This window comes from Streptomyces monomycini (assembly GCF_022271435.1).
In the GTDB taxonomy this organism is placed as follows: Bacteria; Actinomycetota; Actinomycetes; order Streptomycetales; family Streptomycetaceae; genus Streptomyces; species Streptomyces monomycini.
In genome coordinates this window covers 1-50,481 of sequence record NZ_JAFIQY010000056.1, presented here as the reverse complement: position 1 = coordinate 50,481, position 50,481 = coordinate 1, and the positions used below count along the sequence as shown (strand labels likewise).

Here is a 50,481-nt window from a genome sequence, read left to right as displayed (position 1 = left end):
CCCCGTAGCCACCGAAGTTGATGACCTTGGAGGCCTCGACCTCGTTGTCCTGCCGCAACGGCGCCTGCCAGCCGTCTTGCAGGAAGGTACTCAGCGGCTCGGGGTTGTCCCGCTTGCTGGCCTTGAGAGCGGCCTTGGCCGCCTCGCGCACCGCGGGCCCGCCTTCGCCAAGGATCCGGCTGGCAGCGATGTAACTGTCGTCAAACGCGATGCCGGCCTTCTGGGTGAAGAACCGCTGGATGTCTTCGTCAGAGCCCAGCAGCGCCTGCTCCGCCGCCATCTTGATGCCGGCGCCACCGTCCAGCCAGTAGTCGAGGACCATTCCCCGCCTGAGTGGCAGAACATCCTGATCGGCGGGGTCGGCCGCGGCCGCCGGCCCCGCCCCCAGCAACCCCGCCACCAGTGACGCGGACAGTACCGTGGCGCCGGCGCCACGCCGCCACAACACCCCCTTGCCAGATCGGCGTATGGCCTCGAAACGCCACACGGCCCTATGCAAAAACCGTCTCTGTTTCACCCGGTCAACCTTTCCTTGTTCGTCTTTCCAGCACGCCGGGACGCCCAGGGGTACGGCCCCGTTGTCCGGACGGCCTGATGTGAGCACTGGGAAGAGGAATGAGGAGTGGTCGTACTTCGGACGACCGGCGGATGTGCGGAACATGCACTTCGAGAGCCGCGCGAGCTTCGTATGGGCTCGACTGGGATGCGGGCGCACAGCTTACCTGTGCTCTACTCCGCCTTTCGCGGTCCGGTTGTCGCCCACCTCGTTCTCGGGACGACGTGGTGTCGGCGGAGCGCACTCGAAAGTGCCTGATCAGTGACCTGGTGGACGGGGGGCTTTCTGTCGACCGCGGCCGTCGGCCCGGCGGCCGCGAAGTCTGAAAACGGAATCCGCTACTTCGCCAACTCCGTTCTATGTAACGGGTGCTGGTGTGCTCCCGGCTGTGTGGAGGTGAGGTCATTGGTCGAGCTGAGTGGCGGAGTGTGCCGGGAGCGGGCTTTTCTCCTGAACTTGCCGAAGTGCTTCTCTACCTCTCTCGAAGGGGTGCGCTCCGAGGGAGTTGCCCACTTCTATGGTGTGGGCAGGACGCGTAGACGGCACGAGTCTCGACCACCGGTTGCCGTAGACCCGAACTTGTCGGCTTGAACTGTGTGCAAGTTCAGCCGCCTCGGGGAAAGCGATGCCGCTCTTCATTCCCTCATTCGTGATGTCAGGAAAAGGAAAAATGGACAGCATACGTGTTCGCAGGGCGTTGATGTCGGCAGTGACCGCGGTGGCGGTGGCCGGTGGTGCGGTGGTTGCGGCCGTTCCGGCGCAGGCCGTTGGTGGTGTGCCCGCGGCGGGTGGCTCGAAGGCGTCTGCCGTGAAGCCGGTCGCCGGTGTCGGTGCTTCCGCGCCGTGGGGCAAGGCCACGCACATCGCCACGGGGTACTTCACCGGGGGTTCGGCGGGCGGCGCCCGGCACATGGACATGATCGTGCGGTGGAGCGACGCCGAGGTGACCCTCTACGAGGGTTCGGACGGTAAGGACCCCAAGCGGCCCTTCTCCGCCGAACACCAGCTCGCGGCGCCCAACACCGCTGCCAAGAAGAGCGCGTGGAACTTTGTGGAGGGGATCACGGGGGCCGGCTTCGGCAACGGCTCGGACGGGCTCGTGGTGCGCTGGAGCGACGGGGAGCTGACCCAGTACACCCACGTCGACAAGAACGGCTTCCACGGCGAGAAGCAGCTCGCCCCGGCCAACGACAAGGCGTGGGGCCACGCCGCGCAGATCACCGCCGGCCGCTTCACGGCCAACGCGCAGCGCGACGACCTGGTGGTCGTCTGGGACGACGGCCAGGTCACGCTCCACCCCGACCTGGACGCCAACGGCGTCAAGCCGGCCGCCGAGAAGACCCTGGTGCCGGCGAACGCCACGTGGCAGCACGCCGCGCAGGTCACCGCGGGCGAGTTCACCGGCAAGAAGACCGCGGACCTGCTGGTCCGGTGGGCGGACGGTGAGGCCACCCTCTACCCGGGCGTGGACACCGAGGGCCTGCACGGTGAGACGCAGATCCGGCATGGGAAGTCCGAGTGGCTCCACGCCGCGGTGGTCGGCGCGGGTGCCTTCGTCGCCAACGAGCGGCCCAACGACGTCCTGGTGCGCTGGGCCGACGGCACGCTGAGCATGTACCCGGGTGTGGACGCCAAGGGCCTGCACGGCGAGGTCGCGATCGACGGCTGAGTCGCGTCAGTGATCGGGTCCGGTCGGCCCGCCCGTGGCAGTGCGGGGGGGGGGCGGGCCGACCGGACCTCTGCCTCAGGCCGTCATCGCAAGTCAAGTGTGGGCACAGGGTTGGGCCCGGGCGGTACGCGTTCTCCGGCCCGCCGGCGCCCCAGCGCGAGCAGTCCGGCGGTCTCCTCGGTCGTGAAGGGCCTGCCGACCCGGCGGGCCAGTACCTGCTCCAGCCTGGTGATCACCGGATCGGCGCTGGTGTCGTGGCTGATGTGCTGCGACTCTCCCTCGCCGACCTCGGTGATCCGCCGCCGCACCTCGTCGAAGGTCCCGTTCAGCCGGTCCCGGAGCTGCTCGATCTCTTTGTCGCTCAACGCCACCCGGTTGGCCCAGGTACGCAGCGCCTGCACCGCCTGCTGCGCGTGCGCGGTCACCTCCTGGGCGGCCTTCGCGCTGGTCGACCGGGCGTCGGAGATGGTGGTCTCGCGGTTGCGCCAGAACCCCACGAGGGCCTGGTGCGGGACCCAGAGGCGGTCTCCCAGGGCGCCGAGCGCGTCGAGGAGGTCGGTGCGGGCCTGCTCGGCGTGCCGGTAGAGGTTGAGCAGGACGTTCGCGTCGGGGGCGACGAGGCCGTCCGTCAGTACGGTGGTGAGATCCGCCGTCGTCGGGGTGCGGAAGGCCCCGAAGTCGTCGAAGAGGCCGCGGGGATCTTCGTTGTCCGCGCCGTCCGCCATGTCGCTCACCCTTGCTGCCTCTGTCAACTGCGCCTGGCACCACGGCCTTTGGTGGGGGCGGTCGATGGTGACCTCAGCGGGTCGCGGGCGGGGGCCGAGAGGGAGTGGCGGAAGCGGGGCGGGTGAGGGTGAGGGCGGGGTGGTGGCAGGCGGGTGTGGTGGTGCGGCGTGTGGTCATCGGTCGTGCGTGGGGAGCATGACTTTTGAGGTCATGGCCGGTGCGCAGGGGCCTCGGTAGGGTCGGCCGCATGGGAGTTGATCAACCTCCGCGGGTCGGTGTGCTGTTGCGCGAATGGCGGCTGCGACGGAAGTTCAGTCAGCTGGAGCTGGCTCTGCGCGCGGACACCTCGGCGCGGCATCTGTCCTGCGTGGAGACCGGGCGCGCCCGGCCCAGCCAGAAGATGGTGCTGCGCCTGGCCCACCATCTGGACGTACCGCTGCGCGAACGCAACAGCCTGCTGATGGCCGCGGGCTACGCGCCCGTCTATCGCGAACGTCCGCTGGAGGGCGAGGACATGCGCGCGGTGCGTTCGGCGGTGGACATGCTGCTGGAGGGGCATGAGCCGTACCCGGCAGTTGTCGTCGACCGGCTGTGGAACGTGGTGCGCGCCAACCGCGCGATGGGCGTCATGCTCGACGTGGCCCCGCCGGAACTGCTGGCGCCCACGCCGAACGTGATGCGGCTGGCTCTGCACCCCGAGGGACTCCCGGCGTACGCGGTGGACTACGGGGAGGTGCGCGCGTACCTGCTCGGCGGGCTGGCGCAGCAGGCGCACACCACTGGCGATCCCGCGCTGAGAACCCTGTACGAGGAGGTCCGTGCCTACGAGGTGCCCGCGCACGAGACCCCGGCCCCGCCGCAGGAGCGCGGACCGCGCGAAGCGGTGGTGCCGATGCGGTTCCGGACCCCGTACGGGGAACTGGCGATGTTCAGCAGCATCGCCACCTTCGGCGCACCGGCCGACGTCACTCTCTCGGAGCTGGCGGTCGAGCTGTTCTTTCCGATGGATGAGCGGACGGAGCGGGTGTTGCGGGGGCGTGGGGGGCGTGGGGGGCGTGCTGGTGGGGCGGGGATGTCTGGTGTGCCGAGTGCTTCAGGTGCGCTTGGTGTGGCTAGTGAGCCTGGTGGGTCCGGGGAACTCCCGGTGGATGCCACCCGGAGGACCACCGGCGCGTGACCGGGCTGAAGACCACGTACGACCCGGGCAACATCTTTCGGCTCAGCAACACCATTCCGCCTTCGGGGCAGTGGACCTGGCGGGCACGCAGGGTGAGGGGAGCGGGGCGGGTGCGCAGGACGCGGGAAGCGTGGCGGTCCGGTGGGGGCCGTAGCCCGATGCGGGGAAAGTGCCGCTTTTGCCGGGGGTTCTAACTCTTTGCCCGCGACTCTCCCTTTATGGTGTTGTCGCTGGTCAGCGACGCGCCCCGGGGTGGCGAACCGATGAGACGGCCGTACGGTGCCCGGTCTGCTCCACTCGTGCCGGTGCGGCTGCTCCCGGTTCCGTCAGCGAAGCACCGTTATGAGGAATTAGTTATCTTAATTCTGATTCGCCCGTATGCCGCAGTCACCCGCTGTGAGGCGCGTTCGTTGACGACGTATGACTGACACGATCGTTTCCCCCACGCGCCAGCTCGGCTCCTGGCAGCTGAGCTCGACCGTGCCCCGCAGCGCGCCCGACGTCCGTCCCGACGTCCATCTGCTGCGCCCCGGGCAGCGCGTGCGGCTGGAGTACACCGGTGACCTGCTGGAACAGCTGCTGGCCGCCCTCGACGGCATCAAGGACGGCCGGTAACGGCTCCACCGGCGCCCGCCGCCCTGCCGGGCGGCGCGTCGGCCGGCCCCTTCCCCACCGGCCACCACCGACTCCTGTGAGAGCTGTTGTGAACGACACCCCGCGGGCCCCCGTGCCTCCCGGTACCGGCCGGCACCGGCTGCCGCGCCAGAGCACGGAGCCCGGCGCCTTTCCCGGCGGCATCCCGTACCCGTACCCGCACTACCCGCACGACGGGTACCTGGGCCGGGAGATGGCCGACGACGGGTGGGACGCCGCCGTCGTGGAGGAGCTGGGCCACGAGCTGGCGGAGCTGTGGGACACCGCCGAACAGCCCCCTGCGGCAGGCGGCCCGGCGACCGGGTTCCCGGTGGGCGAGTCCGTGTTCCCCGCCGGCGACCCTGTGTTCCTGGCCGGCGAGTCCGTGTTTCCGGCCGCCGAGGCCGTCTTCCACCCCGAAGCCTTTCCCCCGCACCCCGAAGGGCTCTACCGCCACCCCGGGGCCGTCTTCCCCACCGACGACATCGCGTACCCGTCGGACGACGGTGTCGCCCATCACCCCGGTCACTCGGACCACTTGCGATACGCGGACCACTCCGGTCACTCGGACCACTTGGGGTACGCGGACCACTTGGGTTACTCGGATCGTCCGGATCGCTTGGACGACGGTGTCGCTCACCACCCTGACGGCATCGTGTACCACCCCGGAAAGGCTGTTTTCCACGCCTCCGGGGCCGGATTCCACGCCGCCGGGGCCGGTTTCCCCGCGGACGGGGCCGTGTTCTTCCCGGCGGACTCGGCCGGATGCGACGTGCCGGAATCCGACGCCGGCGCGGACGGTGAAGCGGCGCCCGTCGGCTGGTCCTGGAGGCGCCTGCTGAGCGCGTCGTCCGTGCTGATGACGGCGGTGATCGCGATCGCCGTCGCCGCACTGGGCGCGGTGGCCTCCTACCCGTCGCTGCGCGCGATCGCGGACGGCGTCGCCCCGTCGGACATCGCGGGGCTGTGGCCACTGCTGATCTACGGACCGTGGGTCGTGGCCACCCTGTCCATCCTGCGCGCCCGCGCCTACCGGCGCCGTACGCTGCACTCCTGGGCCGTCGTGATCTTCTTCGCCGCCGTGGCCACGCTGCTCTGCATCGCCCAGGTGCACCCGTCCCCGGCGGGCATCGCCGTGGCGGGCCTCCCGCCGCTGACCGTCCTGCTCTGCTTCCACCAGTTCGTACGCCAGCTCGACCTCGCCACCGCACCGCCGGCCGCCGCCCGGCACGCACAGAGCAACCGGGGCCAGCACCGCCATCGTTCAGCGGGGTGAGGCAGGGAGGGGAAGGCGTGGCACGAAGGAGTCCGAGGAGGAGTCCGAGCAGGAGGCGGACTGAAGGAAGCCGAGGGAAGGAATCCGAAGGAAGGAAGCCGGGCGCATGAGGCTGGGATCATGCGGCCGGGGGCAGCGGCGGGGAGCTCACCGCACGGCGTCAGGCCGTCGCCGTGTCGACGAGGTCGGTGACGAACTTGCGTACCCGGCCGCGGAGCACCGGTGTGACGCCGTGGATGACCTGCGCGCCGTACGCGACGGCGACCCCCGGCCCGGCGTCGGTCAGCCACCGGCTCTTGCGCGGCGTGCTCAGCCACTGCGGTGTGTCCTCGTGGACGGCGGGGCCGTGCGGCAGACTGCGGCTGAGCGGTGTACCCGGTTCGTACCCGTCGGCGGCGCCCAGCAGCGTGTCGGTCCAGGGAGCGGAGTCCGACGTCGTCTCGATGTAGAACCGGCCGCCTTCCGCCGCGTCCGCGATCGTCACGCCGATCCGGCCGATGCGCCGGGGCGGCGTCCGCGGGCTGCTGATCCCGTCGAGGTGGGTGGGCACGCTCTCACCCACGGCGAGTTCGGTGTAGCCCCAGTGTCCTGATCCGGCGATGGACGGCATACTGCGCCGGATCGCGGGCAGCGCCCGCTGCGTGGCGTCGGCCAGGACCTCCTGGGCGGTGGCCGGAGCCGTGCGGACCTCGGCCTGGTGGCGGGGCCGCCAGCCGGCCGCCTCGCTGTCCATGATCTTGACCAGCCGGGAGATCTCCTCCGCGGTGAGGAACTCCTCGACCGTCTGCAGCATGAGCGTCTCGCTGATGTGGATCACTTCGCTCTCCTCGTCGGAGTCCGGGGTACCGGTTCTGTACTCCACGGTGCCGTCGGGGCGAGGGGGCGGGCAGGCGCAGACGGGGGCGCACACGCGCGCAGCGGCTCGTACGTGTGTGCGCCCTGGGTGGTGCGCGCCCCGCGGCTGTCACTTCCCGGTGAGCGAGGCGCCCCGCTCCATGTTCAGCGGTCGGGCGGCCGTCTCGACGAGGCCCAGGACCGCCGCGACGTTGGACTCGCTCAGCGGAATGCGCAGCAGCCCGACGGCCTCGGACTCGGTGAGGGAGGAGATCGTCGGGCTCGACGCCGCGTTCGCGGCGGCGGGCTGCGGTGCGAGGGCGGCCGCGCCGACCGCGGCGAGCACTGTGACGACTGCGGAACGGATACGCATGAGGATGAGAGCTTCCATGGGAGTCGGGGGCAGGTGGTGCGGGACGGTGGCGCTACGCGGGAAAGCGCGCATCCAGTCAAGGCGGGCTCGGACGGTTACGAAGCGCCGCGGTCCGCGCGACCACCCCTACGGGTGCCCGGGATCACCCGTGCGGCAGACGGAACGGCAGGGGTGTTCGAAGCGGCGCGGTGGCCGGCCGGCACGACTAGCCCGGACGATCATGGGTACCCAGCGCGCCGGGCCACCGGTGACCGCGGCGGACCCGACCCGCACGGAAGAGTGAGCCGGGAGGCGGAGTTGGCGGAGGCGAGGGGCACGGCCGGGTGGCGGTGGGTGTGGTGGGAAGTGGCCGCGGTCGGCCGCACGGTGCGGGGCGCGGTACGGGGGTCCGGGCCGGAGCGGGACACCGTCGTCCAGTCGCTGAAGGCGGCCGGCGCCGCGGTCACGGCCTGGGCGCTGACCGGCTGGTGGCTGAACGCGCCGCTGGCCCTGATGGCCCCCTGGACCGCGCTGGCGCTGGTCGACGCCACCGTCTACCGCTCGCTGCGGTCCGGGCTCCAGCAGCTCGTGGTGATCGTGCTCGGCGCCCTGCTGGCCTCCGCGGCGATGGCCGTGACCGACGGCAGCACGCTGGGCGCCATGCTGATCGTGCTGCCGGTGATGACGCTGATCGGCACCCACCGCAGACTGGGCGCCCAGGGCATCTACGGCGCGACCACCGCCCTGTTCGTCATCACCTACGGCGCCTATTCGCTGACCGAGGTCGGGCACCGGCTCATGGAGACCGCGATCGGGGCGGTCATCGGCATCACCGTCAACGCGCTGATCCTCCCGCCGGTGCACCTGCGCAATGTGCACGACCAGCTGCGGCGCCTGCCCCGGGAGAGCGCCGAATTGCTGTGCATCATGGCCGAGGGCCTGCGCGACGAGGAGTGGAGCGCCACGGACGCGGCGGGCTGGCACGACCGCGCGCGCCGCCTCGGTCAGGTGCTGCGGGCGCTGGCCAGCGCCCGCGAGTGGAACACCGAAAGCTCCCGTTTCAACCCCGGCTTCCGGCTGCGCCGTACCGGACCGCCCCCGCCGCCGCCCGAGAAGGCCGACGCGGTGTGGGAGCGGGCCGTCGCCCACCTCTCGGCGATCACCCGCACGCTGGCCGGCACGGCAGGGGAGAAGGCCCGGCTGACCGCGCCCGGCGCCGCGTTCCTGCGGCGCTACGCCGATCTCGCGGACGAGGCCGCGACGCTGTGCCAGGCCGAGGAGGATTTGATCGCGGACAGCGACCGGGCGGCGGCGGGGGAGCGCTACCGCCGGGCTCGTGCGCGGGCGCAGGAGCTGTACGACGGGCTCGCGGACGACTTCCGCGAGCAACGCGACCCGCCGGCCGCCGCGGCGAGCGGTGAACTGCTCGTGGAGATGAAGCAGCTGCTGCACGAGCTGACCCATTTCGCGGAACCGGACGCGCCGGCGGACGCACGGAAGCCGGACGGCCGGCGGAAACCGCGGGGACAGGGGAAGCCGGGGCGGGAGGAGAAGCAGGGACAAGGGGTGAAGCCGGGGCAAGAGGTGAAGCCGGGAGGTGCGCGGGGCCGGGGCCGTACCGCTGCCGATGCCGCTGCCGATGCCCGACCCTCGGACCCCACCTGACCCGACGCCTCCCCATCCGCGTACCAGCAGGCCAAGGCGTTTCCCCGGAGGCACCGGGGGCACTCGTGAGCCACACGGCACCCCGCCCCCCGGACGGGTGGGGCAGGTGAAGGGAAGGACCGCGACGTGAAACGCCCCCCGGCCCGCGGAGACCTGTCGGCGGCGGTCGTCTCCGCGCTGGAGCAGCCGCCCGGCACCGTGCGCCTGCCGGACAGCCGTATGGCGGCGGCGTCGGACCCGTACGGCGACGACCTGCAACTCGCCCTCGCCCTCTGCTACGAGCTGCACTACCGCGGCTTCGACGCCGTACCCGACACCTGGGAGTGGGATCCGGAACTGCTGCGTTTCCGGGCCGCCCTGGAGCACGCCTTTCTCGGCGCGCTGCGCGCCGACGTCCCCGCGCGTGACGACGTGGACGCGCTGCTCGACGGCCTGCTGGTGGAGCCGGCGGACGGCGACGGCGTCTCGCACTTCCTGCGCGACAAGGGCGAGCACCGGCACCTGCGGGAGTACGCGGCCCAGCGCTCCCTCTACCACCTCAAGGAGGCCGACCCCCACCTGTGGGTCGTGCCGCGCCTGTGGGGCCAGGCCAAGGCCGGGATGATGGCGGTGGAGTACGACGAGTTCGGGGCGGGCCGCGCCGAACGGGTGCACTCGCGGCTCTTCGCCGAGCTGATGGACGACCTCGGCCTGGACAGCACGTACGGCCGCTACCTGGGTGCCTGCTCACGGCAGATGCTCGCCGTCAACAACCTGATGTCGCTCTTCGGGCTGCACCGCGTGCACCGAGGCGCCCTGATAGGCCACTTCGCCTGGGTCGAGATCACCTCGTCGCCCGGGTCCCGCCGCCTCGCGCAGGCGCTGGAGCGGCTGGAGGCCGGACCGGCGGCCGTGCACTTCTACGCCGAGCACGTCGAGGCGGACGCCGTGCACGAACAGGTGGTGCGCCACCAGGTCGTGAAGGGGCTGCTGCGCGAGGAGCCCGCGCTCGCCCCGGACGTCGCGTTCGGCATCGGCGCCACCGAACTGCTGGAGGACCGGCTGGGCGAGCACCTGCTCAGCGCCTGGCAGGCAGGCGAGTCCTCACTGTTCGCCGCGATCTGACGCGCCGCCTGCCGTCCGCGCGGCCGGGGGCCGCTTGCGGCCGCGATGACTGGTGTCGCACCACGGGAAGGTACGGCTGCGGCGGCACATGCACAGCGCCACGAACGGACGGTCCGAACGGACCACGGCCCCGTCGTCGGACTCCACTTCGACCGGGCCTTCGACGATCACCGGGCCACCGGGGTCCTGCACGACCCGACGCGCCTCCTTGCGCGCCGGCTCCGCCCGCTCCGGTACGGATTCACGCCTGTGCTCACTCGGTTCGCTGCGCACGGACCACCACCAGCTCTTCCTTGTCCTGGCCCGGGGCGATCAGCCCCTGGGCCTCCAGCCACGGGGCGCGCTGCCGCATCACCGGCCCGAACGGGATGAACCTCCGGTCGGTGACCGAGGTCTCCAGACCGGCGTCCGTCAGCAGGTCCACGGTCCGGTCGGGGGCGCAGAGCTGCGAGTGGACGAGCAGCAGCACACCGCCCGGGGCGAGCAGCACGGGCACCTGCGCGCACAGCCGGTCCAGTACGGCCCGGCCGTCCGGCCCGGCGTCCCACGCCCGCGCCCGGCCGCCGCGCGGCAGTACGGGTGCCGGACAGGGGACGTACGGCGGGTTCGCCATGACCAGGTCGAAGCGGCGCCCGGCCACGGGACGCAGCAGATCGCCGCGGTGTGCGCGCACCCGGCTCGCGTGCCCGGCGAACCAGGCGTTCAACCGGGTGGTGAGCACGGCGGCGAACGCCGCGTCCGTCGCGGTGACCCGCCCGGCGCCGTGCCGGGCCGCGGCGACCGCCAGGGCACCGCTGCCCGCGCCCACCTCCAGCACCTCGGCGCCCGGCCGCAGCGACTCGCGCCGGAGGGCCGCGGCCAGCATTCCGGTGTCTTCCTGGGGCGCGTACACGCCGGGGGGTTTGATGAAGAACACGGGTCACGAGTACCCCGGAAGCAACGTTCATCTCACGACGTACGAAAGACGCGGTGCCAGGACGCCGAGCGGCCCGCCGGTGGTCACCGCGCGGCGGTGAGCGTGGTCACCAGCACGTCGCGGTACGCGGGCCGTGACCGGTCCATCGGCCGGATCGGGGAGACGCAGTGCAGCGAGTCCCGGTCGTCCGACAGGAGCAGGCTGCCCGGCCGGTACAGGGTGGTGGACAGCAGTTCCCGCCCGTCGTGGGTGTAGACGCTGCTCTGGCCGCCGGTGGCGTTGTCACGGTCGACGAGCAGGGACGACACCAGTGTGACGCCGTCCTTGTGGCGGCCCTCCGGGGTGGGGTCGCCCGCGTCGTCGGCCGTCGCGACGACCCGGAAGGGGTGCACCTTGACGATCCACCGCCCGGCGTCGTCCAGGGCGGCCGCCGCCTGACCCAGCAGGGTGAACAGCGGCCGCAGCAGCGGGTCGGCGACGAACGCGTCGGTCAGCGGTTCGAAGTGCCGGTCCACCGTCTCGTACAGCGGATTGGTGTCCTTCGGCTGCACGAACGGCGTGTGCGACAGCTGGACGATCTCGCCGGTGGCCGGGGTGAGGGAGAACTGGCCGTACCGGCGCAGCCTGCGGGTGCCCTGCTCGGCCGCGTACCGGTCCTCGCCCAGGTCGTCCCAGTGCGCGGCGAAGCGCGCCCACGCCGTGTCGTCCGCGCCCAGCTGCGCCCGGACCGAGGCCGGGGACATCAGACAGACGGCGGAGTGGGCCAGGCACGAGCGCGCGGCCTCGACCGGGGAGTCGGCCCCGGCCGCGCCGCCGGTGCCGGAGGGTGCCGAGCGGTCCTCGATGTGCTCCACGTCGGTTGTCCGCCTTCCTGCCGGGCGTGCGCCGCAGCGCCTGCGTGGTCCCATCGTGTGGCGGCCGGCCGCTGATCGCATCTTGCGCGCACCCGGCGCCCGGTACGGGGGCGCCACGGTGGATCATGGGGCGGGCACTGCCCGCTCGGCGGCCTGTTCATGCCGGATGACTGAATGTCGTCGTATGGCGTCATCTTTCTTTGACACCTCTTTTCGGGGCTTCCTACGGTGATCGCACCGCCTCCGCCAGAGAACGCCCAGAGAAGAGGAACCCATGCGCGTCCTGTGCACCGCGACCGGCTCTCCGTCGCACGGCAGAGCCCTGCTGCCACTGGCCCGCGCGCTGGCCGGGGCCGGCCACGACGTCACGGTGGCCACGACGCCCGAAGTGGCCCCCGTCTTCGCCGCCGACCCCGTCACGGTGGAAACCTGCCTGCCCCGGATCGACTTCGGGTCCGGCTGGCAGGACGACGCCGAGGAGTCGGCGGAAGCGGACGGCGTCTCCGAGGAGGACCGGCACCTGCGCATCCTGCTCGACCGGCTCGTCGGCGACATGGCCGTCGAGAGCCACGACGTACTGGCCGGGCTGGCCCGCACCGTACGCCCGGACGTCATCATCCGGGACGGCATGGACTTCGGCGCGTGCCTGCTCGCCGAGCGGCTCGGCATCCCGCAGCTGCCCATCCCCGCGGGGACGGTCAACATCCTCGACCCGGAAACCCTGCTGCCGGGTCTCAACGAGCTGCGCGAGCGGCTGGAGCTGCCCGTGCAGGAGGAGGCCGGATCGCTCTACCCGCACGGCCGCTTCGACTACCTGCCCGCCGCGTTCTCCTTCGCCCACTTCCCCTCGACGGTCCTGGCCTACCGCCAGACCACCGTCGTGGACCGCACCGCCGGACTGCCCGGCTGGGTGACCGAACTGCCCACCGACCGGCCCCTGGTGTTCGCCGCGGTGGGCACCGCACTGCCGATGTTCCGCGAGGTGCTGCCCGAGGGCACCCCGCTGCCGGTGGGGATGACCGACCCGGCCGAGCAGTTGGGCACCATCGTCGCGGCCCTGTCCCGGCTGGATTGCACGGCCGTGGTGGCCACCGGCGGCATCAGCCCTGCCGGCGACGTCGAGCCCGCGCCGCACGTCCACCTGACGGACCGTCTCGCGCAGCCGCTGCTGCTGGAGTGCGCCGACCTGTTCGTCACCCACGGCGGTTACAACAGCGTCAGGGAAGCGGTGCGCACGGGCACGCCCATGGCGGTGCTGCCGAACTTCGGCGACCAGCTGCCCAACGCCCAGCGAGTGCAGGAACTGGGGCTCGGCCGGCACCTGACCGACACCGCGCCGGAGGCCGTGGCCGCCGTGTGCCGGGACATCCTGGCCGACCGCGGCATCGCCGCCCGGATCCGGCAGGCGCAGCTCGCCAGCCTGGCGCTGCCGGACGTCGGGCAGGTCGTGGACGATCTGGAGAAGCTCATTGCCTGAGGGGGCGGCGTGGGTCGCCTGAGGCTGTACCGGCCTCCTGAGGCTGTACCGGCCTCCTGAGGCGGCACAGGCCTCCTGAGGCCGTACCGGCCGGGAGTGCGGCGGGCCCGTCATGGGACGGGGCGCCGCACTTCTGTGCCGTGTTCCCGGCGGGGGCTTCACCCGGGTACGGGAGCGGCCCTTTTCAGGACCGTACGGCCCCCACCGCCGCGCGGGCCGTCGGCACGACCACCGGCGAACCGTCGGACGGAGCGGCGAGGATCTCCGCGTCGACGCCGTACAGCTCCTTCACCAGCGGCGCGTCGATGATCTCGCGCGGCGGGCCCGCGGCGACCACCCGGCCCGCCCGCATGGCGACGACCGTGTCGGCGTAGCGGGCCGCCGCCGCGAGGTCGTGGACGACCATGACGATGGTCCGCCCGGCCGCCGCGACCTCGCGGACCAGGTCCAGCACCTCCACGGCGTGGCCGATGTCGAGGGCGCTGGTCGGTTCGTCGAGCAGTACGACGGGGGTCTCCTGGGCGAGGGCCATGGCCAGCCAGCAGCGCTGGCGCTGGCCGCCGGAGAGCTGGTCGAGGCGGCGGTCGGCCAGGCCGGTGGTGCCGGTCGCCTCCAGGGCGCGGGTCACGGCCCGTTCGTCCTCGCGGGACCACTGGCGGAACAGGCCCTGGTGCGGGTGGCGTCCGTACCGTACGAGGCCCGCCACGGTGACCGCCTCGGGTGCCTGCGGGGACTGGGGGAGCAGGGCGATGCGGTGGGCCGCCTCCCGCTGCTTGAGCCGCCACACGTCGGCGTCGCCCGCGAACACCTGGCCGGAGGCGGGCTCGTGCAGGCGCGCCATGCAGCGCAGCAGGGTGGACTTGCCGCAGCCGTTGGGTCCGACCACCGCCACCACCTGGCCCGACTCCACCGTCAGATCGACCCGGTCGACGACCGGGTGCCCGGCGTATCCGGCGGTGAGCTGCTCGACGCGGAGTTCCACTGTGGTCGGCCTTTCCCCGGGGCGAGAGGTCACACCTCTTGCCTATTTGTCATAAGGTAAGGCTAACCTTAACGCTAAGTGGCGGAAGTGCGGCTGCCACGGCCGCCGTACGCACGCCTCGTCACGTCATGTCCCATTGAACCCGGAGTCCCCGATGACCGTGTCCCGCCGCTCACTTCTCACCGCCCGACGCCGTACCGCCTCGGCCGTCGCCGCCCTCGGTGCCGCGGCGCTGCTGTTGACCGGCTGCGGCTCGGACTCCGGCGCGGACGCCAAGGACAAGGGCGGCAAGGACGCGGCGGCGTCCGGCGGCACCCGTACGGTCAAGGACGCCACCGGCAAGGTCGTCGAGGTGCCCGCGAACCCGCAGCGGATCGTCACGCTGACCCAGGAGGACCTGGACGCGGTCCTCGCGCTGAAGATCAAGCCGGTGGGCATCACCAACGGACAGGGCCTGGACGAGCCGCCCGCCTACCTGAAGGACAAGGTCGCGGGCATCGACATCGTCGGCGGCCTGCTCAAGCCCGTCATGGACAAGGTGGTCGCGGCCAAGCCCGACCTGATCCTCGCCGGTGACATGCAGGACGAGCAGGTCCTCAAGCAGCTGCGCGAGATCACCCCCGCCACCCTGGTGACGATGGCGCCCACCGATGACTGGAAGATGTCCTTCCGCGGCATCGGCAACGCCGTCAACAAGCTGAACGACGCCAACAAGGTCATCGCCGACCACGAGGCCGCCGCCAAGCAGGCGGGCGAGAAGCTGGGCGCGAACAAGGGCGCCGCCGTCTCCATCGTCCGCTGGAACCCGGACGGGCCGAGCTGGATGGAGAAGAAGCAGTTCGCCAGCGGCGTCGCCCTGGAGATGGGCCTGCAGCGGCCCGCCAACCAGAACAAGGACGGCAACGCGCACGCCCCGTCGCTCAGCCTGGAGAAGATCGACGAGATCGACGGCGACTGGCTGTTCCTGTCCACCCTGACCTCCGACGGCGAGAAGGCCCTCAAGGACGTCCAGACCAAGCCCGCCTACAAGGAGCTGGGCGCGGTGAAGAAGGGCCATGTGGTGACGGTCAACGGCTCTGTCTGGTCCACCCGCGGCGGCCCGCTGGCCAGCGGCGTCGTCATGAACGACATCAGCAAGGCGCTGTCCAAGTCCTGAGCCGGAGCGGCCGGGAGGCCGCTGCGGTGCCGGTGGCACCCCTCGGGGCGCCACCGGCACTGTGTCATGCCCCGGCCGCGCCGCCGTTCCTGGCGTACGCGAAGTCCGCCGCCGTCCAGGCCAGGCCCACCGCTCCGTCGAGCAGGGCCCGCATGGCCCGCGGTGCCACCGCCGCCTCCGCGAACTCCGGCTCGTGCGGCCCGCAGGCGCCCCCGCTGATGTCCAGCACGGGGTGGATGGCGGGCACCACATGGGACACATTGCCCATGTCCGTACAGGCGAAGGGCCCGCGCTCGACCGGCTCGGGACGGCCCAGGGCGCGCGCGTTGGCACCCCACAGGGCGATCAGTCCGGGGTCACCGCGGAAGTCCAGGTAGTCGGGCTCCGGGCGCTCCAGGGTCACCTCGCAGCCGGTCGCCAGCGCCCCGGCCCGGAAGCACGCCTCGACGCGCTCCCGCAGCTCGCGCAGGTCCTCGGCGGCCTCGGCGCGGATCTCGTACTCGGCCGTCGCGCGGTCGGGTATCGCGTTCGGCGCGGAGCCGGCCGAAGTCGTGACGCCGTGCACCCGCCACTGCGGCGGCAGTTGCTGGCGCAGCAGGCCCAGGGCGACCTGGGCCACGGTCAGGGCGTCGGCCGCGTTGCGGCCCTCGTGCGGGTTCAGGCTGGGATGGGCGGTGCGGCCGGTGTACGTGACGGACAGCGTGCCCAGCGCGAAGGACCGGAAGTCGGACATCTCGAACGGGCACGGGTGCACCATCATCGCCGCGTCCACCCCGTCGAACGCGCCCGCCTCCAGCAGCAGCGCCTTCCCCGCGCCGCGCTCCTCGGCCGGCGTGCCCACGACCCGGACCGTCAGGCCCAGTTCCGCCGCGTACGGAGCCAGGCCCAGCGCAGCGCCGACACCGGCCGCGGCGATCAGGTTGTGGCCGCAGGCGTGGCCGAGGTCCGGCAGGGCGTCGTACTCGCAGGCGATGGCCACCGTGACCGGGCCGGTCCCGGTGGTGGCCGTGAACGCGGTGTCCAGGCCGTGGGCGGGCGCGGTCACCTCGAAGCCGTGCTCGCGCAGCAGCCCGGCGCACCAGGAGGCTGCCTCGTGCTCGGTAAAGGCTGTCTCCGGACGGCCGTGGATACGGCGGCTCAGGTCGGTCAGGACGGTGTCTTTACCTTTGATGTGCCGGCGCACGGCGTCCTTGACGGCGGTGAGCTCGGCGGAACCGGGGATGGGGGCGGGGGCGGACGTCATCGTCTCCTCTTCGGGCTCGGTGACCGGTGCCGGTGGCGGTCGGCGGCACCGCAGAAGAGTAAAAATAACTTAGGCTTCCCTAAGTTTGTGTGCGGGCTGCCGGCCGGTCCGCGAAGCTCGGTTTCTCCCTGGGAGTTGTCACACACATGCATCAGCGTCCGGTCGACCAGGCAGTCCCCGCGGCACTGTCGCGCCCCAGCGCTCCCGCGCCGGGAACACCACGCCCTGCCGGACCCGCGGAATTCCCTCTGCTCACCGCGCAGGCCGGCATTCATTACGCGGGTCAAATCAATCCCAAGAGCCCGGCACTCAACACGGCGGACGTCGTCGAGATCCAGGGCGCCCTGGACGAGACGCTGTTCGAGCGCGCCCTGCTGCGCACGGTCACCGAGGCCGAGACGCTCGGCGTGTGTGTGAGCGAGACGGACGGCGAGCCGAGGCAGTGCGTCCTTCCGCCGGACCCGGAACGGCTGCTGCACCGCATCGACCTGCGCGACGCCGGCCGGCCCGCCGAAGAGGCGGCCCGCGACTGGATGCACACCGACCTCACCCGCGCCGCCGACCTCGGCGAGGCCGGACAGCTCACCACCCAGGCCCTCTTCCGCGTCGCCGACGACCGCTACTGGTGGTACCAGCGGGTGCACCACATCGCCGTCGACGCCTACGCCCTGCACCTCGTCGGCAGCCGCGTCGCCGAGCTCTACACCGCCCTCGCCACCGGGCAGGAGCCCGCGGCCACCCGGTTCGCGCCGCTGCGCGACCTGGTCGAGGAGGAGAGGCGGTACCTGGAGAGCGAGCAGTACACCGCCGACCGGGAATTCTGGACCGCGCGGATGGCGGGACGGCCGGAACCGGTGACTCCGGCGAGCGGGGCGGGGAGCCGGGAGGGCCGGGGCGCCGGCACCACCGACACGCCACGTCCCATGGCGGCCGGTACGGCCCTCTCCGCCGCGACGCTCGCCGACGCCATCGCCGCCGGCGACGTCCTCCGCACCCGTACCGACCTGCCCGCCGCCACCCTGGACCGGCTCACCCGCGCCGCCGAAGCCGTCAAGGCCACCTGGGCGGAACTGGTCATCGCCGCCACCGCCGGCCACCTGCACCGCCTCACCGGCACCGAGGACGTCGTACTCGGCCTGCCGCTGACCAACCGCCGCGGCCCCGCCGCGCTGCGCACCCCGGCCATGACCGTCAACGTCCTGCCCCTGCGCATCGCCGTACACCCCCAGGACACCGGCGCCGTACTGCTGCGCCGCATCGTCCTCGAAATGCGCGCGGTGCGCCGTCACCAGCGCTACCCGCAGGCCGACATCCGCCGCGACCTCGCGCTCTCCTCGGCCGCCGCGCCGCTGACCGGGCCCATGGTCAACATCAAGCCGTTCGACGGCGACCTCGACTTCGCGGGCCTGCCCGGCACGGTCCACAACCTCGCCGCCGGCCCCGTCGAGGACCTCGCCGTCACCGCCTCGCCCGACGCGGACGGCGGGCTGCGCATCAGCCTCGACGCGCACACCGCACGGTACGCGGCGGACGAACTCGACCGGCACCGAGAATCGTTCCTGCGCTACCTCGACGGGCTCGCCGACCTTCTGCTGACCGACCCGCACCGCCCCGTCGGCACCATCGACCTGCTGGACGCCGACGCCGTACGCCGGGCCACCACCGGACGCGACGAACCGGCCGCCGACCGCACCCTGCCCGCGTACTTCGCCGCCCAGGCCGCCCGCACCCCGCACGCCGTGGCCGTCCGCACCGGCGACACCGCGCTCACCTTCGCCGAACTGGACTCCGCCGCCAACCGCCTGGCCCATCTGCTGGCCGGCCGCGGCGCGGGCCCGGAACGCCCCGTCGCCCTCGCCCTGCCGCGCGGCACCGGCATGATGACGTCGCTGCTCGCCGTCCTGAAGGCGGGCGGCGTCTGCCAGCCCCTCGACCTCGGACACCCCGCCGCCCGGACCCTGGCCGTCCTCGAAGACGCCCGCCCGGTGTGCGTCGTCGGCACGACCGCGACGCTGGCCGCGCTCCCGGCGCACGGGCTGCCCGTCCTCGCGCTGGACGACACCGCCACCGCCGACGCGCTCGCCGCGCAGCCCGACAGCGCGCCCGCCGTACCGATCGCGCCCGGCCACGCCGCCTACGTCATCCACACCTCCGGCTCCACCGGGCGCCCCAAGGGCGTCGTCGTCAGCCACGCCTCGCTCGCCAACCTGTACGCCGGGCACGGCAGCGACCACGTCGCCCCCGCCGTCGCCCGCACCGGCCGGGACCGGCTGCGCGTCGCGCACAGCGCCTCGTTCGCCTTCGACGCGGCCTGGGACCCGGTGCTGTGGATGGTCCACGGACACGAACTGCACCTCCTCGACGACACCGCCTACCGCGACCCCGCCGCCCTCGCCCGGTACGTGGACGAGCACCGCGTCGACTACCTCGACGTCACCCCGTCCTACGCCGAAGCCCTCCTGGCCGAGGGGCTGCTGGACGACGGGAAGCACCGCCCGGCCGTGATCGTCGTCGGCGGCGAGGCCGTACCCGTACCGCTGTGGGAACGGCTGACCACGATCGGCGGGCTGCACGCGGTCAATCTGTACGGGCCGACGGAGACGACTGTCGACGCGTACTACTGGACGGCGCCCGCGGCATCTGCGGCGTCTCCGGCATCTGCGGCGTCTCCGGCGTCCGCGCTGTCCGCGGCGCCCACGGCATCCGCGCAGTCCACGGCATCCGAGGCGCCCACGGCGTCCACGGCACCCGCGGCGGGTGGCCGTGCGACCGGCACCGCGGCCCCCGAAGGGCGGCCGGTGCGCGGCTCCCGGGCCTACGTCCTGGACGCCTGCCTCCGCCCCACGCCGGACGGCGCGACCGGCGAACTGTACGTGGCGGGCGCCTGCCTGGCCCGCGGCTACCTCGGACGCCCCGACCTGAGCGCCGAACGCTTCGTCGCCGACCCGTACGGCGCCCTGCACGGCGCGCCCGGCAGCCGGATGTACCGCACCGGAGACCTCGTACGGCGCCGGCCGGACGGCACGGTCGAGTTCCTGGGGCGCAGCGACGACCAGGTCAAGATCCGCGGCTTCCGCATCGAACTCGGCGAGATCCAGACCACCCTCGCCCAGCACCCGGCCGTCGCCCAGGCCGCGGTGATCGCCCGCGACACCCCGCAGGGCAAGCGGCTGCTGGCGTACGCGGTGCTGCGGACGGACGCCGACGGCGTGGGGGTCGGCGACGCGTCGGCGAGCGGCGAGGTGGCCGGGGGCGCTGTCTCCGCCACTTCTCCCGGGGCCCCCGCCCCCGCCCCGCCCACCCCCACCCCCGCCACCCTCCGCGCACACCTCGCCGCCACCCTGCCCGCGCACATGGTCCCGGCCACGGTGACGCTGCTCGCCGAACTGCCGCGCACCGCCAACGACAAGCTGGACCACCGCGCCCTGCCGGACCCCGAGCCGGGCGTCCCCGGCTCCGGCGACGGCGCAGCCGACGGCAGCGGCGCGGGCGCGGGCCGCACCGGAACCGGCTCCGGCACCGGGCTCGACGGTACGGGCACCACCGGCACCGCCACCGACAGCCCGCACACCGACATCATCCGCGGTCTGCTGGCCGACCTCCTCTCACTGGACACCAGCCCCCCGGCGGACGCCGGGTTCTTCGACCTGGGCGGTCACTCGCTGCTGGCCGCCCGCCTGGCCGCGCGTATGCGGGAGATCTTCCAGGCGCCCGTGAGCACCGCGGACGTCTTCCGCAACCCCACCCCGGCCGCACTCGCCGCACTCGTCCACTCCGCCGCACCGGCAGGCGGCGACAGCGACGGCGAACCGCCCACCGTCCTGCCCGCGTCTCCCCTACCCCGCACCGGACACCTCCCCCTCTCGCCCGCCCAGCAGCGCCTCTGGTTCCTCCACCGGCTCGAAGGCCCCAGCCCCACCTACAACATCCCGCTCGTGCTGCGCATCGACGGACCGGTCGACCGTGGCGCACTCCAGCTCGCCCTGCGCGACCTGACCGCTCGCCACGAGACACTCAGAACGGTATATCCGACCACTGACAACGGCGGGGAGGAGCAGCCCTACCAGCGGATTCTTCCCGCCGAGCACCCGCTGGCGCGGCCGGAGGCGCACCTCGCCGAGCCCGGTGCCGACGACCTCACCGAGGCCGTACGCCACTGCTTCGACCTGGCCACCGAACCCCCGCTCCGCGCCACGCTGTTCAGCGACGGCCCCGACCGCCACACCCTGCTCCTGCTGCTGCACCACATAGCCGGTGACGGCGCCTCCACCACGCCCCTCGCCCGCGACCTCGCCACCGCCTACACCGCCAGGCACGCGGGCAGAGAACCGGAGTTCGCGCCGCTGCCCCTCCAGTACGCCGACCACGCCGCCCGGCAGCAGCAGCTCCTCGGCACGCCCGCCGAACCCACCCCGCTCGCCGCCGCCCAGCTCGCGCACTGGAAGCAGGCCCTCGCCGGGCTGCCCGACCAGCTCGACCTGCCCACCGACCGGCCGCGTCCGGCCGTCGCCTCGCACGCGGGCGACACCGTCCCCTTCAGCCTCGACACCGCCGCCCACGCCGCCCTCCAGCGCCTCGCCCGTACCACCGGCACCAGCGTCTTCATGACCGTGCAGGCGGGCCTCGCCGCCCTCCTGACCCGGCACGGCTGCGGCACCGACATCCCCCTCGGCACACCCGTCGCCGGCCGCGCCGACGACGCCACCGCCGCCCTCGTCGGCTTCTTCACCAACACCGTCGTGCTGCGCACCGACACCTCCGGCGACCCCGCTTTCCGCACACTCCTGGAGCGGGTACGGGCCACCACCCTCGCCGCGTACGAGCACGACACGCTGCCCTTCGACCACCTCGTCGAGGAGCTGAACCCGCGGCGCTCGCTGGCCCGGCACCCCCTGTTCCAGACGATGCTCGCCTGGCAGTCCGTACCGGACGCCGCGTTCGCACTGGGCCCGCAGGCCACCGCACGGCTGACCGCCGTGCCGTCCGGCACGGCCAAGTTCGACCTCACCCTCAACGCGGGCGAGCAGCCCGGCGGCGGCATCGGCGGCTTCTTCGAGTTCCGTACCGACCTCTTCGACCGCGCGACCGTACAGGGCCTCGCCGACCGGCTGGCCCGGCTGCTCACCGCGGCCGCCGACGCCCCGGACACCCCCCTCGGCCTGCTGCCGCTGCTCGGCGACGAGGAACGCCACCGCGCCCTCGTCGCGTGGAACACCCCCGCCGAACCCCTCGCCGCCCGCCCCGCGACCACGCTCCCCGAGGTCTACGAAGCCGCCGCCCGCAGCCACCCCGGCCGTACCGCCGTCAGCTGCGACGGGCAGTCCCTCACCTACGCCGAACTCTCCGCCCGTGCCCGCCGCCTGGCCCGGCTGCTCGCCGCCCGCGGCATCGGCCCCGGCTCCATCGTCGCGCTCGCCCTGCCGCGCTCCGTCGACCTGGTCACCGGCCTGCTCGCGGTCTCCCTCGCCGGAGCCGCCTACCTGCCGCTCGACCCGGACTACCCGGCCGACCGCCTCGCCTACATGCTCGGCGACGCCGCCCCGGCCGCCCTGATCACCGACAGCGCGACCGCGCCCCGGCTCCCGGCCCACACCCTGCCGCTGATCACCGTGGACGGCGGCGCGGCCGACGCGTACGACGCCGCGCCGCTCACCCAGGCCGACCGCACCCGGCCGCTGCGCCCCGACGACGCCGCGTACGTCATCTACACCTCGGGCTCCACCGGCCGCCCCAAGGGCGTCGTCGTCACCCACCACAACGTGACCCGCCTGTTCACCGCCACCGACCACTGGTTCGGCTTCGGCCCCGACGACGTCTGGACGCTCTTCCACTCCTACGCCTTCGACTTCTCCGTCTGGGAACTGTGGGGCGCGCTGCTGTACGGCGGCAAGGTCGTCGTCGTACCGCACCTGACCAGCCGCGACCCGCACGCCTTCCGGCAGCTGCTGGCCTCCGAGCAGGTCACCGTCCTCAACCAGACCCCGTCCGCCTTCTACCAGCTCGCCGCCGCCGACCGCGAGAGCGACGGCTCCGAACTGGCCCTGCGGTACGTGGTGTTCGGCGGGGAGGCGCTGGAGCTCGGGCGGCTCGACGACTGGTACGAGCGGCACGCCGACGACGCGCCGGTCCTGGTCAACATGTACGGCATCACCGAGACCACCGTGCACGTCTCGTACTTCCCCCTCGACCGTGCCACCGCCGCCGGCGCCACCTCCAGCACCATCGGCGTCAACATCCCCGACCTGCGCGTCTACGTCCTCGACGACCGGCTCCAGCCCGTACCGCCCGGCGTCACCGGCGAGATGTACGTCGCGGGCGAGGGCCTGGCCCGCGGCTACCTGGGACGCGAGGAACTGACCGCCACCCGCTTCGTCGCCGACCCGTACGCCCACCTCTTCGGCGAGGAGGGCAGCCGCATGTACCGGTCCGGCGACCTCGCCCGGCGCCGTACCGACGGCGCCCTGGAGTACTTCGGCCGCGCCGACCAGCAGGTCAAACTGCGCGGCTTCCGCATCGAGCTGGGCGAGATCGAAGCCGTGCTCGCCGCGCACCCCGCCGTCGCGGACACGGCCGTCGTCGTACGGGAAGATACCCCGGGCGACAAGCGGCTCGTCGGCTACGCCGTGCCCGCCGCGGGCCAGTCGCCCGACCCCGCCGCCCTGCGCGACCACACCGCCGCCGAACTCCCCACCCACATGGTCCCGTCCGCCGTCGTCCTCCTCGACCGGCTGCCACTGACCAACAACGGCAAGCTCGACCGCACAGCACTCCCCGCCCCCGACCGCCCGTCCGCCACCGGACGCGCACCCCGCACCCCCCGCGAGGAACTGCTCTGCTCGGTCTTCGCCGAGGTGCTGGGCCTCGACCGGGTCGGCGTCGAGGACAACTTCTTCGACCTCGGCGGGCACTCGCTGCTCGCGGTCCGGCTGGCCGGCCGCGTCAAGGCCGTACTCGGCACCGAGGTGTCCATCGGTACGGTCTTCCAGTCGCCGACGGTTGCGGCGCTCGACGCCGCCCTGGACGCCGTACGCCACGACGATCCGCTCGACGTACTGCTGCCGCTGCGCCCCGCCGCCCCGAGTGCGGAGGGCGGCCGCGCCCCCGTCCACTGCGTCCACCCGGCCGGCGGCCTGAGCTGGTGCTACGCCGGACTCATCCGCCACCTGCCCGCCGACGTACCGATCTACGGGCTCCAGGCCCAGGGCGTCGGCGCCGCCACCGCGGACCAGCCGCTGCCCGCCACCCTGGAGGAACTGGCCGCCCACTACGCCGCACGTATCCGCGAGGTGCAGCCCGAAGGGCCGTACCGGCTGCTCGGCTGGTCCACCGGCGGCATCATCGCGCACGCCATGGCCACCCACCTCCAGGACGAGGGCCACGAGGTCGAACTCCTCGCCATCCTCGACGCCTACCCGGCCGAGGGCTTCCGCGGCCTGCCCGTCCCCGACGAGGCCGAAGCGCTCGAATCGCTGCTCACCATGGGCGGCTACGGGCCCGACAGCCTGGAGGGCAAGCCGCTGACCACCGCCAACGTGGTGGAGGTCCTGCAACGCGAGGGCAGCCCGCTGTCCACCCTGTCCACGGACACCATCAAGGCGCTCGGCGCCATCTACCTCAACACCAACGACCTCGTACGGGCCTACGACCACCGCGTCTTCCGGGGCGACGTGCTCTTCTTCCGGGCCGTCGTGGACACCATCGACGACACCCTCACCCCCGACACCTGGACGCCCTACGTCACCGGCCGCATCGACAACACCGACGTCGAGTGCTCCCACAAGGACATGACCCTGCCCGAGCCCATCGCGCACATCGCGCGCGTGGTGGCCGCCCGCCTCACCGAACTGGAGGCGTGACCGATGACCACCGCACCTTCTCCCTCACCCCGGCTGAACCCGAGAACCGCCGTCGTCCTCGTCTACACGGCCGCCATGTGCATGAACGGCCTCGACTCGACCATCGTCAACCCCGCCCTGTTCACCATCGCGGGCGACTTCGGCCAGCCCGTCTCCGCGGCCAACACCGTCGAGACGGCCTTCCTCGTCGCCCTCGCGCTGGCCCTGCCGGTCGCCGGCTGGCTCGGCGACCGCTACGGCACCAAACGCGTCTTCCTCGGCGCGCTCGCCGTCTTCACCACCGCCTCGGCCGCCTGCGGCCTCGCGCCCAACCTGTCCGCGCTGGTCGTCGCACGGGCGGTGCAGGGCCTGGCGGGCGGCCTGCTCACCCCCGTCGGCATGACCCTGCTGTTCCGCGCGTTCCCGCCGCACGAACGGGCCAAGCTGTCCAAGGTCCTCATCGTGCCGACGGCCCTGATGCCCGCGCTCGGCCCGCCGCTGGGCGGCTTCCTCACCCAGCACCTGTCCTGGCACTGGCTGTTCTTCGTGAACGTGCCGATCGGCGCCGCCGCCGTCCTGCTCGGCGTCCTCGGACTGCGCGAGCACGTCGAGGGCGTACCGGGACCGTTCGATCGGGCCGGGTTCTGGCTCGCCACCCCGGGCCTCGGCCTGCTCACCTACGCGCTCGGGTTCGGCCCCTCGCACGGCTGGGCGGAGCCCGCCGTCGCGGCCGCCGCCGTACTCGGCGTGGTGCTGACGGCGGCCGCCGTCGTCCACCAGCTCCGCACACCGGAGCCACTGCTGAAACTCCGGCTGCTGGCAGGCCGGGCGTACGGCACGGCCTCCGCACTCGCCGTACTCACCGCCGCCGGCCTGATGGGCGTCCTGTTCGTCTTCCCGCTGCTCTACCAGGCGGCCCTGGGCGCCTCCGCCCTGGACGCGGGCCTCAGCGTCTTCCCCGAGGCGATCGGCCTGATGCTCGCCTCCCAGGTCGTCGACCGGCTGCTGCCGCGCATCGGCCCGCGCCGCCTCGCGGTCCCCGCCCTGCTGCTCGCCGCGGTGGTCTTCGCCGCCCTCGCCGTACCGGGCGCGGCGGACAACGCCTGGCTGGTACGGGGCCTGATGTTCGCCATCGGCCTGGTGCTCGGCACAGCCGTCCTCACCGTCCAGCTCGCCGGCTTCGAGGACATCGCGCCGCCCGACATGGGCCGCGCGATGGGCCTCTTCCAGATCGTCCGCACCCTGGGCGGAGCCCTCGGCATCGCCGTCTGCGCGGGCGTGATCGGCGGCCACGGCACGGGCAGCACCGGCCCGGCCCCGTACCGGGCCGCGGTATGGGTGACGGCCGCGCTGGTCGCCGTGGGCGCGCTGATCGCCGTACGACTCCCGAAGAACCCGCCGCAACCGCCGCCCTTCGCCGACGACCTCGACGAGGAAACGGGGGAGGGGGCTCAGGCTCCGGCGGTGGGCTGAGGCTCTGCCGTACGGACGTGACTGCGCACCCGGGGCGGGGCGCAGTCATGGGCATCACGGTGCTCAGCTTCCGGAGTGGGTCGGAACACATGCTCGACGATGCTCGTGGATGCCGTGTGGTGCTTGGTCCGGCTTGTGACGACGGTGCCTCACCGTGCGCCCACCTACGCATCGTGCGCAATGCGTCCGCCTGCTCGGTGAGCTCACCCTTCCTTGCGCGAGCATGACCATGACATCAGCGGTTGGCTCGGATCATCACGGTGAGCACCGGTGAGGCCGGTGACGGCTGGCTCACGCCGATGTCCGCGTACCCCCACGAGTCGTAGAGCGCATGAACCTTTCCTTCGCCGGCGGCTGGGTTGACCATGAGCGTGACGTACGGCTCGTCGCGGCCGGCGAGGAGGGCGTCGTGGATGCGGCGGGCGGTGCCGGTCTTGCGCCAGGCCGGCCGGACACCGATCTCCTTCAAAGCAACGGCCGGGTGCTCGGTGTACATGTCTGCCGGCTCCGGGCTGGTGCGCTGCCAGTAGCGGTCGCCGCGCTCGATGCTGTTGGCGTAGGCGTAGCCGACGGGTTGTCCGTTCGCGTACGCGAGGACGGCCGTGAACCCGGGCTCGGTGCTGTGCCGGTCCAGGCGCTCGCCGAACGCGGTGACCGCGTAGTTCGGCAGGTGGAGGAGGGGGGCGCGTACCTCGGCGTACACATCGAGGAGGTCACCGCGGACGGCGTCGAGCGTGTCGAAGGTGCGCAGTTCGGTGGTGGGCGCCGTGGTCATACCGTGGTCCTCCAGGTGGCGACGTGCTCGGTCCAAGTTCGCACGGTGGCGGTGTGCGGAGCGATGGTGCGCAGAGCGGCACCGAACTCTTGCAGCATGCGCGCCACTCGGGCGTGCTGGGTAGCGGCGTTGGCGGTGACGGTCATCGCGGTGGCTGTGGCGGCGTCGGCCGCTCCCTGGGCGAGTTGCGCGTGCGCAAGCCGGGTGGTGGCGATGGCTCGGGAGCGCACCATGTGGAGCCGGAGGGCGGCCAGGCAGCGGTGGGCGTGGTACTCGGCTGCTGGGTAGTCGCCGAGTGCCAGGTATGCCGACAGGGCCAGGGAGTCCAGTTCGGCCTGGTCGTAGAAGGCGAGCATCCATACGGGGCGGTAGTCCGCAGGGTCGGCGCGCAGCATGGCTTCCTGGGCCTGCTCGAACGCCCGGCGGGTGGAGGTTCTGTCCTGCGCTGTGCCGTGGATGGCTCCCTGCCGGGCCAGGCCGAGGGACGCGAACAGGGGATCGTTGCGCGTGAGACTCAGTTTGCGGGCGACGTCGTTGGCGGCGAGCGCGTCGGCGGGCCGGCCCATGTGCCGGTACATCGTTCCGGCGTGGCTCCAGATGCGGAACTTGATCGACTGATCGCAGGACATTTCGGCGAGGGACTGGGCCTCACGCATGTGGGCCTTCGCGACGTCGTAGCGGCGACCGTCGATGGCTGCCCACATGGCCGAGGAGCGGAACGCCGCCGCGGAGGCGTAGAGGCGGCCGCGTACACGCTGGGAGGCGCTGCCCGCGTTCTGGAGGTTCAGTGCCTCGTCGGCGAGCGCGGCGGCTTTCTGCTCGGTACCGAGTTGCCCGCCATGACGGTGGTCGCTGGCGATGATCTCTGCGAAGCGCTTCTGCAGGCGGTCGACGTCGCTCATTCCGATCCGGCGCGGCGAGGTGTCGCCCGGAGCGGCTGCCGCTGCGGCGGCTGCCGCAGCGATACCGCCCACGAGGGTACGGCGCTTCATGTCGGGGTCCTCCTGCTGCTGTGAAGCGGTGACGGACGGCGCCCGGCCCCGTGGCACGAACCCTAAAGCGACGGCAGGCAGGCCCGCGACGTCTTCGAGAGCCCTGCGGGCGGCCGACTTGGGCCATTTGACCCGGCCGGCCTTCCAGTCCCGGATCGATGATCCGTCGAGACCACCTGTTCGACCTGTGAGACGTTCGAGGGACCTGTTCACGGCCTCAGCGAGGCTGTTGGAGCTGTAACCGTGTTCGGCCATCCACGCCTCAAGAGCGGCGTTGCGCGTGGAGTCCATCCAGGCAAGGTAGCGCCCTCGCCAGCCGGACCCCAGGCAAATGCCTGGTCAAATCGCCCTAGGTGATTCTCCCGGCTGACTGAACCATCGCCCTAACCAGCGGGAATCCAAACGCTGTTGTCTGGGTGTCGGTCGCCCGGCGGCACCTCTCGGGCGGCTGTTGACGGCTTGGTCCGCGCCCTCATGCGTAAGGGGAGCGGCCCGGGCGCCGAGACAACGCGAGGGTCCTACCCCGATGACGAGCCTCAGTGAGCGGAACACAGCAGCACCGCCAACCGTGACATTTATGGCCAGACGGTCCCAGAGGCCCCAGGCGCTTGCCTATTCGCTGGGGCAGCGGTCAGCCCCGGCCTGACCAGGCTTCCGGCGTGAGGCCGGCGCCCGTGAGCGCCGCCACCTCTTGCCGGGCTGTCAGGAGTCGCCCGAGAGGCCGGCCGCCTGGCAAGCCTCCGCGTGATGACACCCGGAGGCGACTGGCAACACAACCCCGACGCCACTACTCACAAGAGGAGTCAGAAGAAATGACACGGAACACCGTGGTACCCAGCCACACCCGGGTAAGGCCGCAGCCGCCGGAGGCGACCGACGGTTTCGACCTGGACGTCTCCCTCGTCGAGGTCGCCGATCCGGCGGGGCTGGTCAACCTGACCGACGACAACTGCGGGTCCACCTGCGGCGCCTGCACCACCAACGTCGCCTGACCCTGTCCCAGCTCTCTCCGTCCTGGTGCCGTCGCGTTTCGGCGCGGCGGCACCGGCCGCCCGTCCCCTTCTACGGAGGCAATCGGTGGTTGCTCCGCCCGCAGCGTTTCGAACCTGTTCCACCGCTCTCGTGCGCGCCGTGGCCCGGCCTTCGCTGTCGATGCCTGCTTGCCCTGACCTCGATGACCGCTCGCCCCGCGGTTCGTCCGCCTGTGTGATGTGGTTGCGTACCGTCTGGGCGGACAAGGACGTGGCCGAGGCACTTCAGCACGCCAGCCCGGTCCTGGCCGCGCGGGTGCGGTCCCTGTGCATGGCCGAGAATCCTGCCTCACGGGACGTGCGGCGCACGGCGCTGTCCGTGGCCCGTTATCTGCTGCGGGCCCAGCATCGAGCGACCCCCTTCGGCCTGTTCGCCGGTGTGACCACTGCGGAGTTCGGGACGGAGGCACGTGCGGCCTGGGGCAATCAGCACATGGCCCTGGGCCGTGCGGGGGCAGAGTGGCTGTCCGCCGTGATCGAACGGCTGGAGTCGTGGCCAGACCTTCTCGAACGGCTGACCGTCGTCGCCAACAACACCGCGACAAGCCGGGGAGACCGGCTCATCGTGCCGTTCCAGTCCGATGTCCAGGAAGCCCGGAGACGCGCGGTCGAGACATCCCTGGCCCTGACCGAACCAGTACGCGCGGTCCTCGCCGCAACCCGGACGCCGATCCCCTGCGGCACCCTCGCGGACAAGCTCAGGGCGGAGTTTCCCGAAGCCGGAATGAAGAAGACGCGCCGCCTGCTGACAGAGCTGATCCAGCGGCGGGTGCTGATCACGAACCTGCACGCGCCGAGCACCGAGACCGACGCCCTCGGGCACCTGCTCAGGCAGCTCGATGCGAGCGACACCGGTAGCTTCGCCCCGGTCGCAGGGATGGTGCGTGAGCTGCGCGCGATCCGAGTGGGCCTGGAGGAATGCGCCACGCGCGGCGGCCGGGAAAGCGTCGCGGCGCGGATGCGGGCTCTCGTGCCCGGCCTGCGCCGTCACCCCATCGCTCACGACCTACGACTGGATGCGCAGATCGTGCTGCCGGAGGAAGTGGCCAGGGAGATCGAACGTGCCGCTTCCGTCTTGACGCGGGTGTGCGCCCGCCCGTACGGGACCGCCGAGTGGAACGCGTACCACCAGCGCTTCTACGAGCGGTACGGCATCGGCACCATGGTGCCGCTCACGGAGGCTGTCGCGGACAGCGGTACGGGCTACCCCGACGGCTACCCGGGCACCCCCGCCGGCGTACGTCGGCCTCGTGTCTCTACTCGGGATGACGCCCTCGTTCGCCTGGCGCAGGCCGCCGTGCTCGACGGCCGCGACGAGGTGGTCCTCACCGACGACCTGATCGCCACCCTGGACATGGGGCCCGATGAGCCCCGGTTACCGCCGCACCTGGAGGCAGGGGTGCGGGTGCACGCGGCCAGCCTGGGGCAGTTGCAGCGCGGGCAGTTCCGGTTGGAGGTCGTGAGCGTGTCTCGCGGGGCGGGTGTCTCGACAGGCCGGTTCCTCGACGTGCTGTCCCCCGCCAGCCGTAAGGCCCTCACCACAGAGCTGGCTGACCTCCCGGCTGCGGACAACAACACCGTGCCCGCCCAGCTCTCCTTCCCGCCGCTGCTCCCGGAAAGTGCTCATGTCACCCGTGCCCCGCAGACCCTCCCCACCGTGATCAGCCTTCAGGAGCACCGCGGCCCGAAGGACACCGTCCTCACTCCGGAGGACCTGGCCGTCGGGTGTGACGGCCGCCGCATGTTCCTCGCCGTCCCCGAGCGCGGCCACCGCGTGGAGGCCGTCGGAATGCACGCGCTGAACCTGCGCACGCACACTCCACCGCTGGTGCGGTTCCTCACCGAGCTCTCCCGCGCCCAGTGCGCACAGGTCACCGTGTTCGACTGGGGCGCCGCCGCAGCGATGCCGTTCCTGCCGCGGCTGCGGTACGGGCGTACGGTGCTGGCCCCGGCGCGCTGGCGGCTGGAGGCGTCCGAATTGCCCGGCCGCACTGGCCCCCGGGCCCAGTGGGACGCCGCCCTCACCGACTGGCGGGCCCGGCGGCGGCTGCCTCGCCGCGTGCTTCTCGGCGAGGACGACCGGCACCTGTTCCTTGATCTTGACGAGGCCGGCCACCGGGCGATCCTGCGTCAACACCTCGACCGTACGCACCTGGCTGTGCTCGTCGAGGCCCCCGAACCGGAGGCGTACGGCTGGTGCGGCGGGCGAACTCATGAGGTCGTGGTCCCTCTCAAGGCGACCCGGCCGCCGAAGTGGCCGGCGCTGCCCGCCCCCACTCGGGCTCGCACTCTGTCTGCGGCCCAGGTGCAGACTCCCGCCGCCTCCTCAGTGCTGCTCGCCGCCCTGTACGGAGACTCCCGCCGTCAGGACACTCTGCTCTCCCAGCACCTTCCTGGCCTCCTCGAACAGCTCGGCGATCCACCGTGGTGGTTCATCCGTTTCCGCGACCCGGACCAGCACGTCCGCCTACGCATCGCCCTCCCAGGGCCCGAAGCCTTTACCCGGACTGCCCGCACCGTGAGCGCCTGGGCCGACGAACTGCGCAGCGTCGGCCTGCTGGCCGAGCTGCGCTACCCCACCTCCTACCGGGAGATGGGCCGCTGGGGTTCCGGCGCCGCGTGGGAGAGGGCCGAGGACGTGTTCCGAGCGGACTCGCGCGCCGTCATGGCCCAGCTCGCCCAGCCGGAGCGCCCCGGTCAGCGAGCACTGGTGGCGGCCCATACCGTTGCCATCGCCTCCGCATTCCTCGGCAGTACCGAAGCCGCGATGCGCTGGCTGACCGACCACATCCCCTCGGCAGCCCCCGCACCCGTTCCGCGCCCGCAGTTCGCCGAGGCCGTACGGCTTGCCAACCCGTCCGATGACTGGGCAGCGCTGCGCGAAGTCCAGGGCGGGGAGGACATCGTGTCGGGATGGGCAGGCCGGGATGCGGCGCTCGCCGCGTACCGGATGCATCTGCCGGGCCCGGACACCCGGGGCATCGCCTTCGACGACGTTCTCACCTCCCTCCTGCACGTCCACTTCGTGCGGCACGTCGCGGTCAACTTCCCCGAGGAAGAGGTGTGCCTCTACCTGGTACGCGCCACCGCCCTGGCCTGGTCCGCCCGAACCAACGGGAGGCCGTCGTGACTGACCACCCAGCACTCGCCCTGGCTGACGCCATCGCCACCCAACTTGCCGACCCCGGTACCGGCCCCCTCGTCCCTCAGGAACACCGGCAGCACCTCGCCTACGGACCACCCGGCATCGCGCTCCTGCACATCGAGCGAGCCGCAAGCGGCCTCGGGCCCTGGCAGCGGGCCCACGACTGGCTCGCCGCCGCCTCCCGCCAGCCGGTCACCAGCGGTCCCGACAGCCACCCCTTCTACGGGGCGCCCGCCTTCGCCCACGCCCTGGCCTGCGCCGCCGACCACCTGCCCAGCGCCTACCAGCGTGCCCTGGACACACTGGACCGACAGGTCAGGGCCGACGCCCGGCGTCGTCTCGACGCTGCACACCGCCGCATCGACGCCGGACGCCTGCCGAAGCTCGCCGAGTTCGACACCATCCGGGGCCTCACCGGGTACGGCGCCTACCTCCTGCGCCGCGACCCCGGCGACTCCACCCAGCGCGCCGTCCTCGACTACTGCGTGCGTCTCACCGAACCGATCACCCACCACGACGAGACCCTGCCAGGTTGGTGGACCGACACCAGCCCCTCGGGCGGCTCGGATGATCACCGTTTCCCCGGCGGGCACGCCAACATTGGCATCGCACACGGTATCGGGGGAGTGCTCGCACTCCTGGCCCTCGCCGTCCGGAACGGCACCGTCACCGATCACTACCACACGGCACTGCGCACCATTTTGGTGTGGCTGGACCGCTGGCAGCAGAAGGCGGGCTGCGGAACAGCTTGGCCTTACTGGGTCACCCGGGCCGAACTGCGTACCGGCCGTCTCAACTCGTCCACGCTTCGGCGGCCGTCCTGGTGTTACGGCACTGCCGGCCTCGCCCGCGCCCAGCAACTCGCCGCGCTCGCCCTCGGCGACACCGGCCGCCGAATCGATGCGGAAAACGCGCTCGTGGCCGCCCTCACCGACCCGAACCAGCTCAAAGCCACGACAGATCTCGGCCTGTGCCACGGGTTCGTCGGCCTCGCTCATGTCGTCGCCCGCACGGCCGAAGACGCCCATCCCTCAACCATGGGCCGACTCCGCGCCTCGATGCCGCCACTTCTGAACGCGATCTCCCCGCCGGGCACCGACCCCGAACCCATGGCCACCGGACTTGTCCGGAACGCGGAACCGGGCCCAGGTCTGCTCGACGGCGCCGCCGGCATCGCCCTGGCCCTCCTCGCGCCCAGCGCCGCCGCACCACTCCAAACCGCCTGGGACGCCTGCCTACTCACCGCCTGATCACCGACCGAAGGACTTCCGTGCCCCCTGACCACTGGCAGCAGCACAACATCACTTTCACCGACCGTCCGAATGCCAGGCGCGTCATCGTCGAACGTCTCGGCCCCGCCCTGATCACAGCCGAGGCCGAGGAACAGATAACCGGCTGGTGGTTCATGAACAAGCAGCCCTGGCCGCTGCGGTACCTCGCCGAGCAGCCCTCTCCGGTCATCGAGTCGCTGCTGACTGATCTCACTGATGACGGGACGGTCGAGTCATGGCGGCCCGGTACCTACGAGCCCGAGACCGACGCGTTCGGCGGCCCGGATGCCATGGGCACCGCCCACGACCTGTTCCACAGCGACTCCCGCCACCTGCTCACCTACCAGCCGAGCCCGAAACGCCTGGGACGCCGGGAGACCACCGTCCTGCTGGTGAGCGCCATGATGCGCGGTGCCGGGCTCGACTGGTTCGAGCAGGGTGACGTATGGGCGAAGATCGCTGCCCTCCGGCCGGTCACTATCTCTCCAGCTCCCGAACGGAACGCCGAGCTGGCCCTGGCCGTACGAAAGCTCATGACAGCCGACGCCCACGGCCTCTGCCGCCCGGACGGACCGCTCCACGGGCACGACGCATGGGTGGCCGCCTTCGAACGGGCGGGTAACACGCTCGCCGGCCTCGCACGCCGCGGCGTGCTCACCCGCGGCCTGCGGGCAGTCATCGCCCATCACGTGATCTTCCACGCCAACCGCGCCGGTCTCCTCCGGGACGACCAGAGCACCCTGTTCCACATCGCACGAGAGGTAGTCATGGGAACGAGTGACCACACCGCGTCGCCCGGCAAGGCGACGACCGACGCCGATAGCGTCACCGCGGTGAACACCGACACGATCGACACCCCCACGGCGGACGCTGCGCGCCTCCGCAACGCCTTGGTCGACCAGCTCCGAGCCGACGGACACGCTTGCACGCCCGCCGTCGAAGCGGCGCTGCGAACCGTGCCGCGTCACGTGTTCGTGCCCGACGCGTCGCTCGAAGACGCCTACGCCAACGCGCCGGTGCACATCAAGTACGACACCGACGGCACATCGATCTCCTGCGCCTCCCAGCCGGGCGTGGTCGCCCTCATGCTGGACCAACTCGACGTCCAGCCCGGCCAGCGTGTCCTCGAACTCGGTGCCGGCACCGGATACAACGCCGGCCTGCTCGCCCACCTGGTCGGCGCAAGTGGACACGTGATCACCCTCGATGTCGACGACGACCTCGTGGAGGGTGCCCGCGTGCACCTCGCCGCCGTCGGCGTCAGCAACGCCGAGGCCGTGACCCGCGACGGGGCCCTGGGCTACGCGGAAGGAGCGCCGTACGACCGCATCATCGCCACCGTCGGCGCGCACGGCGTGCCGCGCGCCTGGCTGCAACAGCTCGCCCCCGGCGGCAGGCTCCTCGTACCCCAGCGCCTCAAGGGCACGGTGTCCCGCTCCATTGCCTACGAACAGCAAGACGGCCGGTGGGCCTCCCTCAGCAGCCAGATGAACACCTTCATGCCGCTCAGGCGCGGCATCGCCGACGATGACCGCCGAACCGTCCCGCTCAGCACAGACGGCACCGTCCGGCTCCAGGCCCCCGCCGGTCAGAGAATCGACGCCGAAGCTCTGACCGGTGTCCTCGACCAGTCGCGCATCGAGGAATGGACCGGCATGACGGTCCGCGCCATGGAGTCGCCCGAGTGGATGGAACTGTTCGTCACCTGCGCCCTCCCCTCCGGCCTCATCCGGATGCTGTTTCCGCAGACCGCCAAGGGCACCCTGCTCACCGATGACCCCTACCCCTCATCGACGGCGGCCGTCGACAAGGGCGCCGTCTCCTACCTCGCCCGGCGCCTGTCGCAGGAAAAGACCCCCGAAGGCGACAAACTCTGGGAGTTCGGGGTCATCGGCCACGGACCCGGCAGCGACGAGCTCGCCGCGAAGGTCGCCGCAGCCATCCGCACCTGGGACCAGGAGTACCGCGGCCGCGAGGCCACCTTCGAGATCCAGCCTCTCGATGCACCCGCGATTGAGCAGCGTCCCGGCCTCTTCGCCCTCGACACCCCACTGAACCGCATCGTCGTCGACTGGAACTGACGCCCACGCGCAGATGACGGTGCCCACCAGCACACGTTGGCGGGCACCGTCGCCTCAACCAGCCCTCACTCACAACCTGGGGGATACATGGACCCGCACGGACCAGTAGCCCAGCGCTTTCCTATCGTCGCCCGATTCCGGCCCGCCTGCCTGCCGCTGCCCCAGCGCGTGCACGCGCTCGTCGACCTGGCCGACACCGCGGTGAAGAAGAGCGATCAAGGAATCGCCTCGGCCGTCTACAACCAGGCGGCGCTCCTCGCATCCGACCTCGGCCTCCCCGACCTCGCCCGCGAGATGTGTCACCAGCACGCCGCTGCCTACCTGCACGCCTGTCCCCTCCCCAGCACCAGCGCGATCCGAGGACTGGAACCGGTCGTCAACCTCGCCCGCCTCCAGATCCGCGCCGGCCGTACGGACGAGGGCCGTCAGCGACTGCTCGCCCTCTACGAGGCGGCCGGGACGGGCACAGCCGCTCGGTTCGAAGGCATCGAAGTACCGGCGGACCTCACCGCGACCGACAAGGACCGCCACGAGGTCGGCGCATGGCTGTGGCGGGTGCTCCTTGCCGACGGCACCCGCGCCCTCACCGCCGAGGGACGTTGGGCCGAGGCCCTGACACACATCGAAGCTCACCGAGGAGTGGGCAAGCGGATGCTCGATGGGCGCCAGGTTGCCGTACTGGCCTCTCTCGTCACGGGTGACACGGCCGCAGCCACTGCCCTGCTCGGCGACACGATGCCCGGCGAACCGTGGGAGCAGGCCGTTACGGCTTGTCTGGCTGTCCTGTGCCGTCATTTGGCTGGGCAGCGGGCCGACGGCCACTTGGCGGAGCTGGCAGCCACCTGTCTGGAGCGGCAGGCCGAACCCGGCATGACCGTTTTCGACATCCGGCTCGGCCTTACGGTCCTTGACGCGATCGGCAGCGCCGATTCGCCCTCGGCGCACCGCCTCGTCGATGACCTCTACCGGCGGATGACGGCCGCTGAAGACGGCTATGCGGCACGTGAGAACCTGGCGCATCCCCTATTCAGCGAGTTCGCCACGGACAGGCAAAGACAGGGCTGTCGTGCGCTGGTGCGGGCCTGCGCCTTGGGGACAAGGGCACTCCCGGACCGGCTGCGAGAAGAACTGACGGCAGCGGTGCGCGCCGGCGACAACGTGATCAGGGAGAACCTTGCCTGTCCCTCCGATCCTGCATGAATCTCTACGGAGACAGCAGCGCCCTCAACCCCGTAGCCAGCCCCCCACGCCAGCACGCGTAATCATGCCCGCCGTTGAACTCCTCGTACGACACGTCGTAGCCGCGCGCCCGCAGGACGTCGCGCAGGCGGCGGTTTTCCGTGAGGAGCATCCACTCCTGGAGGCCGACCTCCAGTCGCAGGCGTACCGGGCGGCGTTCGGCGGTGGCGTACTGGCCCGTTAGCCATTCGGTGCCGCGCTCGTCGTCCGGCCACCAGAAGGAGCCGGACTGGGAGAGGGCCAGGCCGAACCGGTCCGGTCGGCGGAAGGCGGCGAACGCCGCGGTCAGGCCGCCGGCGCTCTGGCCCGCGACGACCGTGCGCTGCGGGCGCGGGTCGGTCCCGTACGTGGTGTCCGCCCACGGCAGCAGCGTGTCCGCCAGCCAGTCGACGAACTCCTCGCTACAGCTGAGGTCCTCCATCCGCCGCCCCATGGTGTCCACGAGCAGGGCGACCGTGGGCGGCACGGAGGCGTCGGCGTGCAGGTTGTCGAGCAGGTCGCCGGCGCCGAGGACCGGGCCCCACATCTCGCCGTCCAGCAGCACCGCGACCGCGTAGGGGCCGCCGTCGGCGTGGTGGCCGGGTGGCAGATGGACCGTGATGTTCCGGCCGTCCACCTCGGTCTGTACGGACGTGCCGCGTGCCGCGCCGGGCCTGCGGCCGGTGCACGGCTGGGCCGGAGCGCCGGGGAGTTCCAGGACGGAGGCGGGGTTGCGGCCGTCCCGCGACGGGAGGGCGGGCGCGGTGTTCAAGGGGTCGGGTACGGCGTTGTCCAGGACCTTCAGCCACGCCTTGCGGTCCGTACGCAGCAGGTCCTCGCGCGGGCCGGTGCCGGGGTGGAACTGGTACGAGGCCCGGTGGTCGGAGCGCAGCCGGTGGCTGAGCGCCCAGACCGCGGTGCCCTCGACGCGCGTCATCAGGTTCGGCGTCAGGTCGCCCGCGTGCCGGTCCCGGTCGGTGACGGTGTGCAGGAGTGCCAGTACGTCCGTGGCCGGGGACGCCGGGTCGTCCCGCCACAGGAACGTGACGAGGACGTGCCCGGGGTCGCCGTCCGGGTCCGGTTCCACGAGCGGCGTCCCGGCCGCCGCGGCGCGGCGCCAGAACTCCTCCTCGGCGCCGGGCCGCCCGGCCCGCACGTCGGCGGCGAGTTCTTGCAGCAGCGGGCTGCGGACAGCAGCGGTCACTTGCTTACCCCTTTCAGGAGCGTCGTCAGCGCGGAGTGTTCGTGGCGTTCGTCGCGTGCGTCCTGTGCGTCAGACACGGGTCGCCGCCGAACGGCCCAGCAGTACCCACAGCAGGAAGGGCCCGCCCAGGACGGTCGTCACGACGCCCACCGGCACCTCCGTGCCCGCGAAAACGATTCGCCCGATCGTGTCCGCCGCCACCACCAGAAGCGCACCCGTCAGCATCGTGCCGACCAGCGGCACCCGCAGCGGACCCGCCAGCCGCGACGCGATGACCGGCGACGCCAGCGCCACGAATCCGACCGGCCCGCAGATCCCGACGGCCAGCCCCGCCAGCGCCACCGCCAGCAGCAGGCACACCGCGCGGGTACGGCCCGGAGCGGCGCCCAGCGAGGAGGCCGTGGCGTCGTCGAAGCGCAGTACGCCCAGGTGGCGGGCGACCGCGAGGCTCAGTGGGACGAGGATGGCCAGGCCGATGAGGACGGGCACGGCGACGGCGTAGCTGCGTCCGTTGAGGCTGCCCGAGGTCCACACGTACAGCGAACTCGCCGAGTTGAGCGAGCGCCGGGACAGGGCCACCTGGGTGGCGGCGGAGGCCAGCGAGGACATCGCCAGGCCCACGACCAGCACGCGGTAGCCGCGCTGCCCGAGGCCTCCGGAGACGACCGTCACCACGACCGCCGCGACCAGCGCGCCCAGCGGGCCCGCCCACCAGGCGCCGAACGTGCCGGTCGCGCTGAGGGTGACGGACAGCAGGACGGCGGCGGTCGCGCCGTCGTTGACACCGAGCAGTTCGGGGGTGGCGAGCCGGTTGCGGGCCAGTGTCTGGGTGAGACAGCCGGCCAGCCCCAGCGCGGCGCCCGCCGCCAGCCCGGCCACGATGCGGCCGAGCCGGAACTTCTGCACCAGCAGGACGTCGAACCGGTCGCCCTGGCCGAAGATCGCCTGGAAGGTGCGGGTCACGCCCATGTCGCTCTGCCCGGCGTACGCGGACAGCACCACCGCCAGCAGGAGCAGCACGGCCAGCAGCAGCCCCGCGAACGTGGCGCGCCGGGCGACGAGGAAGGAGAGCGGGCCGCGCCGCAGCACGAACGTGTCGGCGGGGCGCACCCGGCCGGGCTTCGCGGTACGGCGCTTCGGGAGACGGCGCGTCAGGCGCTCCCGCAGCGCGGGCAGTACGCCGCGCGCCGCCTTGCCCGGAGCGCGCTCCTCGGTCGCCGGTTCGGTCATGCCCATCGCGGTGAGCTGCCGGGACCGGACGATGCCGATGAGGACGGGCGCGCCGATCAGCGACACGATCACGGAGACCGGCGCCTCGAACGGGCGGGAGACCACCCGGGCCGCCACGTCCGCCAGGATCAGTACGGCGGCGCCGATCAGCCCGGCCAGCAGCAGCCGGGCGGCGAGCCGGGTCCCGGCGACCGCCCGGGCCAGGAAGCCCGCCAGCAAGCCGAGGAAGGAGATCGGACCGGCCAGCGCCACCGCGGCCGCGGTCAGCAGCGTCACCCCGACGGCCACCACGGTCCGGATCACCGGCGGCCGGTGGCCGAGGCTGCGGGCCAGGTCGTCGCCGAGCGCCAGCGCGGACAACGGCCGGGCGACCAGCAGCGCCACCAGGAACCCGACGACGAGTACGGGCGCGAGGCGGCCGAGTTCGCCGAAGCCCTCGACGCCGGCCAGCGAGCCGAGCACCCAGAACCGGAACCGGTCGTAGGTCTCCGCCGAGTTCACCACGATCACGCTGGTCAGCCCGCCGAAGGTGGCGCCCAGCGCGGACCCGGCCAGCACCAGCCGCATCGGCGAACCGCCGCCCCGGCGCCCCGCGATGAGCAGTACGAGACTGCTGGCCACGACCGCGCCGGCGAACGCGCACACGAGGTAGGCGTAGCCGCTGTCCAGGCCCAGCAGCGCGATGCCCGCCACGACACCGAACGAGGCCCCGGCGTTGACGCCGAGCAGGCCGGTCTCGGCGAGCGGGTTGCGGGTGACGGCCTGGAGCAGGCACCCGGCGACGCCGAGCGCGCCGCCGACGAGCAGGGCGGTGAGCGTACGGGGCAGCCGCAGGTCGCCGACGACGAGAGCCAGCCGGGGGTCGCTGCGCGCGCCGCCACGGTCGAGCAGGTAGTCCAGGACGCCGCTCGCACCGACCTCACCGGCGCCGACGCACAGGGACACGGCGGCCAGGACGAGGACCGCGGCGGTGAAGCCGGCCACGGCGAGCGCGACGGTACGGCGTGTGGTGCCCGCGGGACGCTCCCCATCGGGACGCTCGTCGTCGGAGCGCTCTCCATCGGGACGCTCGTCACCGGAGCGTTCGCCGTCGGGGTCCGTCGAGGGCGGCCCGGAGGCAAAGCGCGGGTCATCGGCAGGGGGTCGGGCATCCTTTTCCGCCACCGCGCCCGGCAACGCGACGCCCGAAGCGCCGTGTTCGGAGGGCCGGGCGGCTATACCCGTACGCTGCTTTTGCATAAGGTGAGGCTAGCCTAACCATTTGTGCAGCGTGCGGGCGGAATGGCGGAGTGGCTGGGCACCTGTCCTATATTAGGTTAGGCTTGCCTAACAAATGGGGAGGTTGCTCATGCCTGAGCACATACCGGGCCGCGCCGAATTCACCGGGCGCATCGCGCTGGTGACCGGCGCCGGGCAGGGCATCGGCGCCGCGGTCGCCGCCGCCCTGGCGCGACAGGGCGCCCACGTCGTGGCCACCGACCGCACCGCACCCGCGGCCCCGCCGACCGAGGACGGCGCCGCGGGAACGGTCACCACCGAAGCCATGGACGTCACCGACCGCACCGCCGTCGACGCCACCGTCGCCCGCGTCGAGCGCGAACTCGGCCCGATCGCCGTCCTGGTGAACGTGGCCGGCATCCTGCGCCCCGGCGCCGCCGCCGAGCTGTCCGACGCGGACTGGGCCGACACCTTCGCCGTGAACACCACCGGCGTCTTCCACACGTCCCGTGCCGTCGCCCCGCACATGGTCGAACGGGGCTCCGGGAGCATCGTCACCGTCGGCTCCAACGCCGCCGGCGTGCCCCGAACCGGAATGGCCGCGTACGCCGCCTCCAAGGCCGCGGCGGCCATGTACACCAAATGCCTGGGGCTCGAACTCGCCCGCAGCGGCGTGCGCTGCAACATCGTCGCGCCCGGCTCCACCGACACCGCCATGCAACGCGCGCTGTGGACCGACGACGACGCACCCCGCCGCGTCATCGCCGGCGACCCGCAGACGTACCGCACCGGCATCCCCCTCGGCCGGATCGCCGACCCGTCCGACATCGCCGACGCGGTCGTCTTCCTCGCCTCCGACCGCGCCCGGCACATCACCATGCAGGAGCTGTACGTCGACGGCGGCGCCACCCTGCGGTGACCCGCGCCGCGTCCCGCCGCCCACCGGCCGCCCGGGACGCACGCACCACCGCACCCCCGCTCACCGCACGCCCCTCCGCACCACCACCCGTATCAGCCATCCCCCGGAACCTCGCAGCCTTCCGAGAATTGGAGCTCCCGTGCCGACGGCACCCGAAGTCGCCACGCACGTCCCCCTCGCCGAGCCGGCCCACCCCGCCGTCGGAGCCGCTACCTCGCTCCTGGGCGCCTACACCCCCGGCGCCCGCTTCCTCGGCACGCCCACGCGCACCATCCTCGCGCAGGGCACCCACAGCGAAGTCCCGCACGACGAACGTCCCCTGCCCCAGCGGGTCGCCGCCACCCTCGGCGCCGCACAGGCGGCGGGACACGACGCCCCCATGGTCATCGGCGCCGTGCCCTTCGACCAGACGGCGCCCTCCGCGCTCACCGTGCCCGCCACCGTCCGGACCGCGCCGCCGCTCACCGCCGACCCGCTGATCGCGCTGCCCGCCGACCCGCCCGCCGCGACCCGCTGGGACATCAGACCCGTACCCGCTCCCGAGGTGTACGGCGCCGGCGTGGCCGCCGCGGTCGAGCGCATGTGGCGCGGCGAGTTCAGCAAGGTCGTCCTCGCCCGCACCCTCGAACTGACCACCCCGGACGCGCTCGACATCCCCGCGCTGCTCCAGCGCCTGGCCCGCCGCGACCCCTCCGGCTACACCTTCGCGCTGCCCACCGCGCCCGGCCGCACCCTCCTCGGTGCCAGCCCCGAACTGCTGGTCACCCGGCGCGGCCGGCGCGTCGTCGCCAACCCGCTGGCCGGGTCGATCCCGCGCAGCGACGACCTCGCCGAGGACGTCCGCCGGGCCGCCGCCCTGCTGGAGTCCGCCAAGGACCTGCACGAGCACGCCGTCGTCGTGGACGCCGTCCACCGGGCCCTCGCCCCGTACTGCACCGACCTCGACGTCCCCGTCCGGCCCACCCTGGTGCGCACCGCCGCCATGTGGCACCTGTCCACCACCGTCACCGCCACCCTCGCCTCGCCGGACACCTCCGCCCTGGAGCTGGCCTGCGCCCTGCACCCCACCCCGGCGGTCTGCGGCACCCCCACCGACACCGCCCGGCAGGTGATCACCGACACCGAACCGTTCGACCGCGGCTTCTTCACCGGTATGGTCGGCTGGGGCGACGCGTCCGGCGACGGCGAGTGGGTGGTGACCATCCGCTGCGCCGAGGCCGAGGAACGCGCCCTGCGCCTGTACGCCGGAGCCGGCATCGTCGCCGCCTCCGACCCCGGCGCCGAGACCGCCGAGACCGGCGCCAAGTTCCGTACCTTCCTGAGCGCCGTCGGAGCCGAGCTGTGACCGATCCCTACGCCTACGCCCACTCCCACGCGCCCGCCATGCCCGCGGAGTTCGCCGAGCGCTACCGCGAAGCGGGCTGGTGGCGCGGCGAGACCTTCGGGCAGATGCTGCGCGACCGGGCCGCCGCCCACCCGGACCGGGTCGCCGTCGTCGACCCGGCCGGCGAGGGCCGCCGCTGGACGTACGCGGAACTGGACCGCCGCGCCACCCGGCTCGCCGCCGGATTCCACGCGCGCGGCATCGTCCGCGGCGACCGGGTCGTCGTCCAGCTGCCGAACGTCGCCGAGTTCTTCGAGGTGATCTTCGCGCTCTTCCGCCTCGGCGCCCTCCCCGTCTTCGCGCTGCCCGCGCACCGCGAGACCGAGATCCGCTACTTCTGCGAGTTCACCGGCGCCGCCGCCTACGTCATCGCCGCCGAACACGGCGGCTACGACTACCGCGCCCTGGCCGCGACGGTACGGGACGACGTCCCCGGCCTGCGCCACGTCTTCGTCACCGGCGGCGACCCGGGCCCCTTCGAGGCGCTCGCGGACGTACCGGCCGACCCGCCCGCGGACACCGCGGCCTGGGACGAGCCCGCACCGGACGACCTCGCCTTCCTCCAGCTCTCCGGCGGCAGCACCGGCGTCCCCAAGCTCATCCCGCGCACCCACGACGACTACATCTACTCGCTGTGGGGCTCCAACGAGCTGTGCAACGTGGACGAGCACAGCGTCTACCTGTGCGTCCTGCCCGCCGCCCACAACTTCCCGCTCTCCTCGCCCGGCTCGCTCGGCGCCCTGTACGCGGGCGCCCGTGTGGTGCTGTGCCCGCAGCCCAACCCCGACGTGGCGTTCCCGCTCATCGAGCGCGAACGCGTCACCCTCACCGGCCTCGTCCCGCCGCTCGCCCTCGTCTGGACCGAAGCGGCCCCCGCCACCTCGTACGACCTGAGCAGCCTCGACGTCCTGCTGGTCGGCGGCGCCAAGTTCAGCGAGGAGGCCGCCCGGCGCGTACGGCCCGCCCTCGGCTGCACCCTCCAGCAGGTCTTCGGCATGGCCGAGGGACTGGTGAACTACACCCGGCTGGACGACCCCGAGGAAATCATCGTCACCACCCAGGGCCGGCCCATCTCCCCGGACGACGAGATCCGCGTCGTCGACGACCAGGACAACGACCTGCCCGTCGGCGCCACCGGCCACCTGCTCACCCGTGGCCCCTACACCATCCGCGGCTACTGGAAGGCGCCCGAGCACAACGCCCGCTCCTTCACCGCGGACGGCTTCTACCGCACCGGCGACGTCGTCCGGCTCACCCCCACCGGCCACCTCGTCGTCGAGGGCCGCGCCAAGGACCAGATCAACCGCGGCGGCGAGAAGATCGCCGCCGAGGAGGTCGAGAACCACCTGCTCGCGCACCCCGCGGTGCACGACGCCAACGTGGTCGCCGAACCCGACCCGTACCTGGGCGAACGCACCCTCGCGTACGTGATCCTGCGCTCCGGCGCCGAGGCGCCGTCCTCCGTCGCCGTCAAGAAGTTCGTCCGGGCCCGCGGTCTCGCCGCCTACAAGGTGCCCGACCGCGTGGTGTTCGTGGACGCCTTCCCGCAGACCGGCGTCGGCAAGATCTCCAAGAAGGACCTCAGGTCCGCCGCCACCGGCGACGCCGGCCCCGCCTGACCACCCGCCCCCTCCCCGCCCCGTCCTGAAGGGACCGCACCGCACCATGGCCCTGCCCGCCATCGCCCCCTACCCCATGCCGTCCGCCGGCGACCTGCCCGCGAACCGCGTGGACTGGAAGGCCGACCCGTCGCGCGCCGTCCTGCTCGTCCACGACCTGCAGAACTACTTCCTGTCGGCCTTCGACACCCAGGCGTCCCCCGCCACCGACCTGCTGCGCAACGTGGCGGCGCTGAAGAAGGAGGCCGCCCGGCTCGGCATCCCGGTCCTCTACACCGCGCAGCCCGGCGGCCAGACGCCCGAGGAACGAGGCCTCCAGCAGGACTTCTGGGGCCCCGGCCTGCCCGCCGACGAGCACGCGGCGGCCATCGCCGACGCGGTCGCCCCGGGCCCGGACGACACCGTGCTGACCAAGTGGAAGTACAGCGGCTTCGTCCGCACCGACCTCGAAGAGCGGCTGCGCGACCTCGGCCGCGACCAGCTCGTCATCACCGGCGTCTACGCCCACATCGGCGTCCTGATGACCGCCTGTGACGCCTGGATGCGCGACCTCCAGGCGTTCCTCGTCGCCGACGCGGTGGCCGACTTCTCCGCGGACGACCACGCGATGGCATTGCGCTGGGCGGCCGCCAAGTGTGCCGTGGTCACCACCACCGCCACCGTCTTCGAAGGGAAGTGACCCCCATGGCACTGACGCTGGAGCAGCTGCGCAAGGACGTCGCCGACGTCCTCGGCGAGGACCCCGCCGACATCCCCGACGACGAGAACCTCGTCGACTACGGCCTCGACTCGGTCCGCCTGATGGCCCTGGCCGGCCGCTGGAACCGCGACCACGGCATCGAGGTCGCCGTCGCCGACCTGTCGGAGGAGCCCGCCCTGGAGAAGTGGGCGGTGCTGCTCGGCGCCACCGGCTGAGCCCTTCCGTACGGCAGCGGGGCTCCGTACGGGAGGCAGCGCGGCTCCGTACAGACGGCGGCGCGGCTCCGTACAGACGGCGGCGGGGCGGTGCGCGGAACACTCCGCGTACCGCCCCGCCGCCGTAGGCCGCGTGACGCCGTCAGACGTTCGGCGGCACCCGCGACGGGCGGCCGCTGCCGCGCGTCATCGCGTACCCGCCGATCCCGGCGAGCGCCGCCAGCACTCCGCCCACCGCCGTCCACACCCATCGGTCGGACCACCGGCCCGAGGACCAGCCGCCCTCCGGCTCGGACGCCGCGACGGACCGCTTGCCCGCCGCCGAAGCCGACGCCGACGGCTCCGGGGAAGCGCTCTCCCCGTCCTTCGGGCCCGCGGCGGCGGCCCCGGGCACGAGCGGGGCGGCCAGCTTGCCGTCCACCGCGTACGCGCCGCCCGTCCCGGCCACCGTCGGCTCGAACTCCGCGTGCACCGGCAGCCCCAGGTCGTCCTGCGGCAGGTCGGTGACGGTCAGACGCACGAAGTACGTGCCCGGCAGCGGATCGTTGGACGACTGCTCGGCCCAGGAACGGGCCGTCCGCAGCGTGCAGGACAGCTCCACCGAAGCCGCGTCCGCGGCCGCAGCCCTGGTCTGCGCGCCGTACGTGCACGCCTGACGCCGCCGCAGCCCGTCGTACACGTCGAGCTGCCAGGTCGCCGCGCCGTGCCGGGCCGCCTTGGGCAGCGTCACCTTCGCCTTCATCGTGGCGCGCTGCCCGGCGTCCACCGGCACCGCCCAGTACAGGTAGTCACCGGTCGACGCCCCGGCCGTCGCCCGCTGCCCCGGCTGGACCGGCGTCGCGGTACGGAACGACGTCCCCGCCTCCGTCGGCCCCGCAGCACTGGCGCTCGCGGACGGCGACGGGCTGTCCGCCACCGCCGCACCGGCCGAACCGCAGAGCGCGGCACCCGCCAGCAGCGCGGCGGTCACAAACGTACGCGTACGCATCAGTTGGTCCTCCAGACGGCGACACGCCAGCGCGACAGCCAGCCCCACAGCAGACCGGCCACCAGGCCGACGAGCACCAGCGCGCCCAGGAACCACCAGCCGCGGCCCAGACCGAAGGACGCCACGTCCGAGGCGTCCGACGGACCGTCCACGACGTCGATGGCCAGCTCCACCGGCAGACCCGGCTCGGTCTTGACCCCGGCCGGCGCCGCGAAGGAATGGCTCAGCTGGAGGCAGACCGTCTCCGGCGCGTCCTTCGCCGCGCCGTCGGCGTTCTTCAGCGGCGCCTTCGGATAGCGCAGCCCGGACGAGATGACGTCGGTACGCCCGTCGCCCGCCTCCGAGCCGCGCACGATCTCCCGGCCGTGCACGGTCGAGGCACGCAGCAGCACGCCGTAGTCGTTGTTGACGGCACGGTCGGCGCCGATGCTCGCCGCCGCGCGCAGCTCCTGGCCGGGCCGTACGTCCACCCGGTACCAGCGGTGCTCGGCGAACTTCTCCCGGTCGGTGTACAGGCCCGGCTTGAGCACCGGCGCCTTGGCGCACTGGTCCGCGCCCTGCGTCGCCACCGGCGTCACCACCGGATCGGCCGCCCGGTCCACCAACTGGTGCACCCGGTCCCGCAGTTCGCTGGTGTGCTGCACGGAGGTGTACGTACCGCCGGTCGCCTCCGCGATGCAGCTGAGCTGCTTACGGGTCTTGGCGTCCGGCAGCAGCCCCAGCGTGTCCACGGTCAGGTGGATGCCCTTCGCGGCGATCTCCCGCGCCACCTCGCACGGGTCGAGCGGGGCGCAGGTGTCCTCGCCGTCGGTGATCAGCACGATCCGGCGGGTCGCGTCACCGCCCTTGAGGTCGTCGGCCGCGCCCAGCAGGGCCGGGCCGATCGGCGTCCAGCCGGTGGGGGCGAGCGTCGCCACCGCGGTCTTCGCCTCGGTCCGGTCGAGCGGCCCGACCGGGTAGAGCTGCCTGGTGTCCTTGCAGCCGGTCTGCCGGTCCGGGCCCGGATAGTTCGCGCCGAGGGTACGGATGCCGAGCTGGACCTCGCCCGGCACCGCGTCCAGCACCTCGTTGAACGCCTGCTTCGCCGCCGACATCCGGCTCTGCCCGTCGATGTCCCGCGCCCGCATCGAGCCGCTGACGTCCAGCACCAGCTCGACCTTGGGGGAGGGCTTCTTCGCGTCCGGTTCGCCGGCGGCTGCGGCGGAGGTGGGCAGCAGCCCCACGGCCAGGGTGGCGAGCAGGCCGCACACCCCGGCCGCCAGCCGTTTTCTTGTGATCATCGCCGGATCGTATTGATGATCCGGCCCCGGTTCCAAAACGAGCCGCGGCGGGCGGAGCTGAGGGGGCGCCAGGGCTCCGCCCGCCCCCTCACGTCCCCGCACGCCCCTCTACGACAGCCGGCCGCCCCGGTGAACCGTGAGGTCACCGGGGCGGCCGGGGCGGCGCTGCGGAGTCAGCCCCTGGACGACCAGGTGACGACCAGCTTGCCCGAGCTGGGGGCGAACTTCTTCCAGGCGTAGGTGTCGTTCTCGTTCGCGGCCCGCAGACCCAGGGTCATGTCGGCCCATTTGTTGGCCTTCGCCGCCCTGGCGTTCTCCGTGACGTTGAAGGACAGGTCACCGGCCGGGCAGTGCTTGTCGTGCCCCTTGGCGTCGTTGACCGTGTCCAGCAGCTTGTACCACTTCGGCTGCTTGTTCCACGTCGTGCTCTTGTACGCCCGGCCGGTGTCCCACAGCTGGACCGGCCGCTTGGCGCAGGACCAGGAGTAGGTGTTCCTGATGCGGAACGCCGCGTGCCGGATGGTGCCGGTGCGCTGCAGGTCCTTGGTCCCCATGGTGATGAGCGAGCGCCAGGTCCCGCCCGTCTGGTTCTCGTGGCCGACGCGCGCGACATCACCGGTCTTCGCCCAGTACGACGTGTCGGGATACCCCTTGTTGACGCTGGTCCACAGGCCCACCGGGCCCCGGGGAGCGCGCGGCCCCGTCACACTCTGCTCGGTGGTGTACGTGCCGGACGGGTCGGCGTACACACGCACGGTGTCCGTCCGCTGCGACTGCACCTCCACCCGCCGGCCGGACGCGGCGGCCTGTTCGGAAGCCTGCCGGAACTCGGCCGGCTGAGCCGTCGACTGCCGCGACTTCGTGTCGTGGGCGTCGGAACCCGCCGCCCACGCGGTGGGGACGGCCAGTCCGCCGACGATGCCGCAGACGAGCAGGGAAGAGCCGGACCGTCGTCGGCCGGTACGCGAACGGGGTGCGGGCATGTTGTGCCTCCATTGCCGGGAGTGCCTGAACTGACCAAGCCTTTCCACGCGGAGCCCATGTCGTCTCCTGCTTGCGTCCGACCGGGGACACCGACCCATCGGTATTCACCTGTTCGACGGCATGGGGTGTACGGAGGGTGACGGGGGCCTCAGGACGAGGGACGGTTCGGTTCCCGGTGACGGGGCCCTGGTGCCGGGGCGGTTCCGGGTGATGGGGGCGGTTCCCGGTGACGGCCGAGGTTTCCCTATGACGGGCGGCCGGCAGTGGGTCCTCGTACTCCTCGTACGGCGCTCCGTGTCAGCCCTCGCCTGCCGCCGGCCGCGCGTCCCGCCCCGCCATGCCCTGCTCCGGCGTGGCGCGCTTGCGCGCATCCCGCTCCCGCGCCGCGGCGGCGATGTTGCGGGCCATCCCGCCGAACACCACCGCATGGAACGGCACCACACTCCACCAGTACGCATGGCCTGCCAGCCCGTGCGGATGGAACACCGCCCGCTGCAGGTAGACCGTACGGCCCGCCGTGTCCCGCCCGACCCGCAGCTCCAGCCACGCGAGTCCCGGCAGCCGCATCTCCGCGCGCAGCCGCAGCAGCCGCCCCCGCTCGATCTCCTCGACCCGCCAGAAGTCCAGCGAGTCACCGGCCCGCAGCCGCTGCGCGTCCCGCCGGCCCCGGCGCAGCCCGACGCCGCCCGCCAGCCGGTCCAGCCACCCCCGCAGCGCCCACGCGAGCGGGAAGGAGTACCAGCCGTTCTCCCCGCCGATGCCCTCGATGACGTCCCACAGCGCTTCGGGCGAGGCGTCCACCCGGCGAGCCCTGCGGTCGGTGTAGAGACTGCCGCCCGCCCAGTCCGGGTCGGTCGGCAGCGGGTCGCTGGGGGCACCGGGCACCGAGGCCGACGACCAGCGGGTGGCGACCCGTGCTTCCCGTACCCGCCGCAGCGCCAGCTCCACCGCGTGGTCGAAGCCGGTCAGCCCGCCGGGCGGGTCCGGCACGTACCGCGCGATGTCGTGCTCCTGGGCCACGGCCTCGTGCCGCAGCGACTCCGCCAGCGGACGCGCGATACCGGCCGGTACGGGCGTCACCAGCCCCACCCAGTGACTGGAGAGCCCCGGCGTCAGTACCGGCACCGGCACGATCAGGCGGCGGGGGAGCGCCGCGACCCGCGCGTAGCGCTGCATCATCCGCCGGTACGTCAGTACGTCGGGGCCGCCGACGTCGAAGCCACGGTTCACCGACTCCGGCAGGGCGGCGCAGCCCACCAGGTAATACAGCACGTCCCGTACCGCCAGCGGCTGGATGCGGGTACGCACCCAGCTCGGCGTCACCATGACCGGCAGCCGCTCGGTCAGGTACCGCAGCATCTCGAAGGACGCCGAGCCCGACCCCATGATCACTGCGGCCCGCAGCACCGCGGTCGGCACCCCGGACGCCAGCAGGATGCGCCCCACCTCGTCCCGCGACCGCAGGTGCGGCGAGAGCCGGTGCCGGTCGACACCCTTAGGCACCGGGCCACCCAGATAGACGATCCGCCGCACGCCCGCCTTCCGCGCGCATTCGGCGAACGTACGGGCCGCCCGGCGGTCGGTGTCCTCGAAGTCCTTACCCGACCCCAGCGCGTGCACCAGGTAATAGGCGACACCGACACCCTCCAACGCCGCGGTGAGCGACTCCGCGTCCGTGACATCGCCCCGTACCGTCTCCACCTGCCCCGACCAGGGGTGATCCCGCAGCTTCCCCGGCGTACGCGCCAGACACCGCACCGGATACCCCGCGGACAGCAGCTCCGGCACCAGCCGCCCGCCGATGTATCCGCTCGCCCCGGTCACCAGACACCGTTCCACGCCGCGCCTCCCGTAGCCGCCCGGTCCCGTACTACCCCGCATGGAACGTGCCCGCGAACGGAGCGCGGCAGTGGCGGGGGTGCCTTCGGGTTCTCCGGCCCGTCGTGTAGTGTTCTCCGAGTTGCCACGGAGCCGACAGGCGCCGCGACAGCCTTCCGCCACACCGGCAAGCACCATCACCACCGCACGGCTCCTCAACGGGAAGAATTTCGGCATGCCGAAATTCGGAACAGCGACTCGATTATGAGTCGCCGGGGAAAACCGCTAAAGTGGTGAGCACGCCGGAAGGCGCGAAACAAAACCCGCTCCAACAGGGGCCGGAAACGGAAAGCGGAAACGCCGAACGGATCTGGTAAGGTTGGAACCGCGAAGAAGCCGAAAGGCCGAAACGCACCGGCGAAAATCAGGACCGCGAGGATCTGATAGAGTCGGAAACGCAAGACCGAAGGGAAGCGCCCGG

The 50,481-nt window shown here is 72.4% G+C and carries 37 protein-coding genes and 1 pseudogene; 20 read left to right on the top strand and 18 right to left on the bottom strand.

Going from position 1 to position 50,481, the window contains the following annotated elements:
- A pseudogene (locus JXZ78_RS40920) lies at positions 1-487 on the bottom strand (hypothetical protein); the annotation flags it as partial.
- An 877-nt stretch (positions 488-1,364) separates the two neighbouring features.
- On the opposite strand from JXZ78_RS40920, the gene JXZ78_RS37030 reads away from it, so the two are divergent.
- A complete protein-coding gene (locus tag JXZ78_RS37030) occupies positions 1,365-2,225 on the top strand; it encodes a hypothetical protein (RefSeq protein ID WP_238783638.1) in 861 nt (286 codons plus the stop codon).
- Between the two features lie 83 nt (positions 2,226-2,308).
- Here JXZ78_RS37030 and JXZ78_RS37025 read toward each other — a convergent pair whose 3' ends face one another.
- Entirely contained in the window at positions 2,309-2,950 is a 642-nt protein-coding gene (locus JXZ78_RS37025) for a PIN-like domain-containing protein (protein WP_050503022.1), read from the bottom strand.
- A 248-nt stretch (positions 2,951-3,198) separates the two neighbouring features.
- Between JXZ78_RS37025 and JXZ78_RS37020 the strand changes: the two genes are divergently transcribed.
- The 3 genes from JXZ78_RS37020 to JXZ78_RS40915 all read left to right on the top strand — a co-directional run bounded on the left by JXZ78_RS37020 (position 3,199) and on the right by JXZ78_RS40915 (position 6,037).
- Positions 3,199-4,128, top strand: coding sequence for a helix-turn-helix domain-containing protein (locus tag JXZ78_RS37020; protein ID WP_078624677.1), 930 nt, complete (start codon positions 3,199-3,201; stop codon positions 4,126-4,128).
- A gap of 420 nt (positions 4,129-4,548) precedes the next feature.
- Entirely contained in the window at positions 4,549-4,743 is a 195-nt protein-coding gene (locus tag JXZ78_RS37015) for a hypothetical protein (protein WP_030024513.1), read from the top strand.
- Between the two features lie 88 nt (positions 4,744-4,831).
- Complete coding sequence (locus tag JXZ78_RS40915; protein WP_050503023.1) at positions 4,832-6,037, top strand: DUF2637 domain-containing protein; 1,206 nt, start codon at positions 4,832-4,834, stop codon at positions 6,035-6,037.
- A 160-nt stretch (positions 6,038-6,197) separates the two neighbouring features.
- Here the strand turns inward: JXZ78_RS40915 and JXZ78_RS37005 are convergent, their stop codons facing one another.
- A complete protein-coding gene (locus JXZ78_RS37005) occupies positions 6,198-6,854 on the bottom strand; it encodes a hypothetical protein (protein WP_030024516.1) in 657 nt (218 codons plus the stop codon).
- Between the two features lie 147 nt (positions 6,855-7,001).
- Positions 7,002-7,244 (bottom strand): hypothetical protein, encoded by a 243-nt coding sequence (locus tag JXZ78_RS37000; protein WP_030024518.1) that lies wholly within the window; start codon positions 7,242-7,244, stop codon positions 7,002-7,004.
- A gap of 297 nt (positions 7,245-7,541) precedes the next feature.
- On the opposite strand from JXZ78_RS37000, the gene JXZ78_RS36995 reads away from it, so the two are divergent.
- Together JXZ78_RS36995 and JXZ78_RS36990 are read left to right on the top strand one after the other, a co-directional pair.
- Positions 7,542-8,888 (top strand): FUSC family protein, encoded by a 1,347-nt coding sequence (locus JXZ78_RS36995; protein WP_238783637.1) that lies wholly within the window; start codon positions 7,542-7,544, stop codon positions 8,886-8,888.
- 126 nt (positions 8,889-9,014) lie between these two features.
- Positions 9,015-9,992: an iron-containing redox enzyme family protein gene (locus JXZ78_RS36990; RefSeq protein WP_030024520.1), complete on the top strand. Its 978-nt coding sequence runs from the start codon at positions 9,015-9,017 to the stop codon at positions 9,990-9,992.
- Here the strand turns inward: JXZ78_RS36990 and JXZ78_RS36985 are convergent.
- The 3 genes from JXZ78_RS36985 to JXZ78_RS36975 form a co-directional block, all read right to left on the bottom strand.
- Complete coding sequence (locus JXZ78_RS36985; protein WP_372498480.1) at positions 9,972-10,184, bottom strand: CDGSH iron-sulfur domain-containing protein; 213 nt, start codon at positions 10,182-10,184, stop codon at positions 9,972-9,974. The two genes, JXZ78_RS36990 and JXZ78_RS36985, sit on opposite strands and share 21 nt — an antisense overlap.
- 61 nt (positions 10,185-10,245) lie before the next feature.
- Positions 10,246-10,908, bottom strand: a complete 663-nt coding sequence (locus JXZ78_RS36980; protein ID WP_030024522.1) for a HemK2/MTQ2 family protein methyltransferase — start codon at positions 10,906-10,908, stop codon at positions 10,246-10,248.
- Between the two features lie 83 nt (positions 10,909-10,991).
- On the bottom strand, positions 10,992-11,762 hold the full coding sequence (locus tag JXZ78_RS36975; protein WP_033040021.1) for a 2OG-Fe dioxygenase family protein: 771 nt from the start codon (positions 11,760-11,762) through the stop codon (positions 10,992-10,994).
- 274 nt (positions 11,763-12,036) lie between these two features.
- Here JXZ78_RS36975 and JXZ78_RS36970 point away from each other — a divergent pair, with 274 nt between their 5' ends.
- On the top strand, positions 12,037-13,239 hold the full coding sequence (locus JXZ78_RS36970; protein WP_030024524.1) for a glycosyltransferase: 1,203 nt from the start codon (positions 12,037-12,039) through the stop codon (positions 13,237-13,239).
- A gap of 184 nt (positions 13,240-13,423) precedes the next feature.
- Here the strand turns inward: JXZ78_RS36970 and JXZ78_RS36965 are convergent, their stop codons facing one another.
- Positions 13,424-14,221: an ABC transporter ATP-binding protein gene (locus JXZ78_RS36965; protein ID WP_030024526.1), complete on the bottom strand. Its 798-nt coding sequence runs from the start codon at positions 14,219-14,221 to the stop codon at positions 13,424-13,426.
- Positions 14,222-14,375: 154 nt separating this feature from the next.
- Between JXZ78_RS36965 and JXZ78_RS36960 the strand changes: the two genes are divergently transcribed.
- Positions 14,376-15,377, top strand: coding sequence for an ABC transporter substrate-binding protein (locus tag JXZ78_RS36960; protein ID WP_030024528.1), 1,002 nt, complete (start codon positions 14,376-14,378; stop codon positions 15,375-15,377).
- Positions 15,378-15,441: 64 nt separating this feature from the next.
- Here the strand turns inward: JXZ78_RS36960 and JXZ78_RS36955 are convergent, their stop codons facing one another.
- Positions 15,442-16,620 carry an amidohydrolase gene (locus tag JXZ78_RS36955; protein WP_030024529.1) on the bottom strand — a complete coding sequence of 393 codons (1,179 nt, stop codon included), beginning with the start codon at positions 16,618-16,620 and terminating at the stop codon, positions 15,442-15,444.
- 146 nt (positions 16,621-16,766) lie between these two features.
- Between JXZ78_RS36955 and JXZ78_RS36950 the strand changes: the two genes are divergently transcribed.
- Together JXZ78_RS36950 and JXZ78_RS36945 are read left to right on the top strand one after the other, a co-directional pair.
- Positions 16,767-24,476 (top strand): non-ribosomal peptide synthetase, encoded by a 7,710-nt coding sequence (locus tag JXZ78_RS36950; protein ID WP_238783636.1) that lies wholly within the window; start codon positions 16,767-16,769, stop codon positions 24,474-24,476.
- A gap of 3 nt (positions 24,477-24,479) precedes the next feature.
- Positions 24,480-25,928, top strand: coding sequence for a DHA2 family efflux MFS transporter permease subunit (locus tag JXZ78_RS36945; RefSeq protein WP_030023387.1), 1,449 nt, complete (start codon positions 24,480-24,482; stop codon positions 25,926-25,928).
- Positions 25,929-26,163: 235 nt separating this feature from the next.
- Here JXZ78_RS36945 and JXZ78_RS36940 read toward each other — a convergent pair whose 3' ends face one another.
- Both JXZ78_RS36940 and JXZ78_RS36935 read right to left on the bottom strand, forming a co-directional pair.
- A complete protein-coding gene (locus JXZ78_RS36940) occupies positions 26,164-26,703 on the bottom strand; it encodes a GNAT family N-acetyltransferase (RefSeq protein WP_030023385.1) in 540 nt (179 codons plus the stop codon).
- Positions 26,700-27,986 carry an NsdA family TPR-like regulatory protein gene (locus tag JXZ78_RS36935; protein WP_167745467.1) on the bottom strand — a complete coding sequence of 429 codons (1,287 nt, stop codon included), beginning with the start codon at positions 27,984-27,986 and terminating at the stop codon, positions 26,700-26,702. Before JXZ78_RS36935 ends, JXZ78_RS36940 begins: the two co-directional genes overlap by 4 nt.
- A gap of 521 nt (positions 27,987-28,507) precedes the next feature.
- Here JXZ78_RS36935 and JXZ78_RS36930 point away from each other — a divergent pair.
- From JXZ78_RS36930 to JXZ78_RS36910, 5 genes are all read left to right on the top strand, one after another.
- Positions 28,508-28,687, top strand: coding sequence for an FxLD family lanthipeptide (locus JXZ78_RS36930; protein ID WP_030023383.1), 180 nt, complete (start codon positions 28,508-28,510; stop codon positions 28,685-28,687).
- Positions 28,688-28,904: 217 nt separating this feature from the next.
- The gene (locus tag JXZ78_RS36925; RefSeq protein WP_208870219.1) at positions 28,905-31,856 is read left to right on the top strand and encodes a lantibiotic dehydratase; all 2,952 of its coding nucleotides are present in this window, start codon (positions 28,905-28,907) and stop codon (positions 31,854-31,856) included.
- The gene (locus tag JXZ78_RS36920; protein WP_030023380.1) at positions 31,853-33,121 is read left to right on the top strand and encodes a lanthionine synthetase C family protein; all 1,269 of its coding nucleotides are present in this window, start codon (positions 31,853-31,855) and stop codon (positions 33,119-33,121) included. The genes JXZ78_RS36925 and JXZ78_RS36920 overlap by 4 nt, the downstream gene beginning before the upstream one ends.
- 20 nt (positions 33,122-33,141) lie before the next feature.
- Positions 33,142-35,223 (top strand): methyltransferase, FxLD system, encoded by a 2,082-nt coding sequence (fxlM, locus tag JXZ78_RS36915; RefSeq protein ID WP_030023378.1) that lies wholly within the window; start codon positions 33,142-33,144, stop codon positions 35,221-35,223.
- An 87-nt stretch (positions 35,224-35,310) separates the two neighbouring features.
- Positions 35,311-36,423 (top strand): hypothetical protein, encoded by a 1,113-nt coding sequence (locus JXZ78_RS36910; RefSeq protein ID WP_030023376.1) that lies wholly within the window; start codon positions 35,311-35,313, stop codon positions 36,421-36,423.
- Positions 36,424-36,427: 4 nt separating this feature from the next.
- Here JXZ78_RS36910 and fes read toward each other — a convergent pair whose 3' ends face one another.
- Both fes and fhuB read right to left on the bottom strand, forming a co-directional pair.
- Positions 36,428-37,645, bottom strand: a complete 1,218-nt coding sequence (fes, locus tag JXZ78_RS36905; protein WP_030023375.1) for an enterochelin esterase — start codon at positions 37,643-37,645, stop codon at positions 36,428-36,430.
- Positions 37,646-37,714: 69 nt separating this feature from the next.
- On the bottom strand, positions 37,715-40,114 hold the full coding sequence (gene fhuB, locus JXZ78_RS36900; RefSeq protein WP_030023374.1) for a Fe(3+)-hydroxamate ABC transporter permease FhuB: 2,400 nt from the start codon (positions 40,112-40,114) through the stop codon (positions 37,715-37,717).
- Positions 40,115-40,223: 109 nt separating this feature from the next.
- On the opposite strand from fhuB, the gene JXZ78_RS36895 reads away from it, so the two are divergent.
- The 5 genes from JXZ78_RS36895 to JXZ78_RS36875 all read left to right on the top strand — a co-directional run bounded on the left by JXZ78_RS36895 (position 40,224) and on the right by JXZ78_RS36875 (position 44,930).
- Positions 40,224-41,012: a 2,3-dihydro-2,3-dihydroxybenzoate dehydrogenase gene (locus JXZ78_RS36895; RefSeq protein WP_030023373.1), complete on the top strand. Its 789-nt coding sequence runs from the start codon at positions 40,224-40,226 to the stop codon at positions 41,010-41,012.
- 139 nt (positions 41,013-41,151) lie between these two features.
- Positions 41,152-42,357, top strand: coding sequence for an isochorismate synthase DhbC (gene dhbC / locus JXZ78_RS36890; RefSeq protein ID WP_030023372.1), 1,206 nt, complete (start codon positions 41,152-41,154; stop codon positions 42,355-42,357).
- A 38-nt stretch (positions 42,358-42,395) separates the two neighbouring features.
- Complete coding sequence (locus JXZ78_RS36885) at positions 42,396-44,015, top strand: (2,3-dihydroxybenzoyl)adenylate synthase (RefSeq protein ID WP_030023371.1); 1,620 nt, start codon at positions 42,396-42,398, stop codon at positions 44,013-44,015.
- A gap of 46 nt (positions 44,016-44,061) precedes the next feature.
- Positions 44,062-44,694: an isochorismatase family protein gene (locus tag JXZ78_RS36880; protein ID WP_030023370.1), complete on the top strand. Its 633-nt coding sequence runs from the start codon at positions 44,062-44,064 to the stop codon at positions 44,692-44,694.
- A 5-nt stretch (positions 44,695-44,699) separates the two neighbouring features.
- The gene (locus JXZ78_RS36875; protein ID WP_030023369.1) at positions 44,700-44,930 is read left to right on the top strand and encodes a phosphopantetheine-binding protein; all 231 of its coding nucleotides are present in this window, start codon (positions 44,700-44,702) and stop codon (positions 44,928-44,930) included.
- A gap of 142 nt (positions 44,931-45,072) precedes the next feature.
- Here the strand turns inward: JXZ78_RS36875 and JXZ78_RS36870 are convergent, their stop codons facing one another.
- The 5 genes from JXZ78_RS36870 to JXZ78_RS36850 all read right to left on the bottom strand — a co-directional run.
- Positions 45,073-45,918 (bottom strand): hypothetical protein, encoded by an 846-nt coding sequence (locus tag JXZ78_RS36870; protein ID WP_030023368.1) that lies wholly within the window; start codon positions 45,916-45,918, stop codon positions 45,073-45,075.
- A complete protein-coding gene (locus JXZ78_RS36865; RefSeq protein ID WP_030023367.1) occupies positions 45,918-47,198 on the bottom strand; it encodes a VWA domain-containing protein in 1,281 nt (426 codons plus the stop codon). The genes JXZ78_RS36870 and JXZ78_RS36865 overlap by 1 nt, the downstream gene beginning before the upstream one ends.
- A 173-nt stretch (positions 47,199-47,371) precedes the next feature.
- A complete protein-coding gene (locus JXZ78_RS36860; protein WP_030023365.1) occupies positions 47,372-48,181 on the bottom strand; it encodes a DNRLRE domain-containing protein in 810 nt (269 codons plus the stop codon).
- Positions 48,182-48,479: 298 nt separating this feature from the next.
- The gene (locus tag JXZ78_RS36855) at positions 48,480-50,063 is read right to left on the bottom strand and encodes an SDR family oxidoreductase (protein ID WP_050502894.1); all 1,584 of its coding nucleotides are present in this window, start codon (positions 50,061-50,063) and stop codon (positions 48,480-48,482) included.
- A gap of 152 nt (positions 50,064-50,215) precedes the next feature.
- A partial coding sequence (locus tag JXZ78_RS36850) for a hypothetical protein (RefSeq protein ID WP_238783635.1) occupies positions 50,216-50,481 on the bottom strand: 266 nt, incomplete at its 5' end.

Bases quoted from the DNA above. Each gene is read 5' to 3' on its own strand.
- JXZ78_RS36940 (WP_030023385.1), bottom strand. From the start codon at position 26,703: ATGACCACGGCGCCCACCACCGAACTGCGCACCTTCGACACGCTCGAC.
- JXZ78_RS36895 (WP_030023373.1), top strand. From the start codon at position 40,224: ATGCCTGAGCACATACCGGGCCGCGCCGAATTCACCGGGCGCATCGCG.
- JXZ78_RS37020 (WP_078624677.1), top strand. From the start codon at position 3,199: ATGGGAGTTGATCAACCTCCGCGGGTCGGTGTGCTGTTGCGCGAATGG.
- JXZ78_RS37025 (WP_050503022.1), bottom strand. From the start codon at position 2,950: ATGGCGGACGGCGCGGACAACGAAGATCCCCGCGGCCTCTTCGACGAC.
- fhuB (WP_030023374.1), bottom strand. From the start codon at position 40,114: ATGCAAAAGCAGCGTACGGGTATAGCCGCCCGGCCCTCCGAACACGGC.
- JXZ78_RS36930 (WP_030023383.1), top strand. From the start codon at position 28,508: ATGACACGGAACACCGTGGTACCCAGCCACACCCGGGTAAGGCCGCAG.
- JXZ78_RS36860 (WP_030023365.1), bottom strand. From the start codon at position 48,181: ATGCCCGCACCCCGTTCGCGTACCGGCCGACGACGGTCCGGCTCTTCC.
- JXZ78_RS37000 (WP_030024518.1), bottom strand. From the start codon at position 7,244: ATGCGTATCCGTTCCGCAGTCGTCACAGTGCTCGCCGCGGTCGGCGCG.
- JXZ78_RS36855 (WP_050502894.1), bottom strand. From the start codon at position 50,063: ATGCGGGGTAGTACGGGACCGGGCGGCTACGGGAGGCGCGGCGTGGAA.
- JXZ78_RS36880 (WP_030023370.1), top strand. From the start codon at position 44,062: ATGGCCCTGCCCGCCATCGCCCCCTACCCCATGCCGTCCGCCGGCGAC.
- JXZ78_RS36870 (WP_030023368.1), bottom strand. From the start codon at position 45,918: ATGCGTACGCGTACGTTTGTGACCGCCGCGCTGCTGGCGGGTGCCGCG.
- JXZ78_RS36955 (WP_030024529.1), bottom strand. From the start codon at position 16,620: ATGACGTCCGCCCCCGCCCCCATCCCCGGTTCCGCCGAGCTCACCGCC.
- JXZ78_RS36935 (WP_167745467.1), bottom strand. From the start codon at position 27,986: ATGGACTCCACGCGCAACGCCGCTCTTGAGGCGTGGATGGCCGAACAC.
- JXZ78_RS36925 (WP_208870219.1), top strand. From the start codon at position 28,905: ATGTGGTTGCGTACCGTCTGGGCGGACAAGGACGTGGCCGAGGCACTT.
- JXZ78_RS36910 (WP_030023376.1), top strand. From the start codon at position 35,311: ATGGACCCGCACGGACCAGTAGCCCAGCGCTTTCCTATCGTCGCCCGA.
- JXZ78_RS36865 (WP_030023367.1), bottom strand. From the start codon at position 47,198: ATGATCACAAGAAAACGGCTGGCGGCCGGGGTGTGCGGCCTGCTCGCC.
- JXZ78_RS36945 (WP_030023387.1), top strand. From the start codon at position 24,480: ATGACCACCGCACCTTCTCCCTCACCCCGGCTGAACCCGAGAACCGCC.
- JXZ78_RS37015 (WP_030024513.1), top strand. From the start codon at position 4,549: ATGACTGACACGATCGTTTCCCCCACGCGCCAGCTCGGCTCCTGGCAG.
- JXZ78_RS36970 (WP_030024524.1), top strand. From the start codon at position 12,037: ATGCGCGTCCTGTGCACCGCGACCGGCTCTCCGTCGCACGGCAGAGCC.
- JXZ78_RS36875 (WP_030023369.1), top strand. From the start codon at position 44,700: ATGGCACTGACGCTGGAGCAGCTGCGCAAGGACGTCGCCGACGTCCTC.
- JXZ78_RS36960 (WP_030024528.1), top strand. From the start codon at position 14,376: ATGACCGTGTCCCGCCGCTCACTTCTCACCGCCCGACGCCGTACCGCC.
- JXZ78_RS36950 (WP_238783636.1), top strand. From the start codon at position 16,767: ATGCATCAGCGTCCGGTCGACCAGGCAGTCCCCGCGGCACTGTCGCGC.
- JXZ78_RS36885 (WP_030023371.1), top strand. From the start codon at position 42,396: ATGCCCGCGGAGTTCGCCGAGCGCTACCGCGAAGCGGGCTGGTGGCGC.